Source organism: Bacillus sp. HSf4 (assembly GCF_029537375.1).
Classification (GTDB): Bacteria; Bacillota; Bacilli; order Bacillales; family Bacillaceae; genus Bacillus; species Bacillus sonorensis_A.
In genome coordinates this window covers 1,661,023-1,718,693 of record NZ_CP120679.1, presented here as the reverse complement: position 1 = coordinate 1,718,693, position 57,671 = coordinate 1,661,023, and the positions used below count along the sequence as shown (strand labels likewise).

Annotated in this window: 55 protein-coding genes (2 of these 55 only partly in view); 9 read left to right on the top strand and 46 right to left on the bottom strand. The window is 46.6% G+C overall.

The features are described from left to right. From spoIIGA to P3X63_RS08675, 22 genes are all read right to left on the bottom strand, one after another. A protein-coding gene (gene spoIIGA, locus P3X63_RS08780) for a sigma-E processing peptidase SpoIIGA (RefSeq protein ID WP_277692745.1) crosses the window boundary here: on the bottom strand, positions 1–600 show its 5' portion. Its footprint begins 330 nt before the window's first position; only the first 600 of its 930 coding nucleotides appear in the window; the start codon lies at positions 598–600; its stop codon lies off the left edge, out of view. Between the two features lie 176 nt (positions 601–776). Then, positions 777–5,084: a S8 family peptidase gene (locus P3X63_RS08775; protein WP_277692909.1), complete on the bottom strand. Its 4,308-nt coding sequence runs from the start codon at positions 5,082–5,084 to the stop codon at positions 777–779. Between the two features lie 192 nt (positions 5,085–5,276). Continuing rightward, on the bottom strand, positions 5,277–6,788 hold the full coding sequence (locus tag P3X63_RS08770) for a S8 family serine peptidase (protein WP_026586877.1): 1,512 nt from the start codon (positions 6,786–6,788) through the stop codon (positions 5,277–5,279). A 365-nt stretch (positions 6,789–7,153) separates the two neighbouring features. Further along, a complete protein-coding gene (gene ftsZ / locus P3X63_RS08765) occupies positions 7,154–8,290 on the bottom strand; it encodes a cell division protein FtsZ (protein WP_026586876.1) in 1,137 nt (378 codons plus the stop codon). Positions 8,291–8,324: 34 nt separating this feature from the next. Continuing rightward, positions 8,325–9,623 carry a cell division protein FtsA gene (gene ftsA / locus P3X63_RS08760; RefSeq protein WP_277692744.1) on the bottom strand — a complete coding sequence of 433 codons (1,299 nt, stop codon included), beginning with the start codon at positions 9,621–9,623 and terminating at the stop codon, positions 8,325–8,327. A 183-nt stretch (positions 9,624–9,806) separates the two neighbouring features. Then, positions 9,807–10,160: a small basic family protein gene (locus P3X63_RS08755; RefSeq protein WP_026586874.1), complete on the bottom strand. Its 354-nt coding sequence runs from the start codon at positions 10,158–10,160 to the stop codon at positions 9,807–9,809. Next, positions 10,160–10,885 (bottom strand): DUF881 domain-containing protein, encoded by a 726-nt coding sequence (locus P3X63_RS08750; RefSeq protein ID WP_026586873.1) that lies wholly within the window; start codon positions 10,883–10,885, stop codon positions 10,160–10,162. The genes P3X63_RS08755 and P3X63_RS08750 overlap by 1 nt, the downstream gene beginning before the upstream one ends. Positions 10,886–10,906: 21 nt before the next feature. Beyond that, positions 10,907–11,602 (bottom strand): DUF881 domain-containing protein, encoded by a 696-nt coding sequence (locus tag P3X63_RS08745; RefSeq protein ID WP_026586872.1) that lies wholly within the window; start codon positions 11,600–11,602, stop codon positions 10,907–10,909. Continuing rightward, a complete protein-coding gene (locus P3X63_RS08740) occupies positions 11,599–12,387 on the bottom strand; it encodes a cell division protein FtsQ/DivIB (RefSeq protein ID WP_277692743.1) in 789 nt (262 codons plus the stop codon). Before P3X63_RS08740 ends, P3X63_RS08745 begins: the two co-directional genes overlap by 4 nt. Positions 12,388–12,565: 178 nt before the next feature. After that, positions 12,566–13,477, bottom strand: coding sequence for a UDP-N-acetylmuramate dehydrogenase (murB, locus tag P3X63_RS08735; RefSeq protein WP_026586870.1), 912 nt, complete (start codon positions 13,475–13,477; stop codon positions 12,566–12,568). Positions 13,478–13,505: 28 nt separating this feature from the next. Then, positions 13,506–14,609 carry an undecaprenyldiphospho-muramoylpentapeptide beta-N-acetylglucosaminyltransferase gene (murG, locus tag P3X63_RS08730; RefSeq protein WP_026586869.1) on the bottom strand — a complete coding sequence of 368 codons (1,104 nt, stop codon included), beginning with the start codon at positions 14,607–14,609 and terminating at the stop codon, positions 13,506–13,508. A gap of 82 nt (positions 14,610–14,691) precedes the next feature. Beyond that, a complete protein-coding gene (gene spoVE / locus P3X63_RS08725; protein WP_026586868.1) occupies positions 14,692–15,792 on the bottom strand; it encodes a stage V sporulation protein E in 1,101 nt (366 codons plus the stop codon). A 53-nt stretch (positions 15,793–15,845) separates the two neighbouring features. After that, positions 15,846–17,201, bottom strand: coding sequence for a UDP-N-acetylmuramoyl-L-alanine--D-glutamate ligase (gene murD / locus P3X63_RS08720; protein ID WP_277692742.1), 1,356 nt, complete (start codon positions 17,199–17,201; stop codon positions 15,846–15,848). Further along, positions 17,202–18,176: a phospho-N-acetylmuramoyl-pentapeptide-transferase gene (gene mraY, locus P3X63_RS08715; RefSeq protein ID WP_077736878.1), complete on the bottom strand. Its 975-nt coding sequence runs from the start codon at positions 18,174–18,176 to the stop codon at positions 17,202–17,204. A gap of 142 nt (positions 18,177–18,318) precedes the next feature. Continuing rightward, positions 18,319–19,785, bottom strand: a complete 1,467-nt coding sequence (locus P3X63_RS08710; protein ID WP_026586865.1) for a UDP-N-acetylmuramoyl-L-alanyl-D-glutamate--2,6-diaminopimelate ligase — start codon at positions 19,783–19,785, stop codon at positions 18,319–18,321. A 220-nt stretch (positions 19,786–20,005) separates the two neighbouring features. After that, positions 20,006–21,967, bottom strand: coding sequence for a stage V sporulation protein D (locus P3X63_RS08705; RefSeq protein WP_026586864.1), 1,962 nt, complete (start codon positions 21,965–21,967; stop codon positions 20,006–20,008). 137 nt (positions 21,968–22,104) lie between these two features. Next, positions 22,105–24,249 carry a penicillin-binding protein gene (locus P3X63_RS08700; protein WP_026586863.1) on the bottom strand — a complete coding sequence of 715 codons (2,145 nt, stop codon included), beginning with the start codon at positions 24,247–24,249 and terminating at the stop codon, positions 22,105–22,107. An 8-nt stretch (positions 24,250–24,257) separates the two neighbouring features. Then, a complete protein-coding gene (gene ftsL / locus P3X63_RS08695) occupies positions 24,258–24,611 on the bottom strand; it encodes a cell division protein FtsL (RefSeq protein WP_026586862.1) in 354 nt (117 codons plus the stop codon). A gap of 31 nt (positions 24,612–24,642) precedes the next feature. Continuing rightward, positions 24,643–25,581: a 16S rRNA (cytosine(1402)-N(4))-methyltransferase RsmH gene (rsmH, locus tag P3X63_RS08690; protein WP_277692741.1), complete on the bottom strand. Its 939-nt coding sequence runs from the start codon at positions 25,579–25,581 to the stop codon at positions 24,643–24,645. 63 nt (positions 25,582–25,644) lie between these two features. Beyond that, the gene (gene mraZ / locus P3X63_RS08685) at positions 25,645–26,076 is read right to left on the bottom strand and encodes a division/cell wall cluster transcriptional repressor MraZ (protein ID WP_026586860.1); all 432 of its coding nucleotides are present in this window, start codon (positions 26,074–26,076) and stop codon (positions 25,645–25,647) included. A gap of 125 nt (positions 26,077–26,201) precedes the next feature. After that, positions 26,202–27,818, bottom strand: coding sequence for a bacillithiol biosynthesis cysteine-adding enzyme BshC (bshC, locus tag P3X63_RS08680; protein ID WP_277692740.1), 1,617 nt, complete (start codon positions 27,816–27,818; stop codon positions 26,202–26,204). Between the two features lie 84 nt (positions 27,819–27,902). Beyond that, on the bottom strand, positions 27,903–28,784 hold the full coding sequence (locus tag P3X63_RS08675) for a 2-dehydropantoate 2-reductase (RefSeq protein ID WP_277692739.1): 882 nt from the start codon (positions 28,782–28,784) through the stop codon (positions 27,903–27,905). Positions 28,785–28,968: 184 nt separating this feature from the next. Between P3X63_RS08675 and P3X63_RS08670 the strand changes: the two genes are divergently transcribed. Next, entirely contained in the window at positions 28,969–29,448 is a 480-nt protein-coding gene (locus P3X63_RS08670) for an N-acetyltransferase (RefSeq protein WP_026586857.1), read from the top strand. A 38-nt stretch (positions 29,449–29,486) separates the two neighbouring features. Here P3X63_RS08670 and gerR read toward each other — a convergent pair whose 3' ends face one another. The 3 genes from gerR to P3X63_RS08655 all read right to left on the bottom strand — a co-directional run bounded on the left by gerR (position 29,487) and on the right by P3X63_RS08655 (position 30,958). After that, positions 29,487–30,092 carry a sporulation-specific transcriptional regulator GerR gene (gene gerR / locus P3X63_RS08665; RefSeq protein WP_026586856.1) on the bottom strand — a complete coding sequence of 202 codons (606 nt, stop codon included), beginning with the start codon at positions 30,090–30,092 and terminating at the stop codon, positions 29,487–29,489. A gap of 153 nt (positions 30,093–30,245) precedes the next feature. Then, complete coding sequence (rpmF, locus tag P3X63_RS08660) at positions 30,246–30,419, bottom strand: 50S ribosomal protein L32 (RefSeq protein WP_003181522.1); 174 nt, start codon at positions 30,417–30,419, stop codon at positions 30,246–30,248. A 23-nt stretch (positions 30,420–30,442) separates the two neighbouring features. Next, complete coding sequence (locus P3X63_RS08655; protein WP_026586855.1) at positions 30,443–30,958, bottom strand: YceD family protein; 516 nt, start codon at positions 30,956–30,958, stop codon at positions 30,443–30,445. Positions 30,959–31,174: 216 nt separating this feature from the next. On the opposite strand from P3X63_RS08655, the gene P3X63_RS08650 reads away from it, so the two are divergent. After that, positions 31,175–32,422 (top strand): nucleotidyltransferase, encoded by a 1,248-nt coding sequence (locus tag P3X63_RS08650; protein ID WP_277692738.1) that lies wholly within the window; start codon positions 31,175–31,177, stop codon positions 32,420–32,422. A 12-nt stretch (positions 32,423–32,434) separates the two neighbouring features. Here the strand turns inward: P3X63_RS08650 and P3X63_RS08645 are convergent, their stop codons facing one another. Next, positions 32,435–33,457: a SepM family pheromone-processing serine protease gene (locus P3X63_RS08645; RefSeq protein WP_277692908.1), complete on the bottom strand. Its 1,023-nt coding sequence runs from the start codon at positions 33,455–33,457 to the stop codon at positions 32,435–32,437. A 238-nt stretch (positions 33,458–33,695) separates the two neighbouring features. On the opposite strand from P3X63_RS08645, the gene ylbJ reads away from it, so the two are divergent. Continuing rightward, entirely contained in the window at positions 33,696–34,916 is a 1,221-nt protein-coding gene (ylbJ, locus tag P3X63_RS08640) for a sporulation integral membrane protein YlbJ (protein WP_277692737.1), read from the top strand. An 18-nt stretch (positions 34,917–34,934) separates the two neighbouring features. Here the strand turns inward: ylbJ and coaD are convergent, their stop codons facing one another. The 9 genes from coaD to P3X63_RS08595 form a co-directional block, all read right to left on the bottom strand. Next, positions 34,935–35,420, bottom strand: coding sequence for a pantetheine-phosphate adenylyltransferase (coaD, locus tag P3X63_RS08635; RefSeq protein ID WP_026586851.1), 486 nt, complete (start codon positions 35,418–35,420; stop codon positions 34,935–34,937). Continuing rightward, positions 35,413–35,979: a 16S rRNA (guanine(966)-N(2))-methyltransferase RsmD gene (gene rsmD / locus P3X63_RS08630; RefSeq protein WP_026586850.1), complete on the bottom strand. Its 567-nt coding sequence runs from the start codon at positions 35,977–35,979 to the stop codon at positions 35,413–35,415. The genes coaD and rsmD overlap by 8 nt, the downstream gene beginning before the upstream one ends. Before the next feature lie 41 nt (positions 35,980–36,020). Next, entirely contained in the window at positions 36,021–36,155 is a 135-nt protein-coding gene (locus P3X63_RS08625; protein WP_256860424.1) for a hypothetical protein, read from the bottom strand. 109 nt (positions 36,156–36,264) lie between these two features. Beyond that, positions 36,265–36,537: a YlbG family protein gene (locus P3X63_RS08620; RefSeq protein ID WP_026586849.1), complete on the bottom strand. Its 273-nt coding sequence runs from the start codon at positions 36,535–36,537 to the stop codon at positions 36,265–36,267. A 68-nt stretch (positions 36,538–36,605) separates the two neighbouring features. Next, positions 36,606–37,055 (bottom strand): regulatory iron-sulfur-containing complex subunit RicF, encoded by a 450-nt coding sequence (gene ricF, locus P3X63_RS08615; RefSeq protein WP_026586848.1) that lies wholly within the window; start codon positions 37,053–37,055, stop codon positions 36,606–36,608. A gap of 296 nt (positions 37,056–37,351) precedes the next feature. Then, positions 37,352–37,591 (bottom strand): YlbE-like family protein, encoded by a 240-nt coding sequence (locus P3X63_RS08610; RefSeq protein ID WP_026586847.1) that lies wholly within the window; start codon positions 37,589–37,591, stop codon positions 37,352–37,354. Between the two features lie 14 nt (positions 37,592–37,605). After that, positions 37,606–38,004 (bottom strand): YlbD family protein, encoded by a 399-nt coding sequence (gene ylbD / locus P3X63_RS08605; RefSeq protein ID WP_026586846.1) that lies wholly within the window; start codon positions 38,002–38,004, stop codon positions 37,606–37,608. A gap of 290 nt (positions 38,005–38,294) precedes the next feature. Then, a complete protein-coding gene (locus P3X63_RS08600) occupies positions 38,295–39,338 on the bottom strand; it encodes a CAP domain-containing protein (RefSeq protein WP_277692736.1) in 1,044 nt (347 codons plus the stop codon). Between the two features lie 146 nt (positions 39,339–39,484). Further along, positions 39,485–39,931: a CBS domain-containing protein gene (locus P3X63_RS08595; RefSeq protein ID WP_026586844.1), complete on the bottom strand. Its 447-nt coding sequence runs from the start codon at positions 39,929–39,931 to the stop codon at positions 39,485–39,487. Between the two features lie 172 nt (positions 39,932–40,103). Between P3X63_RS08595 and P3X63_RS08590 the strand changes: the two genes are divergently transcribed. Further along, positions 40,104–40,463: a YugN family protein gene (locus tag P3X63_RS08590; protein WP_026586843.1), complete on the top strand. Its 360-nt coding sequence runs from the start codon at positions 40,104–40,106 to the stop codon at positions 40,461–40,463. A 53-nt stretch (positions 40,464–40,516) separates the two neighbouring features. On the opposite strand, the gene ctaG is transcribed toward P3X63_RS08590, so the two are convergent. From ctaG to cyoE, 6 genes are all read right to left on the bottom strand, one after another. Next, positions 40,517–41,410, bottom strand: a complete 894-nt coding sequence (gene ctaG / locus P3X63_RS08585) for a cytochrome c oxidase assembly factor CtaG (RefSeq protein WP_277692735.1) — start codon at positions 41,408–41,410, stop codon at positions 40,517–40,519. 22 nt (positions 41,411–41,432) lie between these two features. Further along, positions 41,433–41,762, bottom strand: coding sequence for a cytochrome c oxidase subunit IVB (ctaF, locus tag P3X63_RS08580; RefSeq protein WP_026586841.1), 330 nt, complete (start codon positions 41,760–41,762; stop codon positions 41,433–41,435). 1 nt (position 41,763) lies between these two features. Beyond that, positions 41,764–42,387: a cytochrome c oxidase subunit III gene (ctaE, locus tag P3X63_RS08575; RefSeq protein ID WP_026586840.1), complete on the bottom strand. Its 624-nt coding sequence runs from the start codon at positions 42,385–42,387 to the stop codon at positions 41,764–41,766. After that, positions 42,387–44,255 carry a cytochrome c oxidase subunit I gene (ctaD, locus tag P3X63_RS08570; protein ID WP_077736883.1) on the bottom strand — a complete coding sequence of 623 codons (1,869 nt, stop codon included), beginning with the start codon at positions 44,253–44,255 and terminating at the stop codon, positions 42,387–42,389. The genes ctaE and ctaD overlap by 1 nt, the downstream gene beginning before the upstream one ends. A gap of 32 nt (positions 44,256–44,287) precedes the next feature. Further along, complete coding sequence (gene coxB, locus P3X63_RS08565) at positions 44,288–45,355, bottom strand: cytochrome c oxidase subunit II (protein WP_277692734.1); 1,068 nt, start codon at positions 45,353–45,355, stop codon at positions 44,288–44,290. Positions 45,356–45,631: 276 nt separating this feature from the next. Then, positions 45,632–46,558 (bottom strand): heme o synthase, encoded by a 927-nt coding sequence (cyoE, locus tag P3X63_RS08560; protein ID WP_077736885.1) that lies wholly within the window; start codon positions 46,556–46,558, stop codon positions 45,632–45,634. 399 nt (positions 46,559–46,957) lie between these two features. Here cyoE and P3X63_RS08555 point away from each other — a divergent pair, with 399 nt between their 5' ends. Then, complete coding sequence (locus P3X63_RS08555; RefSeq protein WP_026586837.1) at positions 46,958–47,872, top strand: COX15/CtaA family protein; 915 nt, start codon at positions 46,958–46,960, stop codon at positions 47,870–47,872. A gap of 76 nt (positions 47,873–47,948) precedes the next feature. Here the strand turns inward: P3X63_RS08555 and pyc are convergent, their stop codons facing one another. From pyc to glsA, 4 genes are all read right to left on the bottom strand, one after another. Further along, on the bottom strand, positions 47,949–51,395 hold the full coding sequence (gene pyc / locus P3X63_RS08550) for a pyruvate carboxylase (RefSeq protein WP_277692733.1): 3,447 nt from the start codon (positions 51,393–51,395) through the stop codon (positions 47,949–47,951). Positions 51,396–51,473: 78 nt separating this feature from the next. Further along, on the bottom strand, positions 51,474–52,685 hold the full coding sequence (locus P3X63_RS08545) for an FtsW/RodA/SpoVE family cell cycle protein (protein ID WP_026586835.1): 1,212 nt from the start codon (positions 52,683–52,685) through the stop codon (positions 51,474–51,476). Positions 52,686–53,021: 336 nt separating this feature from the next. Then, positions 53,022–53,303 carry an Fpa/YlaN family protein gene (locus P3X63_RS08540; RefSeq protein ID WP_003181465.1) on the bottom strand — a complete coding sequence of 94 codons (282 nt, stop codon included), beginning with the start codon at positions 53,301–53,303 and terminating at the stop codon, positions 53,022–53,024. Positions 53,304–53,421: 118 nt separating this feature from the next. Further along, complete coding sequence (gene glsA / locus P3X63_RS08535; RefSeq protein ID WP_277692732.1) at positions 53,422–54,351, bottom strand: glutaminase A; 930 nt, start codon at positions 54,349–54,351, stop codon at positions 53,422–53,424. 117 nt (positions 54,352–54,468) lie between these two features. Here glsA and P3X63_RS08530 point away from each other — a divergent pair, with 117 nt between their 5' ends. Further along, entirely contained in the window at positions 54,469–54,951 is a 483-nt protein-coding gene (locus P3X63_RS08530; RefSeq protein ID WP_026586833.1) for a hypothetical protein, read from the top strand. Positions 54,952–55,031: 80 nt separating this feature from the next. Here the strand turns inward: P3X63_RS08530 and P3X63_RS08525 are convergent, their stop codons facing one another. Further along, positions 55,032–56,360: a PhoH family protein gene (locus tag P3X63_RS08525; RefSeq protein WP_026586832.1), complete on the bottom strand. Its 1,329-nt coding sequence runs from the start codon at positions 56,358–56,360 to the stop codon at positions 55,032–55,034. 154 nt (positions 56,361–56,514) lie between these two features. Here P3X63_RS08525 and P3X63_RS08520 point away from each other — a divergent pair, with 154 nt between their 5' ends. From P3X63_RS08520 to P3X63_RS08510, 3 genes are all read left to right on the top strand, one after another. Continuing rightward, the gene (locus P3X63_RS08520) at positions 56,515–57,126 is read left to right on the top strand and encodes a YhcN/YlaJ family sporulation lipoprotein (protein ID WP_277692731.1); all 612 of its coding nucleotides are present in this window, start codon (positions 56,515–56,517) and stop codon (positions 57,124–57,126) included. A 125-nt stretch (positions 57,127–57,251) separates the two neighbouring features. Then, complete coding sequence (locus P3X63_RS08515; RefSeq protein ID WP_035428057.1) at positions 57,252–57,458, top strand: YlaI family protein; 207 nt, start codon at positions 57,252–57,254, stop codon at positions 57,456–57,458. Positions 57,459–57,599: 141 nt separating this feature from the next. Next, positions 57,600–57,671 carry the 5' portion of a monooxygenase gene (locus P3X63_RS08510; protein WP_026586829.1) on the top strand. The gene runs 1,425 nt beyond the window's last position, so 72 of the gene's 1,497 nt are visible here — the first part of the coding sequence; the start codon lies at positions 57,600–57,602; its stop codon lies off the right edge, out of view.

Sequence of the window (57,671 nt, the reverse complement as noted above, 5' to 3'; positions counted from 1 at the left end):
GACGATCATGACAGGCATTTTTGAAATGGGATCATACAGCTGGTTTCCCGAATCGATCAATCCATTAAACCGGAGCGTCTGATCTTCCACATCCACTTGAAGCTGAACCCGCTCCTCGTATTGAATCTTTTTCGCCTCGACGTCCTCAAAGCGTTTTTTTGAAAACAGCCAGACGGCGGGAAATCCCGCGCCGACAAACAGCCAGCTGACGGGGTCACCGAAGCCCGACCAATTTGTCATAAAGACTCCGTGTTTCATAATCGAATCCGTTTCCAGCAAAGAATGCGCGCCGATAATCCCTCCCCCCATTAAAAAAGTGGCAAAATAAAAAGAAAACAAATTTTGCAAAAAAAATCGAAACCGTTTAAAACCAAAAGTGACAAGAATAATCACAACGGAAAAAGAGAGCTTGCCTGCCGGATGAAGAACATATGGCGATAAAGGGGTAAACATCAGCAGGACGATGCTTGAGGCAACCAATGCGCCCAGGAAAAACCGCCGTTTTTTTACCCTTCGCTTTAAAATGAATGCGGTCATCATTAAAAGCAGCAAATCAAAGCAAAAATTTAAAAGCCAAATCACATCTAAATAGATTTCCACATCCGTCCCCCATTTTTAACGCCCGACTGTTTGTTTCCCTAAGTATAAATCAAGCCCAAAGGTAAAGTCTGTCAATTAATGTTTGTCAAAGGGCACATTTTTTGAGAGATTCATACTGAATTTGTCGATGGTCTGACGAAAAAAACGCTGCCTCTAAGAGACAGCGCTTTGTACCTTTATTTCAATTTTTCATTGATAAACAATTTGCCTTTCGCCGTTTTTCTTGTTTCATTGCCGTAATCATCGCGGACGATCACCTCGATTTCCGCTCCTTTCGCTTTCGCGGTGGAAGTCGCGGTCCAATACCCTTCATATTTACCTTTTGACACTTCTCTGATCGGCAGTTCTGTCACGTTTTGCGAAGCCGTTTTAAAATTGGTCAAAGGCATTCTGATGACAAAGACGGCATCCAAATCAGCGTCGCTTTCAAACTCGATTTTCACGGTTTCCCCTGTTTTGAGCTCCAGATCCTCAGCCGGTTTGAGGCCGGAGATTTGCGGCGCTTCAAAATTGACATCAACCGTGACTTTTTTCGTCCGTTTATTGCCGGCCTCGTCAGCCGCTGTCACTTTGATTTCGTTTTTTCCGTTATCAAGCATAATCCGGGCCGAATATTCACCATTGTCAACGGCTGCTTTTTTTCCGTTCACTTTCACCGATTTCAAGTGGTCGTCTGAGACCGTGCCTTTGACTGTGACAGTCTCTTTATTAAGCTTTGAACCGTCTTCCGGCGTATCAATGGAAAGCTTCGGCTTTTCCTGATCAAGGACAATTCGGACCGGATCAGAAACATCCGTTGTCCCTGAATCTGTGGATGCTTTAGCGGTGATGACATTTTCCCCTTTATTTAATTGAATTTCTTTTGAAAATGTGCCGTCCTTTCCGGTTTTGACGGTGCCGATTTCTTCCCCGCCGTTAAAAAGATGGACGGTTGTTGTCGGAGAAGCCGTCCCTTCGATGACCGTTTTCTCTTGGTTGGTGATGAGTCCGTCTTTTGGCGATGTAATCACAGGTGTTGACACTTCGTAGTCGACCAAGGCGCGGATCATGAAGTTTCCTTGGTCTGAAGGCGTTTTTGACCAGGAGCCGTCCGTATACTGCCAGCTGCGTCCGGCATATTCTCCGTCCTCATCGGCCGCAAGAGCCGGGGAGTGGTCCATATCACTCGTTTGGACGTATACAAGATAAAAATCTTTTCCGACCATGATGCCTTCATCGCCGAGATCAATCTTCGTCCATTCACCGTTGCGGAGGGCTTCCCCTTTGAACGGACCGGCGATTTTTTTGCCTGGAGCCCCTTTGTCTCCCGAGGCGTCATAGACTTCAACTTCAAAATCGGTGCCGCCCGGATCAGGAAAATCCTCATCCCAGAACTTGAATAATCCGCCGTTCAGCATCGCCTTTTCCTGGCCGTTTTCCAGCGACATTTTCACAGCCAGCCCGTTGCCCGCTTCATAAAACGCCCATGCGTTTTCACCGGTTCCGTCATCATAGCCGATTTCACCCGGATAGCCGATGAAAGGTTCAAGTTCAATATCCTTTGAGACATCGCCTTTTAAATCAACCGTAAATTCACTGCTGTAATACCCGCTGGCTGCGACCTTTACGGTGTACGAATTTTCATAGGCTGTAATCGAATAGCGGCCGTTTTCATCTGTTTTGACAGGCTCTACGGCAGCATCTTCAAACAAATAGAGCTTCGCATTCCGTACAGGCTCTCCGGTTTTTTTATTTTTGACGGTTCCCGAAAGCGTGCCTTTTTTCAATTCTTTCAAAACAAAGTCGGCGGACGTTGTTTTGTCTGCTTCGATGGTGACACTTTGCGCGCTTGATTCATAACCGTAGGCTTCGGCTTTCATCGTGTAGGTTCCCGGTAAATGGGACAAGCTGTATGCCCCCGTTGCCGCGCTTGAATAAGTCGATTTTCCTGTTTCAAGAACGCTCACCTGCGCCCTGAGCGGCAGAACGGCCGGGGATGCCTTGCCGCGCTCTCTGTTTGCTTGTGCAGCATTTGCCGGTTTCGCTTTTTTAGGGTCGATCATTTGTTTTTTTGTATGTTTGGCTTTCATTTTTCCCTTGCGTTTTTCAACACTGAAATGCTTTTTCTTGGCCGCGCTCTCGGACTGCTTCACAAGCTCCACATCGTCGATATAAAGCCCGTCTCCTCCTATGCTGTCGTCGGATTGAAGGTTAAACATGATCTTAATCTTTTGTCCTTCATATGCCGATAAATCAATTTCACCATCCATCCACTCTGAAGTCGTGCCGGTGTATTGGGCGGCCTGCACCCAATCGCTTTTCCCTTCAGGCTGGATATAGACAAAACCATAGTCAAAATCTTCCTCAATGTCATGCCAATATTTGAACTTCAAGAAAAGCTTTTCGTCTTTTGGAACCTGTACTGTCGGCATCAGAAGATTCATGTTGGCCGACTCCTCGTATGGCCCTGTCAAATTCGTGCCGTAAACCTGTTTACCTGATGCGGCAGATTGCGGCCCTGACTGTGGTGTTCCCTGCTGCCATGAATTTTTTGTACCAGAGCTTGTCCAGCCGCTGGCATGAGTTTCGAAATCTTGCTTGTAGCCTGTGGTGACGGCAGGGGAAATCGGCACTTCATACACTTTGGATTCCGTGGTGTTGCCGCCGTAGTCTGTCACAATCCACTGATAAAAAAGGACTTTGCCGTCTAAAGTCGGAATGACCGCTTCATATGTTCCTTTTTTGTAGTCGCCCCCGGTCAGCTTGGCCGTGATCGTCTGCCAATCGCCATCATCCGTTTTATACTTCAGCTTGACGGATACAACGCTGATGTCGTCTTCTGCTTCAGCTGTGAACGGAATGTTAGTGCCTGCAAACACATCTGTTTTTTCTTCATCTTTTAAAACCGGCGGTGTTTGATCTTCTCCTTCTTTGCCGACCCGTCCTTCTGCTTTGCCCAATCCGCCGCTGACGGCTGCAACAGCATCAAACGCATTGACGAGCCCGTGGCCGTAACCGTTATTTGGTGATTCGGAAAAGGTGCTGTCTGTAAGCGGTATGGCCGTATCGGTTAAAATCTTTTCGATCTCGTCGACAGAAAGCGAGGCATCCGCTTGCTTGATCAGAGCCGCAACCGCTGAGACATGCGGTCCCGCCATGGAAGTGCCGTCCCAGCCGTCCTGATACCCGCTTCCCGGCACAGACGAGCGAATGTTGACACCGGGCGCAGAGATTTCAGGCTTTGTCTCATCATAAGGAGACGGGCCTTGAAGCGAAAAATCTGCCAATTGTTGATTGATATCGGTCGCACCGGTTGCAAATGCTTCCGGGTAATTTGCCGGATTGGCGATTGAACCTGGTCCCCCCGGGTTAGTGAAATCAACATTGCCCGCCGAAAATTCCGGAAAGATATCGGCAGCGCGCCAGGCCTTCACCATGTCCCTGTACCACTCATCAAGACCCGCACCACCTGACCAGGAATTGTTGACAACATCTGGTGCCATTTCAGGGTGAGGATTTCCGTCCTTATCTTTCGGTGCCAATATCCATTCTCCCGCAGCGAGAAGATCTTGATCTGTTCCGCCGTCTTCAGAAAACGCTTTAACTGCGATCCACTTCGCACCCGGGGCCACACCGATTTGGTTTTGACCGTCAGGCTCCGAGCCGACCATCGTGCCTGTCACATGTGTCCCATGCTCTAAGTCATCATATGGCGCGGATTCGCCGGATACAGCGTCAAACCAGTTCATTTCATGATCGGGGTTGTCCGGATCTTCAGGATCATATCCGCGGTATTTTTCTTTTAAAGCCGGGTGATCCCACTGTACGCCGGAATCAATCGATGCCACAACGGTCCCGGTTCCGTCGTATCCCAGATCCCACGCTTTCGGGGCCTCGATCTGGTCAATGTTCCATTCCACACCGTTTTGAGCCTTGAGAGAGGTGTGCTTGCCCGATTGTTTAGCCGGTTTAATCAGCTGCCTTTTTTCATTCGGAAGCACTTTTTCAACCTCCGGAAAAGCCGCAACCTGTTCCATGACATCTTTTGTCGCATGGACGGCCATGCCGTTTACGATGTAAAATGAGCGGATGTCTTCGGCATTTCCCTTCTTCGCTTGCTTTCTCAAATAGGTTTTCAGCTGGCTTTGCGTTTCATCGGCTTTGATTCTTAATGACGATACAACAGCCGAACGCTTTTGATACTCGGTCTTGGCGGAGCTGAGCGATTTCGCTTTCGCCTTTTTTTCCGCTTGTTTTGCTACCTTTTGCGTATCAACCTGATCTTTCAATTTAATCAAAAAGGTGACTTTATCTTCTTTTTTGAAGCGTTTGACAAGCGTTTTCGAGATTTTCCCCTTGGCGGAAACCTGCTGTTTCACTTGTTCTTTCACAGACGTGAGCGCGGGCTTTTGTGCCAGTCCGGAAGAAGCGGGCATGAACATCGAACCGATTAATAGTCCGCTTAAAAGTGTACTGAACGCCTTTCTTTTCAGCTTGCTTTTCAAATCAATTCCCCCTTTTTTCTTGAAATGGCTTCTTTTCATCCGTCCCCCTTTCGTCTCTAAATCTTGTCTGACTCTAGTTGTCTTTTAAATATAGTAAAAATTGGTTGAGATTTTTGTCGTTATTTGTCAAGAAAATGTTTAAAATCAGTTAAAAAAAGGCAAAACCTTTATCGGTTTTGCCTTTTTTCTTGTTTATTTTGATTTTTTCGCTTCATTGAACGCTTTTAAAGCATTGACAAGGCCGTATCCATAACCGTTGTTCGGCGATTTTGTGAACGTTTTGTCGGACAGAGGGGTCGCCGTCTTCAGCAGAATGCGTTCGATTTCATCGACTGAGATATTTGGATTCACTTCTCTCATCAAAGCAACGATGCCGGAAATATGCGGGGTCGCCATTGATGTGCCGTCCATTATTGCATATCTGTGTCCCGGATAAGCGGAGCGGATGCTGACACCTGGAGCCGAAAGATCAGGCTTGATTTCATCATATGGTGAAGGACCTTGCAGTGAAAAGTCAGCCAGTGAATTCTCGCTGTCAACCGCACCGATCGCGAATGACTCCGGATAATTGGAAGGATTCTCAACAGAGCCCGGTCCGCCGGGTTCAAATTCACTTACATTTCCCGCCGCAAACGAAGGAAAGATGTCTGCAGCACGCCATGCCTTGACCATATCGCGATACCATTCATTAAGACCTCGTTCACCCGCCCAGGAATTGTTGACGACATCAGGAGCCTTTTCAGGGTGGGCTTTTCCTTTCGCATCTGTCGGCGCCAATATCCATTCCCCCGCGGCCAAAAGGTCCTTTTCACTACCGCCGTCCTCTGAAAAAGCTTTAACGGCGATCCATTTTGCTGTAGGAGCGACACCGATCTCGTTTTTGCCGCCCGCTTCAGAGCCGACCATCGTGCCTGTGACGTGTGTGCCGTGGCCCAGGTCATCGTAAGGCGTTTTCTTGCTCTTGCTTGTGGCATCAAACCAGTTATATTGATTGTTGGGACTGTTTGGCTTGTCAGGGTTATATCCGCGGTACTTCGTTTTCAGCGCCGGGTGATCCCACTCAACACCGGTGTCAATTGATGCCACGACAGCTCCTTTGCCTTTATAATGTTTTTTCCAGACATCCGGCGCATGTACTTGGCGAATGTTGGATGCGGGATGAGCAGCACTTGATTTTGTTGAATCAATTGTCGCTTTTTCCGTTTCACTCAGCTTGATCTTTTCGTTCGGCAGCACTTTTTCCACCTCTGGATAGGACGCTGCTTTTTCCATGACATCTTTAGTGGCCGTTACGGCCATCCCATTGACGATATAAAATGATTCCAATTGTTTCGCATGGCCTTTCTTCTCTTCTTTTTCCAAAAAGGCTTTCAGATTCTTTTGTGTTCGCTCGGCCTTTGTCCGCAATGAGGTCAAAACGGCTGAACGCTTGAGCTCTTTGACCCTTTTGACCGTCATGACGCTCAGCTTTGCCCTTTTCTCAGCGGCTTCCGCTGTTTGCTGAGGATTGGCTTGATCTTTCATTTTAATTAAAAAGGTGACTTTGTCTTCTTTTGCAAAGCTTTTGTAAAGAGCAGCCGCTATTTTGTTTTGCGTGTCAGCCTTTGCTTTTGTTCCGGATTCTGCATGGACAGCCCCCGGAGTGAGCAGCGAGCCGATGAGTGCTGCACATATGACTGTACGGAATAATGGCTTTTTCTTCAAATGACATCCTCCTCACATGAAGCCGTTCTGTGACGCTTCTTGCATTTTTTTGTCTGGAAAAAGAAGATATTTATACTGTAAAAGAAAAAACCTATAGATTTTGTCGTTTTTTGTCATTCTTTCTGTATTGTTTTGTAAATTCGTTCTTTTGATGGATCAGCTGTTTTCATGTGTAGTTCGTGCGGATCTCAGACCAAAAAGAAAGCCGGCTCAACCGGGAGGAAAGAGAGAGTTTTTGTGCAAGCCTTTCGGTTCAGATGCCTGAAAGATTTGAGAATTGATTCTTTTGCAGGAGGCAGCGGATTTTTTAGGGCAATGTAAAAAAAGCTGCCGACTTGTTAGTCAGCAGCTTTTCCATTGATAAATTAGCGCTTATTCCGGTTTCTCAAGAACGTCGGGATGTCAAGCGTGTCCTCGGCAGGCTGTGAAGGACTGCGGTGCGGCATGCTTGGCTCCTCACGCTGTTTCATCTCCCGTTTCGGAGCTTGCTGATGATGCTGTTTTAACCCCTGATTCAAAGGTCTTTGCGGTTTTGAAGCATCGTGCTCCTGTTCGATGAAGCCGGTCGCAATCACGGTTACGACGATTTCGTCTTTTAAATTTTCATTGATGACAGATCCGAAAATCATGTTGACGTCTTGGTCAGATGCTGCAGCTACGATGTCCGCGGCTTCCTGGACTTCATACAGGCTCAGGTTCGTGCCGCCTGTAATGTTCATGAGAACGCCTTGTGCACCGTCAATCGCCGTTTCAAGCAGCGGGCTGGAAACAGCTTTTTTCGCGGCTTCGGCAGCGCGGTTTTCACCTGTTGCCACACCGATTCCCATCAATGCTGAGCCTTTATTGGACATGATCGTTTTCACATCGGCGAAGTCAAGGTTGATCAGCCCCGGTGTCGCAATCAGGTCTGAAATCCCCTGAACACCCTGACGGAGAACGTTATCCGCTTCACGGAACGCTTCAAGCATCGGTGTGTTTTTGTCAACAATTTCAAGAAGACGGTCATTCGGAATGACGATCAGGGTGTCGACGGCTTCCTTCATGGCTGAAATGCCGCCGGCTGCCTGAAGCTGTCTTTTTCTTCCCTCAAATGTAAACGGCCTTGTCACAACGCCGACAGTCAATGCGCCCAAATCCTTCGCGACCTGTGCGATGACGGGAGCCGCTCCCGTACCTGTTCCGCCGCCCATTCCAGCGGTAACGAACACCATGTCAGCGCCTTTTAAGGCTTCTTCAATCTGTTCTTTGCTTTCTTCAGCCGCTTTTTTCCCGACTTCCGGATTGGCACCGGCGCCAAGTCCGCGCGTCAGCTTCGCACCGATCTGCATTTTCGTTTCCGCTTTTGATAGATTAAGAGCCTGAGCATCCGTGTTGACTGCGATAAACTCAACTCCCTGAACGTCATTTTCAATCATCCGATTGACAGCGTTGTTGCCGCCGCCACCTACTCCAATTACTTTAATCGATGCTAAGCCGTCTATATTTGTTTCAAACTCTAACATGCTAAATCCTCCTAATCCGTCGAATGACTAATCTCTATTCCCAAAAGAAGTTAAATATTTTCTTCATTTTGCTCGGCTTTTTCTCAGCTTGAGCCTGCTGCTTTGATTTTGGTTTCGGACGCTGCTGCACTTCTTTTTGATGGGAAGCCGCGACTTCCTGAACCGCTTCCGTCGGCATTTTAAACCCTACTTTTCTGCCCTGGATTTTTGCGTTGCGGTAAGCGAATTGGATGAGACCTACGCCTGTCATATATTGAGGTTCTCTCACACCGATGTAATTCGGGCTAGCCACTCTGACGTTATTTTGAAGAACATCTTGTGCAAGGCTGAGGACGCCCGGCATTCCCGCCTGTCCGCCTGTGAGCACAAACCCGCCCGGCAATTCTTTAATACCCATGTTCCGCAGCTCGTCTGCAACGAATAAAAAGATCTCCTCGAGTCTGGCTTCAATAATGTCGGCCACTTCCCGCTGAGTGAAGGTCTGCTTTTGGTCTGTCCCGATGACGGCGACTTCGAATGTTTCCTCTTCTGAAGCTTCCTCATAGAAAGCGTGTCCAAACTGCTTTTTGACCCTCTCAGCTTCATCCGTGGATGTGCGGAGACCGATTGAAATGTCTTTGGTGATGTTTTCGCCGCCCAAAGGTACGACACGGGTTGCTAAAAGCTGGCCGTTTTCAAAGACGGCGACGGTCGTTGAGCCTCCTCCGATGTCGATTAAAGCCACCCCGAGGTTCTTTTCATCTTTTGACAGGGCTACAGATCCGGCTGCCAGCGGCTGCAGGCATATATCCGTAATTTCGATTCCCGCCCGTTCCACGCAGCGGAGGAGGTTATGTAAAATCGTCTTTGAGCCGGTGATGAGCGACCCTTCTACTTCAAGCCGGACACCGAGCATCTTTTTCGGATCTGTTATCTCGCCTCTTCCGTCAACAATAAACTGCCTGGGAATCACATCGACGATCAGCTGTTCAGGCGGAATCGAAACAACTTGAGCCGCTTCCATGACCCTGCGCACATCTTCCACTTGTATTTCTTTATTTTCACTGGAAACCGCCACAACACCGTTCGTTTCCTGAATGTGGATGTAGTTCCCATTTACGCCGACAATCGCATGAGTCAGCGGAAAACCTATCATTCTTTCTGCTTGTTCAAACGCTTTTTTTATAGAATGAACAGTTTCATCTATATCAACGATTGACCCTTTTTTCAGCCCCTCTGAGGGAACATTTCCGACTCCGATAATGTTAAGCGATTCGTCTGACATTTCGCCGACGATCACTTTAATATTGGACGTACCGATGTCTAGACTGACGTAAAGTTCATTGTTGTTCATTCTATGGCACCTCCTCACATTTCAGTCAATTCTATTCTATTATTTGCCGAACAACAATACAATGAATCTGGTTTTACAAGTGTGTAACAATCAATAAAAACCAATACGCTTCTTTTTTAGTTTTAGGATTACTGTGAATATTCGTTATATCCTATGTATATCCTCTTTTAAATCTGATTTTTTTTATTTTTTTCTCCTGGAAGCCGTCCATTTGGCAAGAAGTATTCTTCTGATGACTGCGATGTTTTGAAAAAGTCTCACGCCAAATGCAAACATGCCGACTAAATACAAGTCTACACCAAGATGAACGCCCAGAAAAGCCAAACCTATCGCGAGGATGATATTGAAAAAGAAGCCAGTCACAAAAACTAGTTCATCGTATGCACTTTCCAAATGAGCCCTTATGCCTCCGACCAGTGTATCAAGCGAAGCGAGAATCGCTAAGGACAAGTAATTGGAGTACTCTTCCGGAATTGTAAAGTTCGAGCCGAACCCGATGGCAATTCCGAGCAAAAGGCCTAGAACCGGAAGCCACATTAGGAATTCTCTCCTTTTGATTTATCGATCGGTTTCAATGGCGCGGTTTGCATTGAACCTTCGTATGCTTTGATTTTGATTTGTTTCTCAGGCTTTTCTATTTGTAAATCCAGATTTTCTCCGGCAAACAGATCTTGAAGAGTTGAGGCATTCATTCGGCTATATAGTTTATCGGCGTTTTTGCCAATGACTTTTACTGTTATCGGATAGTTGTCCAAAGGATATCCGTCTATTTTCGTCGTTCCGTTGATATCCCTGATCACCGTCGTATTGATAACCCTTCTGTCATTGATGGAAATGTCCTCTGCTTCATACATATTTAATTCATTGATCAGTTTTTTTAAGAGATCAGGAGGCGGATTTTGCATCGGCTCTCCCGTTAGTTCATCTGAGAAGAGCTGAGAAATGCGGATCGTAATCCCCTTGCCGGTGACGTCTGTGAAGCCGGCCTGTTTTTTGAGGCTTTGCAGCGTATCATTCAGCGCTTTAATCCGCGAGTTTTCTTCCTGCTGCTGATATGTATCCAGCATTTTTTCATATTTATCAATCTCGCTGATCAGATTGAGCTGCTTTTTTTGTTCTGCTTTCAAATCTTCCCTGAGGTCCCAGATATCCCTAGTATCCCGGATTTCGGGCTCCTTCAGGGAATTGAACTGCACGGAAAGCATGATTCCGAATATGAGCATCAGCACGCTTAGACTGATGAAACGATTGCTTTTCTTCAAGATTCGCCCACCAACTTTTCATCATTCATTCCCCTGCTTTAAAAGAGGCTCCATCTTGATGTTATCTTTTTTCTCGATGCCGACTGACACATGATCCTGAGTCAGCTGGTCGACAAGTCCTCCGGCGATATTCAGCGCCGGCATGAGCACATCGGCTTCACCGATGGCCGAAATGACGAAAGGAGCAGGATGCTGGCTTCCGTCAATGGTAATGACGGGACCGTTGCAGGATATGTAGGAATGATGCGTCACCCGTTGTCCGTTGATCGATACGGCCGCCGCGCCTGAGATCCACAGTTCATTCAGCAAACGGAAAATATGGCTTTCATGGACGATGTAGTTATTGACATTCTCCCCTTCCGGTATGTATGAAGCATCCTTCAGTGTGACTTCAATCCCTTCGCCCTGAACACCGATTTCGCCGACAAACATTCTGTATCTTTCAACATCTTCCAGAATGTTGTAGTATTCTTTTTTTTCCTTTTTCAGCGCTGCCTCTGTTTTCTGAACTTCCTGCTGCTTCTGATATAATTCCTGTTCCAGCTTTTTGTTTTGCTTTTCCTGCGAAATGAGCCGGTCGCGCAGCACATATTCCTCTTTCCAGTTTTCGGCGGTTTCCTCATGCTCTCTGTTCTCTTGAGCAAATTGATAGGAAAAAGACAATAGAAAACCGAGGACGAGCATGGCCAATGAGAGATTGACTGTATGTCTTTTCAACGTTCGTCTTCCTTTTTGCCGTCCTCAGCCTTTTTCAGGGGTTCAAAGTAAGTCGCAACTTCCAAATGAATGATTCCTTTTTCTCCTTTTGGCAGCTCCTTTACGATCGCCGGATAGCTTTCCATTTTCTTAGCGAACGATTTGATCGAAGCTGTCACAATATAGCCGTCATTCATATACATCCTGATCAGCCAAGAATTTGATTTTTGAGGTGTGTATTCGATCTCGGAAATCGACTGTTTCACTGAGCCGGAAAGTTTGTTCAGCTGTTTTGCCATTTGAACAAGCTTTTCATCTTCGGTCCAGTTGTTCAAGATCGGGCCGTTTTCATTCGGCGTCACTTCATCCGGGAGAACCGTCCCGTTTTCGAGCACCGAGTAATACACATTGTTCTTTTGCAAAAATGCAATGCTTTTATACTCTTCGATAGAGATTGCGATTTTATTGGGCAGTTTTTTGGAGACTTCGGCTTTTTTTATCAATTTATCCTGCTCAATCTTTTGTTCTGTCTTTCCCTTGTTCAGGCTCCAGAATTCCGTCTGCCCTTTATAAATGGAAGACAGGGAAATGATCGTATCCTTGGAAACGTTTTGATTTCCTTTGATCTCAACCGTCGACACTTTGCTGATCGGCGTCTGGAGGTAAATGATGATCAGCATCATCGTAAAAAAGAGGAGAATAAACGTAATCAGCCGGCGGTTTGCCTTCTGTTTTCTCTGTTCTTTGATTTTGGGAATCCGTTCTTCTATATTCACTACTTTTTCTTTATCAATATCGGGTTTCACTAAAGGCTCACCTCAGATCCAATCAAGCAGACAAAGATTTTTATTTGCTTTTTTTCGAAAAAAGACGCGCTCTTACGGCGTCTTTTGAAAAACCTTCCATCAGCGAAACAAACGACATACAAGGATGCCGTTTGCTTTTGTTCATTATATCATAAGGCGATCTGATTTTAGAGGCTGATTATCGTTTTTCTCCGATGATTTCAACCTCGGTGTGCATGTCGATATCATATTTTTCTTTAACCGTTTTTTGAATAAATGCAATTAAATCGAGAACGTCTTTGGCCGTAGCGCCGCCGGCGTTGACAATGAAATTGCCGTGCATCTCGGAAACCTTTGCCCCGCCGATCTGATGGCCTTTCAATCCGGCCTGTTCAACAAGCCGGCCCGCATGCTCGGGCAGCGGGTTTCTGAAGATGCTGCCTGCGCACGGATTGGATACAGGCTGTGTTTCTTTTCGGTAGTCCTTGTTCTTCTGCATCTGCGCGACGATTGCATCGCGTTCTTTTTGCTCCAGCTGGAGGACGGCTTCAAGACAAATGCCCGGCCGCTCGTTTTGAAGGATCGACGTGCGGTAGCTGAACGCCATCTCTTCATTTGTCAGCCATTCAATCGTTCCGTCTTCAAAAAGGATCAATGCTTTCACCAATATCCTGCTGATATCAGAGCCGTGGGCGCCGGCATTCATGTAAACCGCTCCGCCGACCGAACCCGGAATGCCTGCGGCAAATTCGAGGCCGGAAAGCCCCTTTTTGCTGATGCCTGTCGCAAGCCTTACGACAGAGTAGCCGCCGCCGACCGTCACTTGCTCGCCGTCGATTTCCATATGATCGAGCCCAGCGCCAAGCTTAATAACGACGCCTCTGATGCCTTCATCAAGGACAAGGAGGTTGGAGCCTCTGCCAATCGCCGTCCATTTGACGCCGTGTTTTTTGACCACCTTCATCGTATCCCGAATCGCCTCAATGCTTTTCGGCACAACCAGGACATCTGCAGGTCCGCCGATTTTAATCGTTGTATGGTTGCTGAGCGGTTCGTTTTCCAGCACTTTGCCGACTTCAAGCTCTTTTAATTCTTGTATCACCTTATCCATCGAAAACCTCCAAAATCCTTCTGTCTTATCATTTTTCCTTCTTTTGATTCAATTCTGTCAGCACATTGTATAGTCGCTGCGCCGCATCCGGCACGCCGAGAGATTTAGTGCGCTCACTCATCTCTTTTAACGTCTTTTCGTCTTGTAAAATATGATCGATCGCTTCAATTAAGCGCTCACCATTAAGCTCTGATTCTTTTAAAACGACTGCGGCGTTCCGGTCGCCGAGCGAGCTCGCATTCACTTCCTGATGGTTGGCTGTGACATAAGGGCTCGGGATCAGGACGCTTGGAATGCCGAGCGCGGTTATTTCCGCTATCGTCGTCGCGCCTGCCCGCGCTACCACGACATCAAGTGATTTTAAATACTCGGGCATTTGGTGCAAAAACGGCTGAACGACCATATTTGAAGCAGCTCCTTCTTTTTCAAGTGCTGCTGTTACTTTCTCATAGTGAACTTCCCCTGTGACATAAAGAACCTGGTAATCCCGTTTTTTCAATTCGTTTTGCATCGCAATCACAGCCTCATTGATCGGCGCAGCGCCGCGGCTGCCTCCAAAAATCAAGACCGTTTTTTTATCTTCGGAAAGCCCGAGAGCGCCAAGTGAGCGGCCCTCTTCTATAGAGACGACTTCAGAGGCTCTCGGGTTTCCTGTAAACACAACTTTTTCTTTTGGAAAATGAGCTTTAGCCTCTTCAAAACAAATCGCTACCCTATCAACATATTTGGATAAAAACTTATTGGTGAGTCCCGGGAGGCTGTTTTGTTCGTGGATGATCGTCGGGATCCCCAGTTTTGAGGCCGCATAGACGACCGGGCCGCACACATAGCCGCCGGTGCCGATCACCGCGTCCGGTTTGAACCGCTTTAATTCTTTTTTGCACTCTTTAACACCTTTTAAAAAGCGGATGACGGTTTTCACATTTTCAAATGACAGTTTTCGTTTAAAGCCTGTGATTTCAATCGCTTTGAAGGGAATATTTTCCCGTTCGACGATGTTTTTCTCCAGCCCTTTTTCCGTTCCGATATATAAAAATTCCACATCAGGATGATGCTGTCTGACTTCTTTAATAAACGCAAGCGCGGGGTATATGTGGCCCCCCGTGCCGCCTCCGCTTACAACGATCCGCATCTGTTTTCCCCCTTATTTTCATATGTACATGCCGATAACCCTGCTTTTGGCAACAGGGTTATCGGCAAATGGCTTAATGGGACTAATATCTTGAATATCTGCTGACATTGAGCAGCACGCCGACCGCCATCAGCATCAAGGTCAGCGATGACCCTCCATAGCTTAAAAACGGCAGCGTAATGCCCGTTACAGGAATCAGTCCGGTCACGACGCCAATATTGATCATCACCTGGATCGCAATCATTGAAATGACGCCGACGGCGACAAAGCTGCCGTACAAGTCGGGCGCCCCAAGCGCAATTCTGATCCCTCTCCATAAAAGCACGCTGAAGAGCAATAGAATGAGCGATCCTCCGATGAATCCGAGCTCTTCCGATAATATGGCGAAGATAAAGTCCGTCTGCGGCTCAGGCAAATAAAAGAACTTTTGTCTGCTTTGGCCGAGTCCGAGGCCAAAGAGCCCGCCGGGGCCGACTGCATACAGCGACTGGATGATCTGAAAGCCGCTTCCTAAAGGATCTTCCCAAGGATTTAAATATGATGTAATCCGTTTAATCCTGTACGGCGCCGACAGAACGAGGCCGATAAATCCGCTGAGGCCGATCAGACCGAGAAAAACAAAGTGCGAAATTCTCGCCCCCGCCACAAATATCATGATGATGCACGTTCCCACCATCACCGTGCCAGTCCCGAGGTCAGGCTGCATCATGATGATCAAAAAGGCGGAAAAGACAATGCCGAGCGCCGGCATAAAACCTTTTCTGAACGATGTGATATTCTTTTGCTTCTCAGAAAGAAATTTTGCCAAAAAGGCAATCATCGCGAGCTTCATAAACTCGGACGGCTGTATGCTGAAAGCGCCGACACCGATCCAGCTCCGCGAGCCGTTCCGCTCCATTCCGATTCCCGGAATCAGAACGATCGCCAAAAGAAAGAAGCAGACGATGATCAGAATCTTCGCGTAAGTCCTCCATGTCCAGTAGTCGACGGTCATGATAAAAAACATGGCGATGACCCCGATGCCGGCAAACAAAAGCTGCCGTTTGGCAAAGAAAAAGGAGTCATCGTATTTGTGTGTCGCCCATACCGCACTGGCGCTGTATACCATGATCAGTCCGATCGCTAGCAGTAATAACGTAATGATAACCAATAAAAAATCCGGTGACGTTTTTTTTGTTTGCAAAGCCGAACACCCCAAGCTTTATTTCTTAGGGCTTTTACGGTAAAGACAAGCCCTTATTTAAGCATATGCACGGCGTTTACAAACATGTCACCACGTTCTTCAAATGTTTTGTACTGATCCCAGCTTGCACATGCCGGGGAAAGGAGAATGACATCACCTTCGTCTGACAGGCTGAACGCCGCGTATGCTGCCTGTTCAACATTATCGACACGTTTCACCTGTTGTATTCCCATATCTTCCGCCAGCTTTTCAAACTTGGGCGCGGTTTCGCCGAAGGTTATGATCGCTTTGACATAAGACATGTGCGGCTTTAATTCATCAAACTCATTTCCGCGGTCAAGCCCCCCGCAAAGGAGAATCACCGGCTTCTTGAAAGCGGAGAGCGCTTTTTTCGTCGCCAGGATGTTCGTCGCTTTGCTGTCATTGTAAAACATTCTGTTTTTGACCGTTGCCACGTACTGCATTCTATGTTTAACCCCTGTGAAGGTCGTCAGCACTTGGCGGACAGCCTCGTTCGACACCCCTGCCGTCTTTACGATACAAAGGGCTGCCAAAATGTTTTCCAGATTGTGCTCTCCTGGCAAAACAACGTCTTTTAGCGGCATGATTTGTTCATTGTTAAACATGATCATTCCGTCTTTGACACAGGCGCCGCGCTCTACGATTTGCCGGACTGAGAAAAAGATTTTCTTCGCTTGTGAACATTCCGCCAGCCGGACGACTGTATCATCGTCCAAATTAACAACGGCAACATCTGTTTCCGATTGGTTTCGGTAGATCTGCTGTTTGGCAAGCTCGTAATTTTTTCGAGAATGGTGATAATCCAGATGGGCATCAAATACGTTTAACAATAAACCGATTTTCGGCCTGAATTGATACGTCCCCATCAGCTGAAAGGAAGAGAGCTCTGTCACAATCCACTCATCGCCGCGGGTTTGATTTGCCACTTCGCTTGCCGCTGTGCCGATATTTCCCGCAACGAGCGCTTTTTTCGAATCGGCTTTCAGCATTTCATAAACGAGTGTAGTTGTTGTCGTTTTACCATTAGATCCGGTAATCCCGATAAAAGGCGCATCTGTGAGATGATAGGCGAGCTCGACCTCCGTCCAGACGGGAACCCCCCTTTTCAGGGCTTCTTCAACCATCACATTTTCATAGCGGATTCCCGGATTTTTAATGAGAATGTCGATCGAATGGAGGTCGAAAAGCTCTGTCGGATGGGTGCCGCAGACCACCTTAACGCCTTTTTCGGCGAGAATTTGTGCAGGTTCGTTTTCTTCAAAAGGCTTTTGATCGTTGACGACAACGTTGACGCCTTTTTCGTGCAGGATCGAAGCAGCCGCATAACCGCTTTTCGCCAGCCCCAATACAAGCACGTTTTGATTTTGCAATAGATCTTGAGTAACCACTTATAACCACACCTCGATGTAAATTCCTAAGACGGCAAGCAAGAGACCCGCTGTCCAAAATGTCACGACGACTCTCCACTCCGACCAGCCGACAAGCTCATAGTGATGATGAAGAGGGCTCATTTTAAAGATTCTTCTGCCAGTCGTTTTGAAAGAAATCACTTGCAGAATGACAGAAAGGGTTTCAATGACGAATACACCGCCGATGATAACCAAAAGGATTTCCAATTTCGTTAAGATCGCGATCGTCACAATCGCTCCCCCTAAGGCGAGCGAACCCGTATCGCCCATAAAAACCTTTGCGGGATGGGCATTGAAGACAAGAAATCCAAGCACAGCGCCGACAACGGCAACCGAGAAGATCGCGACATCGTATTGCCCTTGATTCCACGCCAAAATCGCAAAGGCGCCGAAAGCGATCGCCGCCGTCCCCGATAAAAGCCCGTCAAGCCCGTCTGTCAAGTTGACAGCGTTTGAGCCGCCAACAAGCATAAAGATGACGAGAATCAGGTAGCCCCAGCCGAAATCAAACGAAGCATCAGTTCCCGGAATGCGGATGGTGGTCGGCATTCCCTGAGCATAGTAGACGGCATAAAACACCGCGGCGATGATGATTTGGCCGATCAGCTTCTGTCTGGATGTCAAGCCGAGATTCCGCTTCATCACCACTTTTATATAATCATCCAAAAAGCCGAGAAGTCCGTAGCCAATCGTGACAAACAGCAGCAGGAACATGTTCATGCTGACTTCGGAAAATTTCATCGTCATCACGATCGTTGTGGCAATGATCGATAAAATGATCATCACACCGCCCATTGTCGGTGTTCCCGATTTTTTTTGGTGGGATTTCGGACCTTCTTCGCGAATGCTTTGGCCAAATTTAAGCCTTCTTAAAAACGGGATGAAGATCGGAGACAAAAGAACGCTGATTAAAAAGCCCATGATAATCGTAAATAAAATCACTTGCTCCAGCATTGTGCTCCTCCCCTTTCCGCGCCATCGCCAGTTTTTAAGAAGCTGCATACGCATCTATCATATTCACTGTTTTTTTTCATATGTTGATTTATTTTGAACGCTTCCATCACTTTAACAACTCTTTCCTGTAATTCTTTTTCTTTTATTTCAGTTCAAGAATGGCCCGTTTCGCCACTTCTGCATCATCAAAATCGAATGTTTGGCCGCCGATCTGCTGATAGGTCTCATGGCCCTTGCCGGCAATCAGGACAACGTCGCCTTTTTTAGCGTTGGCAATCGCAAAAAAGATCGCCTGCTCCCGGTTGACGATGCTGTGATAGTAAGCACCTTTCACGCCTTCTTCCATATCGTTCAAAATGGCGAGCGGGTTTTCACTTCTCGGGTTGTCCGCTGTAAACACCGGCTCATCGGCCAGTTCAGCGGCGATTTTCGCCATTTTCGGGCGCTTTGTCTTATCCCGGTCCCCTCCGCAGCCGACGACGACAAAGAGCTTGCCTTCCGTCATCCCTCTGCATGTGTTGAGGACGTTTTCGAGGCTGTCCGGTGTATGGGCGTAGTCGACGATCACCGGAAAATCCTGGCCGGCGTCCACCAGCTCAAATCTTCCCCTGACACCTCTCAGCCCTTCAATTCCTTTCGTAATCACATCGAATGAAATGTCCGCCGCAATCGCGATAGCCGCCGCAGCCAACACATTATAGACGTTGAACCGGCCGACAAGAGGAATTGTCACCCGTCCCGTTCCTTTTGGTGTCACAAGATCAAAGGTTGTCCCTTTCGGCGCCATCCTGATGTTTTCGGCCTTGATATCGGCATCGTTTTCAATGCCGTAAGTCAAAAGGTGTGCTGCTGTCACCTGGGCAAAATATGCTGAAGCCGGGTCATCTGCGTTTAAAACGGCCCACTTTGGTTTTTCATGGTTAAAGGAGCCGCCCAGCTGGGAGAAAAGCAGGCTTTTCGCATGTTTATATTCTTCCATTGTTTGATGATAATCGAGGTGATCCTGCGTCAGGTTTGTAAATGCGGCGATATCGTAATCACAGCCGTGCACCCGGCCCATATGGAGAGCGTGAGAAGAAACTTCCATGATGGCTGTATCCACATCTTGGTCAACCATTTTTTTAAACGTTTTTTGAAGTGTGACGCTTTCCGGCGTCGTATTTTTCGCATCGAATGTTTCATCGTTGATTTTCGTGTACATCGTCCCGATCAGCCCTGTGCGGCTGCCCGCCTTTCTGAAAATCTCTTCGGCCATATGGGAGGTCGATGTTTTGCCGTTTGTGCCGGTGATGCCGATCAGTCTCAGTTGCTTTGTCGGCTGCCCGTAAAAAGCATCTGATAAAACGGCAAGCGCTCTTTTCGAATGGCGGACGATGATGACGGGAACTGCCGCCTCCACTTGCCTTTCCGCCACTATCGCTTGCGCGCCGTTTTCAACCGCCTGCTTGACATAGTCGTGTCCATCAACTGTATACCCTTTTATACAAACAAAAAGACTCCCTGTTTTGACTTCCCTGGAGTCCATCTCAATTGAAGTTATTTCAGGGTCTTCTTGGCTGTTAAAGGAAGGTTCGTTTTTTAAATATGTAAGTAGCTTTGTTAATTTCATCGTATCAAACCTCTCCTAGTTCTCTTCATTCCAAATTCGTTTTTATATCTTTTATATCGATTGCTGCCTGATTTCCCGCACGGACTTCATGCGGACATACAGTTCATATTTTAGCGTAAAAAAGAGAAGACATCCAGCTAATCCTGTAAAATCTCTATATTTTTTAGCGTGAAACAGGCAGCCGGCCATCTCCGGCCGCCGTTTCGTTTCTATCGCCATGTCAATCCTGGCTTTCTTTTTTATCCTGCTTCCCTTGCTTTTCATCCTGCTCGTCAAGATAGATGCGGATGGTTGAACCTTCTTTTACTTTCTCTCCCGGTTTGGGAGATTGCTGAACTACGACATCGCCTTCTCCGGAAGATTTCAGCTTAAAATCTAAGAGCAAAGGTTCCAGTTCTGTCACAGACAGCCCTATAAGGTTCGGAACCTCGACCATTTTTTTGTCCAGCCATTGATATTTGCGCTCGATCTGGTCTTTTCTCTTTTCGACGCCGAGCTGCGGCAGGCTGTCTCTCATGATATTTCCGACGATCGGGGCCGCAACCGTACCACCGAATTGAATCGTTCCTTTCGGATTATCAACGGCGACGTAGACGACGATGCTCGGATCATCGGAAGGCGCTGTACCGATAAACGAGACGATATGGTTGTTTTTTAAATATTTTCCGTCCTTTACTTTTTGCGCCGTTCCCGTTTTTCCCCCTACCCGGTAGCCCTCGACAAATGCGTTGCGCCCTGTTCCCTGGGCGACGACGCTTTCAAGCGCATAACGGATCTTTTTGGATGTTTCCTCAGAAATCACTTTTCTTTTCGCGACCGGTGTCTGTTTTTTGACCGTTTGTTTTGTGACGGGGTCAATCCACTCTTTGGCGATATACGGCGTATACAAGGTTCCGCCGTTGACCGCGGCGGAAACGGCAGCCACCTGCTGGATCGGCGTCACCGATACCCCCTGTCCAAAAGCGGTTGTCGCCTGCTCTACAGGACCGACACGATCGAGCGGAAATAAAATCCCTGTCCCTTCTCCCTGCAGGTCGATTCCGGTTTTCTTTCCAAAACCGAAATCATCAATGTAGCTGAACAGCTTTTCTTTACCAAGCCGCTGGCCAAGTTCGACAAAGCCGGGGTTGCAGGAATTTTGCACAACCTCAAGAAACGACTGTGAGCCGTGGCCCCCCCGTTTCCAACATTTCAGCCTTGCGCCGTCCACTTCTACAGACCCTTTATCATAAAAATGGTCTTTCTGCAGGTTGACCTTCTCCTCCTCCAAAGCGGCCGCAAGCGTGATGATTTTAAACGTGGATCCCGGCTCATAGGTGCTCCACACAGGCAGATTCCGGTTATAGACTTTTGGATCGATTGATTGATAGTTTGCCGGATCAAAATCCGGTCTGGACACCATGGCAAGGATTTCGCCGTTCTTCGGATTCATCGCCACACCGACCATCCCGTCGGGGTTATACTTCGCTTCGGCGATGTCAAATTCCCGCTCCATGATCGTCTGCACCCTGGTATCGATCGTCAGCTTCATATCAAGGCCGTCTTTTGGCGGTGTATAGTCATCCGCCTCACCGGGCATTCTTTTTCCTTTGGCATCCGAGTAAAACTTCACATACCCTTTTTCGCCTCTGAGTTCTTCATCATAGTAGGCTTCAAGCCCGAGCAAGCCCTGGTTGTCGATCCCGGCGAAGCCGAGCACATGTGACAGATAGCTCCCGAACGGATAGTGCCTGACACTGTCTTCTGCGATATAAACGCCTTTCAAATTCAAATCTCTGACTTCCTTTGCTTTTTCGTGGGAAATTTTCCGGCCTTCGGGATTGATTCTTTCAATCGAGGTTTTCTTTGTGACGTGTTTATACGCTTTTTCTTCCGACATATTCAAGACGCTGGCGAGCAGCTTGCTCGTTTTAATCGGGTTTTCAACCTGCTTGGGGACGACCAAAACGGACGGCGCGCTTTTATTTGTCGCAAGCTTGACCCCGTTTCGGTCAAGGATTTCACCTCTTTCCGGCTCAAAAGGGAGATTCCGGCTCCAGGAGTCCTTTGCTAAATTCGTCAGTTTTTCCCCCATGACAAACTGGACGTAACCGAGCCTTGTATCGATAATCAAAAAGATGATCACACCAAAAAGCAATACAAATATTAACCGTTTTCTGACCGTTACATGAGAAACGCGCAAGAGACCGTTCACTCCTTATTTAGGCTTGTTTTATTTTTATGCCCCGGAGCATTTTAATAGAACGGCAGCGGTTTGTGTATTTTCTCACTGCTAGGACAGAAGGCTACCGGCAGCTGCCGATAGCCTTCCTTTTGACACTATGAATTTTTCAAGCCGACTTTAACGACCGTATTCGTTTTCAGTTCCTTGCCTTCCTTTACGCTCTGGCTTGTCACATAGCCCTGCCCGCTAGTTTCGATATGAATGCCGGCCATGGAACCGAAGCGGAGGGCATCTCGTTTCGACCAGCCCGTCATATCCGGCATTTTGATTTTGCCGTCTGTTTTCAGAAAGACCCGTTCATTCGGAAGAATCTCTTCACCGGCTTTCGGATACTGTTCTCTAACAGCGACCCCCTCACCGATCGTGATGGGAGCAAGGCCTTTTTCTTCGGCTTCTTTGACCGCAGATTCCTTGCGCTTTTGCGTCAAGGCAGGCATCTTGACCTGTTTTTCTTCTGTTTTTTCGTCTTCCGTTTTGCTTTCTTTCGGTGAGATATTTAAATAGAGAAGGCTATTTTTCATGACCGGTTTAAAGATTTTCGACACCGGCTCAGAGCCTGTCTCGGTCGCTTTTAGCTTGGGCTGCTGAACGGCGACATAGACGAGAAGCTCAGGGTCGTCTTTCGGCGCCATGCCCATGAAGGAGAACACGTAGTTTTCCCGGCCGGTCAAATATCTGCCGTCCTCTCCGGCAATTTGCGCCGTTCCCGTTTTTCCGGCGACGTCAAACCCTTCGATCTTATACGGCTGCCCCGTTCCTTTTTCAGATGTGACAACTTGTCGCAACAGCTTACGCACTTCTTTTGCCGTATCCGCCGATATCGGCTGGCCGACTTGTTCAGGTTTATTTTGCAGAACCGTTTTCTTTTGATCCGGATCAACGACATGATCGATCACATACGGCTTCATCATCTTCCCGTTGTTAGCGATGGCTGTTGCGGCCTGGAGCTGCTGGATCGGTGTTACCGCAGACGCCTGTCCGTAAGCCGTCGACACTTTATCACGCTCATATTTAAAGTTGATTTTACTTGAAGCTTCGTTTGGCAGATCAATGCCTGTTTTTTCGTAAAAATGGAATTTCCTTAAATATTGGTTAAAACGGTCTGTGCCGAGCTTCTCATTGGCAAGGATGGCAAAGGCGACGTTGGAAGAACGCACGACACCTTCGTCAAATGGAATTGTTCCCCAGCCGTTTCCGTTGTTATGGTCTTTAATCGGTTTGTCTTTTTTGGAGACGGAATAGCTTCCCGATTTATATCGATCCTTTCCATTGTAAACCCCTTCTTCGATCGCCGCCGCCAAGGTAAAGATCTTCATCGTCGATCCCGGCTCGAACGGGTAGGAGACGAGGTCGTTATAATAATTGCTCACATTGCGCTTATTCGGATCAAAGCTCGGTCTTTGCCCCATCGCCAGCACTTTTCCTGTTTTTGGATCAACGACCGCCGCCATGATTTTTTTCGGTTTATACTCTTTTTGCACCGTTGTCATGCTGTCTTCCAGGAAAGCCTGAATTTTTTGGTCGATCGTCAGATACACATCGTCTCCGTTATCCGGCGCTTTGATCTTTTCATCGCTGTTCGGCAGGCGCCAGCCCGTTCTGTCGGTATCGTATGACATGTATCCATCCGTTTCCTTCAGGTATTGATCGAGCGTTTTTTCAAGACCCATCACACCTGACATGACACCCGTTTTTGCATTGACTTGGGAAAAGCCGATCAGGTTGGAAGCGAAAATTCCGTTCGGATAGTATCTCTTCGTATCGCGCTCAAAGGCGATCCCCGGAAGATCGAGCTTTTCGATTTTTTCCTTCTGGGTGTATGTCAAATCCCGTCCTGCTGATCCGAATTCGACTTGAAACGCTCCTTCTGCATCTTTGTTGAGAAGATCGAGTATTTTTCCCTCATCCATGCCGATAATCGGCGCAAGTTTTTCCGCCGTCATTTGCTTATCTTGGACATAATCGGGCTTCATCTTTTTGTTCAAAATCGCAACCAGCTTGTAAGTCGCGGTGTCTTCCGCAAGCACTTTTCCGTTTTGATCCAAAATCGACCCTCTGTGGGCTTCAATCGTCCGTTTTTTTTCATATTGCTCGTTCGCCTTTACGGCAAGCACTTCCCCGTTTACTTTTCCCGTCGCTTGAATAAATGCGAATCTTCCTAAAATGACAAAGAAAAAGAGGGCAAAACAAATACTGAGTATTGCCGCTCCTCTGTTCATAAATTTATTCTTTTTCGGCATCATTTGCATCATTCCTGTATGCTTTTTACTTTTTTGTCGCCTAAGTTAAGGCCTCTTTCACGGGCAATTTTCATGATACGGTCAGGTTCTTTCAGCTCGTCAGCCGTTTTTTCGAGGTCATCGACTTTGTTTTTTTCCGCTTCAACCTTTTTTTCGAGCTTTTGAATTTCAATATTGGTCTGATATGCCGCAAAAGCTTTGGAAATCATAAAGATTGATGCGCTGAGCACCGCCAGGGCAAAAAGGACGATCAGCACTTTCTCCCCCAATGTAATGGATGCTCTTCTTCGGATGATAACGGTTTGTTCTGCACTTTGTGTCTGTCTTTGCTGTTTGTCCACCTTATAAGCCAGATTGCTCATAGACTGATGACCTCCTTTTCATTCGTACAGCTCATTCTCGTGCTTTTTCCGCGACGCGCAGCTTCGCTGAGCGGGCACGGTTATTATGTTCAAGCTCTTCTTTTGAAGCTGTGATCGGCTTCTTGTTGACCAGTTTCAGTTTCGGTTCAAACTCCTTGGGGATCACGGGCAAGCCGTGCGGCAGTTCAGGAAGCGAAGCCATTTCTTTAAATGTCGTCTTGCAAATCCGGTCTTCCAGCGAGTGAAATGTAATGACCGATACCCTTCCGCCTGGCTTCAGCACCTCGATCGCCTGCAAAAGCGCTTCTTCAAATACTTTCAATTCATCATTCACCGCGATCCGAATCGCCTGGAAAATCCGTTTTGCCGGATGCCCGCCGCTTCTTCTCGCCGGTGCGGGAATCGCTTCTTTGATGATATCGACAAGCTGGCCTGTTGTTTCAATAGGCGATTTTTCTCTTGCCTCTTCAATCTTTCTGGCTATTTGCTTGCTGAATTTTTCTTCTCCGTATTTAAAGAAAATTTTCACGAGATCCTCATAACGCCACTCATTGACGACTTCCTTCGCCGTGAGCCGGGCCGATTGGTCCATCCTCATATCAAGAGGAGCGTCATGGTGGTAGCTGAATCCCCTTTCCGGCGTATCCAGCTGAGGAGATGAGACGCCTAAATCAAATAAAACACCGTCCACCTTCGCAATGCCGATTTCGTTTAGACGGTCTTTTAAATACCGAAAATTACTTTTGATGAAAACGACTTGTCCTTCGTATCCCGCCAGCTTTTCCTCGGCATAGCGGAGCGCGGTTTCATCCTGGTCAAAAGCGATCAATCTGCCGTCCTTTGACAGCTGGGAAAGCAAATATTCGCTGTGACCCGCACCGCCTAATGTGCAGTCTACATATGTACCGTCTTCTTTTACATTTAAACCGTCGACTGTTTCTTTTAATAGTACTGTTTTATGCTGAAACATGTTCTTATTTAGTCCCACCTTTTTCAAATGAACGAATTTAGAGAGCGACGCCGCAAAGATTCATTATATATCAAAGCCGATCATGTTTTCAGCAATTTCGGCAAATGAATCTTCCTGCTCTTCTACATATTGTTCCCAAATCTCTTTGCTCCACAATTCAATTCGATTTGAAACTCCGATGACCACACATTCCTTCTCAAGCTTCGCATAGCTTAACAGCGGCGATGCGATGTTGATCCGGCCCTGCTTGTCCAATTCGCATTCTGTGGCTCCGGAGAAAAAAAAGCGGGTGAAAGCGCGTGCGTCTTTCTTTGTGAGAGGAAGAGCTTTCAGTTTTTCCTCGATGAGCTTCCATTCGGACATCGGGTAGCCAAACAGGCACTGATCAAGCCCTCGCGTCAGAACGAACTGTTCGCCGAGGCCTTCCCTGAACTTTGCCGGGACGATCATGCGGCCTTTTGAATCAATCGTATGCTGGTATTCACCCATAAACATGATCTCGGCCCCCACTTTCCATCCTCAACTCACCACTATCCACCACTTCTCTCCACATATTCATTTTACACTGTTTTAGAACAAAAAAAAACCCTGAACTACTCAGGGTTTTTTAAAAAATTATTTCAAAGTTTGACAACTTGATGCATATTTTGAAATGAATATGGCAGTTTTTTGTATTTTTCCAAGAAATCCGGACCGTATTTATTCAAATAATACATGATATTCCAAATTCTCTCCTGCGGAGCGCCTGATGGCCTCAGACTCGTTTGAATTTTGTCAAAATCGCGCAGAATGTTGTTTTCCCTTTCTTCTATCTTTCTCAGCACCGCTTTCTCCAAGAATCCCAGCTGATCTTGAATAAAGGCGGCATTCTTCTTTAACAGCGGCTCAAGGCTCCTGTCGATTTCCAGCGCTTCTTGCACCACTGAAGAATGGATGCCTGCAATTTTGTCTTTCGCGCTTTTGACAGACGCGGTAAATTCGCTTGGCACTCTGCTTTGAAAAAACTGGTCTTTCCTTGCAAGAGCTCCCTGTTCAAGGGATTCCCGGAGTTCTATACCCCGTTCAGACAGCTTTTTTTCAATATGGCGCTCAAGAAAGGTGATTTGCAGCCTCGGTACAACAGGAGGCATTTTAAAACCCATTACCTGAAAAGCGCCCTTCAATTCTCCCCAATAATTGATTTCCCCGGGACCTGCTATAAAGGCCAATGTCGGCAGAAGGAATTCCTGCATCAGCGGCCTTGTCACGACATTATTGCTAAAGGCTTCCGGCGTTTTGTCGATCAAATCGACAAGCTCGGACGGCGTCCATTCAAGGTCAAGTTCTTTTATGAAAAATACATCGTCCTTTTTTTCGATCAAAAACCGCTCTTCCTCATGTTCGTAAAAAAGATTGGCGTGCTGTGCCGCTCCTTCAATGATCGGCGAATAGCCCATTTCCGTCATGAGCGCCTGCTGCCGTTTGACTGACTCAGCGAGCTGATCATTGTTTTTGACCAACTGCTGAAAAAACCCGGCTTCAAGGGCTCTGATTCCCGGATCTCCGGAATTCAGCATAACCAAGCCTTCTTTTTCAAACATATCGGCGACAATGTATTCAAAAAACTCAGTAAAGGAGGATGATTGCCGTAAACATCGCCTTAAATGAGTGAGAAGCCCATTCGTGTATTCCGTCTCTTCAAAAGATGCGAAAATCCCGTTCAGCCATGTTTCGGTTTTGTCTGTGTCAAGCGGGGTGTTGGCAGCCTGGCTTTTTTTCCAGTGGGGCTGGGCCAGCTTATATTTTTTAACATGTCCGCTGTCCGATATAAATAAATGATTGATCTCTTCCAAATCATGGTCTTCTCCCGCGACCCAAAACACCGGGATGACCGGAACGTTCAGTTCTTGTTCTTTTTGCTTTGCTAAAACAAGGATCGAAATGATTTTATGTATGGTATAAAGCGGTCCTGTCAAAAGACCGGCCTGCTGTCCGCCGACAATGACGACGCTTTCGGGATCACGAAGGCGCTCAATCGCTTTGTTCATGTTTTCCGATTGAAATTTGCGATGGTAATCGAGCAGATAATCGACCAGAGCGGCGCGGTTATAAGTCCGGGATGAAAGGTCATTCAGACGGACTTTCCAATCCTCTTTCGTTAAGCCGTAATCAAAAAACGGCCCGATCACGTTGTTTCCATTTATATAGTCTCGTACAAAAGGATTTTGACTTTGTATGGAAAGTTCAGTAAGCTGCATCTTTCGAACTTCCTTTCTCCAATAAATAGTTAGCTTTCCGAAACGAGTATAGCATGTTCAGCGCTTCGGTCAAAAGATTTAGCTTCATCCCTCTTCCGCAGCCTTTATGCTGTCATATAAAAAGGTGAGGTGAGGGGCGTCGCGTCCGGTTTCTTTCGCCCGTTTCAGCAAATAGCCCATAATGGCATCCGCTTCCGTCCGCCTTCTGTTAAGGACATCCGCGAGCATCGAAGAGGTGTTCATTCCTGTCTTCCGGCAGACTGAAAGAACATTTTCCCAAGCCGTCTCCGGGTCGTCAATCGCCAAAATCCGGCTTGCCTCCTCAAACACAAGTTTCATAAATGACAAGTACATCGGCGCCTCTATCAACCTGCCGTTTTTCACCCGCAAAAGAGCTGTCAGCGGATTGATGCAGGCGTTGACAATCAATTTTCCGGCAAGCATTTGATGCCAGTCATCACACCAAGTGAAAGGAAAAGCTTCATGAACGGACGCCAGCTCTTTTTTCAGCCGGTCGGCCGAAAAGGAACGGAATGCGCTCCATTTCACAGCTCCTTTCCCCGTGTGCCGAAATGAACGGTCATCCACCCTGACGGCTCCGTGTTCAACAGCACCGACATAAATCCGGTGGGTCGTACGCCAATTTTCTAGCACTGGAATGTGGGCCATTCCATTTTGCAGAAACACGATATCAAGCGGGGCCGCTTTTTCCAACTCAGGCAAAACAGCAGCCAGCTGATGCTCTTTTACAGCCACGAAAAGAAGGTCATAGCCCGAACCGAGCTCCGCCTTGCCCATGACTTCGGCGGTCTGTTCGTTTCCGTCTTCCACTAGGCGGATTCCCTTTTCCTGAATAGCTTCAGCCTGTTCCCTCCGTCTTGTGATCACCGTCACCTGATGGCGGAAGGAAAAGTAGTATGCAAAAAGAAGGCCGATTGAACCTCCACCAACAACTCCGATTCTCAATTCTCACACCCCGGCTTTTTTCATATACTGTATATCATAGCAGAATTTTAAACAATTGACCCGTAAGTTGTTTCAAATTTTCAGATAACCATTTCCTGTCGTGATATTAGAAAATTTGTATCATTTGGATTTTTGTAAAAAAGCGTTTACAATATAAGTAGATCACTAACAAGGGGGTAACATGATGGTCAAAGTGGAACGTTTGCTGATCAACTATAAAACGCTTGAGGAATTTAAAAAGTTCAGGGAATACGGCCTTCAAGAGCTGTCCATGCTGGAAGACCTTGAAAGCAACATGATTGAAAACGACAGCAATTCACCGTTTTACGGCATCTATTACGGGGATCGGCTCGTGGCGAGAATGAGCCTGTATCAAGTAGATGGAAATTCCAACCAATACTTTGAGGAAGGTGAAGACTACCTGGAGCTTTGGAAGCTTGAAGTTCTGCCCGGATACCAGCGAAACGGATACGGGACGATGCTGGTGGAATTCGCCAAATCATACGGACTGCCGATTCGCACAAGTCCGCGTGTAAAATCATCTGATTTCTGGAGCAAAATGGGCTTTAAACCGGTAAAATACGATATGGCCCGCGACAAAGGGGAAAACCCGCTCGTTTGGCATCCAAACAGCGAAGCAAATCAAAGCTCAGAATCAGCTTAAAACAAAAAAACCGGCCGAAAAGCATAGTGGCCGGTTCTCTATTCCTCCATCCGTTCAAGATTTCCGTTCGGTTCCATTTGAAACTTCACCTTTTTATTTCTCTCATCTTCCTGAAGGACGACCATTTTTCTGGCCCGCTCCATGATTTCAATCAACGCTTTATAATCATCCTCAGTCAATTCCAGCTGTTTCTTCAGCGATTCGTTTTCGCTCCTGAGCTTTTCAACCTCCTGCTTTAATTCATTGACTTCTTCAACGAGCCGTTTTTTCTCTTCGGCGAATTCTTTCTGAGCCGGGGCTTCCTTCAGTTTTTCTAAAAAGCTGATGACATCCTCAATTGTCATGTTTTCCGTTTTGTCTCCAGATATGGTTTTGACGGAGTTCGGCAGATTGGCGGAATGGATGCCGATTTTCTTGCGGAGCTCTTTGCGCTGTTTTTTTGCCAGTTCAATTCCTGATTGATATTGCTTCCTGACAAAGGAATTCCAGCGGAAGCCGCAGGCGGCCGCTGTCCGGCTCAGCGCTTTGCCGACTTCTTCAAACGCCGAAAGCTGTGTGCCCCCTTCCCGAATATGCCTCAATACAACCTCAGCCAGCAATATATCTTCATCTTTTGTCCATGCATCCTGTCTTGTGATTGTCAAAGATATCCCCCTCCATGACTTTATGAATTTACCTCATACATATGCGGCTGATAGAGTAGATAGACTATTTTCTTTTCAGGAAATAAAAGGATGGGGGCGATTTGCATATAAAAAAACACAAGACCTGAAGTCTTGTGTTTTCATCTTGACGAATTAGTTGCTTTTTACGTCTTTTCCTTTGTATGATCCACATGCTTTGCAGACGCGGTGTGAAAGTTTCATCTCACCGCAGTTTGGGCATTCTACCATACCAGGCACTTGCAATTTAAAATGTGTACGACGAAGTCTTTTTTTCGTTTTAGAAGTTCTTCTAAAAGGTACAGCCATTATTCCCACCTCCTTAAAGAGCGTTAAGATTCATCTTCTTGTTTTAAGAGCTTCTCAAGTCCGGCAAGTCTCGGATCGATCCGATTTTTCCGGTCATCTTCTGTAATGACCTGCCAATCCTTGCCTTCTTGGGGAGCACCTTCTTCATTTTGTACAGTTTCACAAAAGATTTGCATAGGGATCTCAAGAAGGATTTCCTCTTTCACGACCGGCGTCAAGTCGATGAGATCGTCTTCCACAATATGAACGTCTTCATCTTCCATCTCATCGGTCTTATGAAATATAAACAGTTCTTTTGTTGAAATACTGAATGGATAACGAACATCAACAAGCGTTCTGGAACAAGGCAAGATCATCTCGCCCGAAATCGTGAAATCAAATGCAGCCTGCTTTGAGCGGATTTCCGCTTTTCCTTTCACCCGAACCGGCGAAATCCGGCGTATATCCGAGTTTTGAGAGAGTTCGCTTAAATCAACTGTTTCATCAAATTCAAAGTCTTTCTTCGGCATTTGATTCAGCTGATGTATCGTCCATTTCATTGTATCACCTCTAAGAGAGCAACAAACATGATTATAGCTTTCATCATGTTTTTTGTCAATATTTTTTCTTTACAGATCACACGCCCGCGTCTTTCGTTCGTTGACATCGCCCGCAACAATTCATACACTTAAAAAAACGCTGCCAAAACAGGCGTCCTAAACACATATGTGTAAATGTATCACATCTATTTCTAGAGATGCAAGAGAGGTGAAAAGATGAAAGCGGTCGGTCTTGTTGTTGAATACAATCCATTTCATAACGGACACTTATTTCATATAAAAGAGGCAAAGGCACAAACGGGAAGCGATGTGGCGGTCGCCGTCATGAGCGGCTCTTTTTTGCAGCGCGGCGAACCCGCCATCGTTTCCAAATGGGCCAGGACAAAAATGGCGCTCATGTCCCATGCTGACATTGTCGTTGAATTGCCGTACGCATTCGCCGTCCAAAAGGCGGAAACGTTTGCGGCAGGAGCTGTCTCCATCTTGAATGAATTAGGGTGCCGCTCATTGTTTTTCGGAAGTGAACACGGCGATATTGACGCGTTCATCCAAACCGTGCGATTCACCGCCGAGCATGGAGATGCGCTTGACGGGGAGGTAAAAAAGCATATTGCGGTTGGACTAAGCTACCCGGCAGCAATGGCAAAGGCTTTTCAAACTGTGGCGGAAAACAGGCCGACACTTGACCTTTCCAAACCGAACAACATTCTCGGGTTCCACTATGTCAAAACGATCTTAGAGAAGCATTTTCAAATGAAGCCTGAGACTGTCAAACGGCGCTCCTCCGGCTATCACGATTCCATTCTTCCTGAAAAAAGCCAAATCGCCAGCGCGACAAGCATCCGCAAATCAATGCTTGAAAACGGGAGCCTTGCCGAAAGCAGCTTCTATCTGCCTGAAGCATCAAAAGATGAGCTGAATGAATATCTGCGGACTTTCGGGCTCTGGCATTCGCCTGAAGATTATTTCCCTTTTTTGAAATACAGTCTGTATACGATGGATACAGAAGAATTGGCCGGGGTGTATGAGGTTGAAGAAGGTCTTGAACACCGGGTGAAAAAAGCCATTCGCAAAGCGGGCTCTTTTATGGAATATATGGAGCTTTTAAAGACGAAACGCTATACATGGACAAGGCTGCAGCGCATGAACACACATATTTTAATGAAAGCGAAAAAATCTGCTGTTCACAGCATCCTTGCCGAAAACCGGCCCGCTTATATCAGGCTGCTCGGCATGACCAAAAAAGGCCAGGCATACCTTGCGTCTCAGAAAAAAAGCTTGTGTGTCCCGCTGATCACCAAGATCGGATCTTTCACACATCCGTCCCTTCAATTGGACATCAGAGCAGGGCGGGTGTACAGCGCACCGCTGAAGGAGCCTGAACAAACGAAGCTGACAGAGCAGGAATATTCGCTTTCACCGATTAGATTTGACGAAGACAGCCGTATATTTTTGCGCAAATGAAAAACACCTTGATCAGGTGTTTTTCACTTTTCTTTCCAAATATTCGATCGCATCATCCATCGTGTCGACCGGGACGATTTTCATGTCGGTGTTGATGTCTTTCGCCGTTTTGACCGCTTCTTCATAATTCGATCCTTTTTTCCCGCCTTCATTGGGTGCGAAAAAGATGTCAGCTCCCGCTTTGTCCGCGGCGACGACTTTCTGGCTGATCCCCCCGATCGGACCGACTTTGCCTTCGTCATCAATCGTTCCTGTTCCCGCGATATGATGCCCTTTTGTCTCATCCTTTTTTGTCAGCTGATTATAGATTTCCATTGACATCATCAGCCCGGCCGAAGGTCCGCCGATATTTTCAATATCAAGTTTGACCTCGGGCTTGACTTTGACATCGCGGTCTGTGATAAGAGATACGCCAAGTCCGGCCCGCTTCGGATCCTCTTTAAAGGTTTTAAGCTTCAAGTCATACGTCTTTTCTTTTTGATCCCTTTCAATAGCGACCTTCACCTGATCCCCGGCTTTTTTCGATTCGATATAGCGGACAAGGCTTTCCGCAGAGCGAAATGTTTGACCGTCCACCGCTTTGATTTTGTCTCCGACCTCAATTTTTCCTTCTGCAGGCATGCCTGAGACGACATACATGGCATAGACGCCGTTAAATGTATAGCTGACATCTTTACCCGCCCGCTTGTATGCTGCGATCATCGCATTCTCTTGGGAGTCTCTCATCATTTGCAGCTGCCTTTTCATATACTCCTCATCAGATTCCCCTTGTTGTTTGAAGTTTTCTTCGGGAAGCACTTCATGGTAAGGGCGGATCTTGGCCCACATGTATGTAATCGGATTGGCAGGACCGACTTTAACTGTCATTAAAGAAAAGCTTCCTTTTTCCGAATAGCCGCCGTCGACTTTAATTAAAGGCTTCAATTCTGTCGCCTCGCCCGGCTCAGTGATGTAATATGGCAGCTTGATAAACGAAAGGGCCGCCCCAATGATTATGATCAATAACGCGATACGGATCAATCTTCTTTTTTGCATCAATATGTAACCCTCCATCTTTTTTTAACGGCCGGCCTTTTTAACATTCACGGCTGACTCAAATACTTTCTGCGCTGCGGCTTTTAGGAGTCCGCCTGTTTTGATTCTCATAATGGTGGTCTAAAATCAGGACCAAGCTTCGTATAATGATAAAGAAGTTTTGGGCAAGCTCCAGTTTATTTTATCATGATCCAGTTTCCAATGTGTATTCACAGCCGTAACGCAAGGGGGGTTAGAAATGGACATGTCAAAGGTAAAGACGTTCATCATTGCCGTTTTGCTGCTTTTGTTTACTGCTGCCGTCATTACCCACCCGCAGGAATCATTCGACGCTTCAAAAAGCGGACTTGCCATGTGGTGGGAGGTCGTATTCCCTTCCCTTTTGCCTTTTTTTATTTTATCAGAGCTCTTAATCGGGTTTGGAATCGTCAGCTTTGTCGGGCTGCTTCTGGAGCCTTTCATGCGGCCCGTGTTCCGCGTGCCCGGTGTCGGGGGATTCGTGCTTGCCATGGGTATGGCTTCAGGCAATCCGGCCGGTGCAAAGCTGACGTCACGGCTTAGACAAGAGCGACAGATTTCCAGGGTTGAAGCAGAGCGGCTTGCTTCATTCACCAATTCATCTAACCCGCTGTTTATTTTTGGAGCAGTCGCGGTTGGCTTTTTTCATAATCCGGCACTCGGAGTCGTTCTTGCAGCAGCGCACTATTTAGGCAACTTCGCGGTCGGACTGACGATGCGCTCCTATGGAAGAAAAGAAGAAAACCGCACCGCAAGAAAAAAGAAGCTCCCCCTGCCTTCAATTAAAGAAGCATTCAAAGCGCTTCACCAAGCCCGGCTTAAAGAAAAACGGCCGCTCGGCAAGCTGCTGAGTGATGCTGTCATTTCCTCCGTGCAAACCTTGCTGATGGTAGGCGGTTTTATCATTCTTTTTTCTGTCTTTAATAACATTCTCTCCGTCATTCATATAACGGACATTCTTTCCAAAGGCACAAGAATGATTTTGACTGCGCTTCAGTTCCCGGCTGCTTTTGACAAACCTCTATTATCGGGAGTGTTTGAGATAACGCTTGGCAGCAAACTGGTCAGCGCGACGGATGCATCATTGCTTGAAAAAGCCGTGATCGTCAGCTTCATTCTCGGATTCAGCGGTTTTTGCGTACAAGCTCAAGTGGCCGGGATTCTCGCAGAAACGGATATTCGCTTCAAACCGTTTTTTATCGCCCGCTTCCTCCAGGGCATTTATGCAGCTGTATTTGTGCTGATCTTGTGGAAGCCGCTTTATACTTCCTTCCATACGCCGGCAGAGCCCGTCTTTTTCCTGATTCCGGACGGGAAAACGGAATCTTTTTTGGCCCAGATGTTAAGCACCATGGCAGAGGCCGGACCGCTTCTGACGATCGGCACCCTTCTGCTGTATGTCATTCTTTACGCAAAAACGTGTGCACCTGCTAAAAAATGAGCAGCCGGATAAGGCCGCTCATTTTTTGGCAAACTTTTGTTCAAGCGCAGATTCGACCGCTTCCGGAACGAGCTCTGCAACAGATCCTTTGTATTTTGCCACCTCTTTGACAATGCTTGAACTTAAGAACGAGTATTGATTGTTCGTCATCATAAAAAATGTCTCAATGTCCTCGTCAAGCACTTTATTCATCGAGGTTCCCTGCATCTCATATTCAAAATCAGAGACAGCCCGCAAGCCGCGCAGGATGACATTGGCCTGCTTGCTTTTGGCATAGTCAATCAAAAGCCCCTGAAAAGATTCAACACGAACATTCTGGATATCCCGCGTGACTTCACGCAGCAGCTCACAGCGCTCTTCCACCGTAAACAGCGGCTTTTTCGCAGAGTTATTCAGAACGCATACATACACTTGATCAAACACTTTCGCCCCGCGCCTGATAATATCCAAATGTCCAAACGTCACCGGGTCGAAACTTCCGGGACATACGGCAATGTTAGCCATCCCCATTCCCTCTCTTTCTGTATATCGTTACACCTGTTAAACCGTATATTTCCTGCCTCGTCATCAGTAGTTTTCCTACGGCTTCCGGAAGTGCGACTTCCTTCGCATGCTCAGTGACAATAAACCCTGTATCGGTCAGCAAATCCGCTTCATCAATCACCGATAAAAGCGCTTCCAGTTTCTGTTCCCGATACGGCGGATCCAAAAACACCGCATCAAAGGTGATGCCCCTTTTCACCAATGCATGCAAGGCTCTTTCAGCATCGTTTCTGTAAACCTCTGCACGCTTTTCTAAACTGAGTGTTCTCAAGTTTCCTTTTACGGTTTGCACAGCTTTAAAATCCCGGTCTACAAAAATGAAGCGGTCAAAACCCCTGGACAGCGTTTCAATGCCCAACCCTCCGCTTCCAGCGTATAGATCAAGGCCGCTTCCTCCGTCAAAATACGGGCCGACCATATTAAATATGGACTCTTTAACCTTGTCAGTCGTCGGCCTTGTTGACGTTCCAGGCACCGCTTTCAAAACACGTCCCTTATACGTTCCAGAAATCACTCTCATACTTCCACCACTTTTTCTTGAAAAAAATCATCACTATCTTATCACAAAGTGTTTTTTGGCACAAACACCCAAAGTGCAAATTCATATGTATAGCGGCCGGACCTCATGGTGATAATAATAGCAACAGCATCGATTGATGTTGTTGCCAACCGCGGAGAAGACTTACGTTTCCCCATAAGTTCTTCCTCCGGTTTCTCCTCTCCCTTTGCCTTCTCCTTAAATCTTTAAGGAATAGAAGGACCCCGCAGGGTTTTTTCTGCGGGGATTTTTTTAAAATGAACCGTGTTAGATTCCTGCTTTATAGTCATATTCCTTTGCTTTGTCCAGCTTGGATTCAAATTCCATTTTCAAAAACGGCTTATAGGATAGGTCCACCTGTTTGACAAAAGAATAAGAGCGAATCTTGGCCATGATGCTCTCGGCCTCTTCCATATTGCAATACACCACCACATATTTCAGCCGTTTTGAAACGTAATGAACATTTCCGAATTTCCTGAGCATTTTCGCCTGCTTCAGCGAATGAAGCCAAACGATCAATCCTTGACGCCTGATATCCAAAATGATCACCTGCCTGTCGCTTCTATTACCTTATGTTCTATGAAAAAGACGAGACTAACAAGGTCTCGTCAGGAAACTTTACAGCCGCAGCTGCCGCCTGATCCGCAGCCGCCGCCGCAAGATGAAAGATTATCAAAATAAGGGTTCCCAGTCGGCACTTTAATATGTTTTGACACCGCCTGGCCAATCTCCACGCTGACCTCATCTAAAATGCTTTGGAGCTCGGTTTCGGCTCTTTTAAATTCGGCCACCGTATCATGCAGGTCCAGCTTCCGTTTAATATCCCTCATTTTTTTTGAAATCTCTTTATAATCAGGATGATACTTTCCAAAACGCTGTACATCCTCATATTGTTCTTTTATTTTGTTAAACAAAGCGATGATGCGCCCAGCCTCTTCATCTTCCCGGAGACGCTTGTAGCACTTTCTGTAATGTTCAGCCGCCTCTGATTGAAGAATCATGCCGGCCAACACATCTGCTTCATTTTGAATCCTGAGCGATTCCATCGTGGCATACATTGACATGCACCTCCAGCTATTAGTGTATCACAAAACAGCCGTTTTCAAAATGTATATGTCAATGCCATACTTTTTTAAATCAACCGAAGGCTTTAGAGGGGTTCATCTTGCTCGAGTCCAGTGATCTGCTCCGACTCTGAGCTCCCCTTTGGCTTCGGTTTATAGGTTGTGCAGCCCGCCAGCAGTATGCACAAACAAAAAATCAGCCAGCATTTCTTCATCTGAATCAACTCCCTCAGCCCTATCTTTTACGAATCGTGACGTTTTTATAATCACAAAAAAAGACTCAGGCTCGGTTAATCCTGAGTGCGCATCGCTTGAAACATCTGCATCATCATGTTAGCCATCTGAATCCCGTTTGAAAACTGGTTGACACGGTGGGGAATCGTTTTTTCATAAAAATTCATCATATCCAGCTGAAAGGAAGACAGATCATTCGGTCTCCGCGAAAGCCTGCGGTACCAGATCGGCTGCTCGCGGATAAACCGGCGGCGCTCCTCATCGGCGAATACAAACTCCTGTACTTCTTTGCGCATACGAATCTCCTTTGCTAATCTTTTCGGAAAGAAAACGGATGCTCGCCGCCACCATGGTTTTCCTGTTTTCCACTTCCGGCCGAAAACTGGTTGAGCAAGCTTTGCAGCGAAGAAATAGACTGGCTCATTTTATTGATCTGCTCATTCATTTGGTTAGCGTCCATCTTCTTTACAGCCTTGACCATTTTCGAAATAAAATCGTTTTTGCCGCCGTCTCCCGATGGTGTTTCTGTTGATGTTTCATGTTCTCTGTACGGCTCCCATATGTCGTCATCTTCCCCTAGCAAAACCCAGTTTTCATACACTTCCTGCCAGCTCTTTTGCTCTTTTCGAACTTCGGAAATCAGCTTAGGATGCCGTTTGATAAACCGTTTAAACTCTTCAATAGAAGATTGCGCGTTTTGATTTGCCAAGTCTACACCCCCTCCGAAAACAAGTGCCTACTATAATGTATCCGTTCCGCGCAGATTTTGTTCGCCTAAATTTTTTCTGTCATTCAAACATAAATCTCTTCCCTGGAGAGCGGCGATGTTGAACGGTGGATGCCTTCTCCCATTTTCCTGCATTCAGAAACAGCAATCGGAACCGTCTTGATTTCATTTTTAACTCCATCACCCTCGGTAAACATGCCTAACTGTTAATCAGGGCCGTTGCGCTCCATTGCAAATAAGACAAGCCCGGGATACTCCCGGGCTTGTCAAGGTTATTGCCATTGTTTAATAAAGTTTTGCGTATAATATTTCTCATCCACCCCGACACCGAGATGGGTATATTCCGCGTTCAGCAGAGCTTTTCTGTGTCCTTCGCTGTTCATCCAGCCTTCTACGGCAGCAGGCCCGTCGACATAGTTGAGCGCGATGTTTTCCCCCGCCTGTTCAAAGTTCACCTTTCCTTTTTCCAGGCGGTCTTTTAATGTTCCATCCGTTTCTGACACATGGGAAAAATATTGATGTTCCTTCATATCGCTGCTGTGGCCGTATGCAACCTTTGAAACGGCTTCATCCCAGTCCAGCCGGGAGAGGCCGCGCCTTTGTCGGATCACATTGGTCAAGTCGAAAATCTGTCTTTCGTTCGCCCTCTCAATTTTCTTCCAATCCGCTTCAGTGAGGGTTTTCGGCTCAATCAGCGCTCCTCTGTATACGACCTCATACGGCCTTTGTTTAATCAATGTCGCTGCGTCAAATGCCCTGACGCTCGACAAAGTGCCGTCAAATTTGTCCATATAAAGCTGAACATAACGGTTGCCCGCTTTCACGGTCGGCCTCGTGTTCATATCCTCTTCGGAAAACTCAAACCGGTATGAATTGCCGTCGTATTTGACATTGACATAAGGTGCAATCTGGGTCGTTTTAAAGACGTCTCTTGACGGCTGACCAATTTTAAATGGCGATACATTGATTCCGTCGCCTGTCGCAAAAAGCGTCACAGCCTTATGATTCTGAATGCCGATTTGCACATACTGCTTTTTCCCTTGATTATAGACCCACCAATCATAATCATATGCTGAAGGGTCCACTCTGTCGGGCTTTCCCAATTTCTTTTCAATCGTTTCGGATGATTTTCCGATAAATGACAGCAAACCAGACGAAGGAATGTTTAACGATTTCTCCTTTTTCGCATCATTGCTGGAAACCTGTGGCTTGTCTTCTTTGACGATCTTCTCGGGATTTGATCCGTATTGAATGAAAAGGGCGTATGAAGCTGCGACGATTAGAAGAATCACAAAAACTCTCAATACATTTTTCAAATTTTCACCTCCGGCTAATCGGTCTGTCTATCCATAAAAAGGATCCGGTCGGTTCCGTCCAAATGGTCTTTAGTGTCATTTAAACAGAACTGACGCGAATTTTCAATGATATTACAGACTATTACCATGTGGAATCAAATATGTTTTTAATGAAGAAAATCTCCGGACCTCTCTTCATTTTCCGAAATAAACGTCAGCGCGTCCCCTGCCTGACGATTCGATTTTTCATAAGTTGAGACATCTCCGAGGGTGATGATGCCCGCCAGCGTTTTTCCGTTTGTGACCGGAATCCTTCTGATCTGATAATCTCCCATGAGGTCGACTGCTTTTTCAATTGTATCATCTTCACTTAATGTGATAAGCTCTGTTGTCATCACATTTGTCACCTTTTGTGAATTCGGTTTTTTTGCGGCTATTCCGCGCAATACCAAATCCCTGTCTGTTACGATCCCGACGAGTTCAAGATGTTCGTCAAGCACGACCGGAATCGCTCCGACATTTCCGTCTTTCATTTTCACGGCTGCCTCATATACATTGTCGAGAACGGTACAATATAAAATGTCCTTTGTCATGATGTCTTTCACACGCGTCAACAAAAAGACCTCCCTCTTGTCTTTAGACTTTGTTCATATTGTCGTCAAGCCATGCGCGATTCATACTTTTCACAAAAATATTTATATATCGCTCCTGCCAGGATTGAAAGTTTAACCCTTTCATACTATGATTGTCAGTAAAGGTAATTTTTTAAAAAGGGGGCTTTAAGGGATGAAATTTGAAGAATCCGGTATTGAAGGGCTGACTGCTGATCTTAATCGACTGGACGATATCATGGAAAATGAGGGGTTTGTCAGGGCCGGCCAATGGGATTATGAACGGGTGACCTATGACCGCAAATTTGACATGGTGGAAGGAAGATATTATCTGCGGGTTTTCGGATATGCGATTGAAGGCGATGTCGGCGCAAAACGCGCAGTGATTAAGCTGATGACGCCGCTTTTAGGAAAATATTATTATCCGCATGGGGTTGAATACGGAGAAAATGAGCATTTTCCAAAGCAGCTGCTTCAAACAAGCCGCTCTGTTTTAAAAGCCGTCAAGGAAAAAGTTTCCGCGCTCGAAGTGTAACAAGCCTTACATAAAAAGGGTACAGCCGGTTAGGGGCTGTACCCTTTTTCATCTCAATGGACCGTTGATGGAGAGTAATCTTCCAATTCTTCTTCATCCTTTGCCCTTTCCTTTTTAGCCCAGCTGAAGAAGACGATCGCCAAAAATGTTCCATACACAATTTCCTGGATAATTTTCATCACGATTGCTCCGAGCTGCTGATCTTCCAAAACCGGCATGCTGCTGAACATTTCCGGACCTGTGAGAGACATGCCGCTCAGCATATCAAGAGGTACACACAATTTCATCGCTTCCACCCAAGCGGATGGATCAGAGTATGTCGCATACAGAGGCGTACCGCTGAACATAATCAAAGCACAGGCAGGTGTGAGCAATATTCCGTCAGCCATAATGTAACCCATTTTCAAAAGTCCGTTCATTTGCGGAAGCCCCTCGATCCGATGAATCAGCGGCCACCACATGAAAAACCCGGCAATAAAAAGCAAAACCGTTACCGCCGCATGGTAAACAGTATCTGTCTTAATAAAATCAAACACAAGCGGAACATGATACATCGAAAATAAGCCGTTAAACACGATAATGGCAATCAAAGGCTTTGTCAAAAACCGAAAGAGCGGTTTAACAACCGGCCGAAAAATGAATTTCTTCCATAACCATGCCGGCACCCCAAGGATGATGAGCGGCGGCACCACCAAGTATAAAATCGCCATCTGTGCCATATGTGCGCTGAACATGATATGTCCAAGCAAATCAAGCGGACTGCCTTTTGACATATAGACAAGAACCATGGCGGACAGAAACAAACTGATTTCTTTTCTTGAAGCCCGTTCGTTTTCAGATCCTAAACGAGTGACCAGAAAAAAATAAAGAGCCGTGACGACAAGGACAGCCCCTAGGAAATAGGGGCTCCAAAGCGCACGAAAACCGAAGATCTCAAGGCTGCCCATCGTGAGCATCCTCCTTTCTGAATTACAACCAGATCAGCGTCATAAAGGCCAAAACGGTAACAAACGCGACCAAAACTCCTGAATAGAGGAATAAAGAAGGCGCTTCATGCCCCCGCTGACTCATATGCATAAAATAATAGAGCTGAAACGCAACCTGAATGATCGCCAGCAGCAAAATGAACGGAACCGTAAACCATATGCCGGCATCTGAAGCCACCGTCAAAAAAGCGACAATGGTCAGACCGATCATCAAACCAAAAGAAATGAGCTGGTATTTCATGTCCTCCGCGTTTTTCTTTCTGCGGTAAGCAAGATCTGTTTTGGGGTTTCCTCTGTTTTCATTATTCACCATTCTATCCCACCATCCCCATCAAGTATACAACGGTAAAGATAAACACCCAGACAACGTCGATAAAGTGCCAGTAAAGACTCGCAACAAAAAATTTCGGGGCGTTGTACAGGCTCAAGCCGCGTCCCATGTTGCGGATCATCAATGTGATGATCCAGAGAAGCCCGAAGGTAACGTGTGCTCCGTGTGTACCGACGAGCGTGTAAAAAGCCGATCCGAGAGCGGAGCTTGTAATGGTAAAGTCATATTCGTGCACGTAATGGTTGAATTCGTAAATCTCCAGTGCAAGGAAGCCGGCGCCGAGCAAAACGGTAATTCCCAGCCAGATCTGCATCTTTTTAAAAGCGAAGTTCTTCATGTGATGCATCGCATAAACGCTCGTCAAACTGCTTGTGAGCAGGAGCATCGTCGCCGCAAACACAAGGCTGATGTCGAACATGTCGCTCGTTTTCGGCCCGCCTGCATTTGACCCTTTTAGCGCGAGATAAGTCGCGAAGAGAGACGCGAACAGTACGGTCTCTCCTCCGAGAAATAGCCAAAATCCGATAAACTTATTTTTTCCTTCTAAAGTTGCTTTTTCAGGAGAAGCCGGGAAGGTTTCAGCCGTTAATTTCTCTTCTGTATGCATTATGCCTTCACCCCTTTGTCATCGTCATCCATCAGATCTTCTTTATGAATATGGTATCCGTGATCATCAATCACAGATCTCAGGAGCATCGACAGGAATGTGATTCCCAGCCCGATCAGGATGACAGGCAGCCCCCAGGCAAACTCCGTCCGATACATAAAGCCAAACGCCGAAACAAACAGCCCAAAGGACATAATGAGAGGAAGAATCGAGCCGTTCGGCATATGAACATCCTGAAGAGGCTCGGCAGCCGTCATCGTTTGCTTGCCGGCTCTTTTCTCAATCCATAAAGCATCAAGACCCCTGACAAGCGGCAGCTGCTTAAAGTTGTATTCCGGAGGCGGAGATGAAACGGCCCATTCGAGCGTTCTTCCGTCTCCCCAAGGGTCGCTTCCGACTTTCTTCCCTTTGGCTGCCGTCACTATGATATTGAACACCAGTATAATGACAGCGGCCGCCATAAACAATGCCCCAATTGAGCTGACCAGGTTCGCCGCGTCAAGGCCCTGATTCGGCAAGTACGTGAATACGCGTCTCGGCATCCCCCACAATCCAAGCCAATGCTGGATGAAGAATGTCAGGTGGAAGCCGATGAAAAAGAGCACAAAAGTGATTTTCCCTAAAGATTCGCTGAGCATTTTGCCGAACATTTTCGGCCACCAGTAATGGGCGCCTGCCAACAGGGCCAAAACGACACCGCCAATGATGACGTAATGGAAATGGGCAACGACAAAGTACGTATCATGGAATTGATAGTCGGCAGGTGCAGCGGCCAGCATAACCCCTGTCACCCCGCCCATGACAAAAGACGGAATAAACGATACCGCATAAAGCATCGGTGTCGTGAACTTAATGCTTCCGCCCCAGGCCGTCAAAAGCCAGTTGAAGACTTTGATCCCCGTCGGAACGGCGATGGCCATCGTTGCCACTGCAAATATCGCGTTTGCCACAGGTCCGAGGCCTGTCGTAAACATGTGGTGAGCCCATACCATGAAGCCTAAAAAGCCGATCAGCACGGTCGCAAAAACCATAGATGAATAGCCAAACAGCCTTTTTCTGGAGAAAACCGGTATGATCTCTGAAAAGATTCCGAACGACGGCAAAATGAGAATATAAACTTCAGGATGACCGAAAATCCAAAACAGATGTTCCCAAATGATCGTATTACCGCCTAATTCAGGATTAAAAAAGCTTGTGCCGAACAATCTGTCAAACATCAATAGCGCAATTCCGACCGTTAAAGGAGGAAAAGCGAACAGAATGAGTGCGGAAGCCACAAACGTCGTCCATGTGAAAAGCGGCAGTCTCATATAGGTCATTCCCGGCGCCCTCATGTTAATGATCGTCGCCAAAAAGTTGATCCCCGCAATCAGTGTACCGATCCCCGATATTTGCAGACCGAGCACAAAGAAGTCGATCCCGTGCCCTTCCGAATTAAGAGAAAGCGAAGCATAAGACGTCCAGCCGGCATCGGGCGCCCCTCCCAGAAACCAGCTTAAGTTCAGGAAAATGCCGCCGAAAAAGAACAGCCAGAACCCAAGTGAATTCAAGAATGGAAATGCGACATCACGCGCTCCGATCTGCAGCGGAACAACGGCGTTCATCAAGGCAAACAGAAGCGGCATGGCCGCCAGGAAAATCATCGTTGTGCCGTGCATTGTCATAATCTCATTATAGACGCCGGCGCTTACGATATCGTTCTGCGGGAACATCAGCTGAATCCGGATCAGCATCGCTTCAATGCCTCCGAGGATAAAGAAAAACCCGCCGGCAACTAAATAAAGTATGGCAATCTTTTTATGATCGACAGTTGTTAAGTAATCCCATAATACAGCCCCAAAACCTTGCTTTTGTTTAAGCGTACTCACAATGTAACCTCCCTCATTCTCCCTTTGAAGCGTTAGTCTTCGGTTTTTAACCCCTTCAAGTATTCAGTCAGTGCATCGAGTTCCCTGTCGTTTAAATCAGGGTATGTTCCGGTCATTTTGTTGCCCGGCTTGATGCTTTCAGGGTCCTTGAGCCATGCTCTCAGGTTTTCATCGTTAAACTCCTTGACACCGGCTATTTTGGACCTTTCTCCAAAGGTCGCGAGATTCGGTGCGGTTCTAGCCGCTTCAGCCCTTTGGTCTTTCGTATCTGTCGCATGACAGCTCAGGCAGTTTTTCTGTTTGAAAACCTTTTCACCTTCGATAGCAAGGTCTGTTGTCGGCTTTGCATCATAGTTTTCCATTTTGCTCATCCACTTTTTGAAATCATCCTTCGAAACCGCTTTAACCTTAAAGTCCATCAAAGCGTGTGAAGGTCCGCAAAGCTCGGCGCACTTGCCGTAAAAATATTCCCCCGCCTTTTTGGCCCGCTCTGAATCGAACGTTAAATAAAATTCGTTTTCATTTTCAGTATTCGTATCAACTTTTCCGCCAACGGCAGGAACCCAGAATGAATGCTTGACATCGGAAGCCTTCAGTTTGAAATAAACCCGTTCATCTGTCGGCACAACCAGCTCCTGGCTTGTCACAACACCGTAGTCCGGATACTCAAATTCCCACCAGTACAGGTTTGCCCGGACATTGACGACCAGCGCTTTTTCCGGGTCTCTGTTTTTCTTATCCATCGGCTTCGTATCAGCTAAATCAAATGTTTGCGCGACAACAGGTACGACAAGGATGAGAAGAAGAAGAATCGGAATAACAGTCCATAAAATTTCTAAATTTCGGTTTCCTTCAACCTGTTTCGGAATGTGGTCTTCACCTAGACGAGACCTTCTGTATTTGACGATGACAAACACGAAGATGAAGCTTACCACGACAACGACAACCACCATGATCAGCGTGCTGAGAACCATCAGGTCATATTGCTTATCCGCCACTTCCCCAGCGGGCGTCAGCGTAGATAAAAACGGTTCTCCACACCCTGTTAAAACGAGCGCCAAAACAGCAAACAGCGAAATCAGACGCCACTTTTTAAACATTCAACCCAACCCCTTTTCAATCAATCCTTTTGGAACTTCCTGCTTAAGCTTTTATAGGACACTCATTCATCCATCTGACTCTACACTTAAAATAAAGCACTTACATTTCCTCTTTTCTTAAATAATGAGTTTTTTTACTCAAAATACCATCTATGTATGAACGTAAAGCCGCCCATATAACATAATCGAAAAATCGATAAGGCGGCTTTTACATGATTGTTGTCTGCTTGAAGTGTTAAGTGACAGCCTTCAATGTGATGAATATAGAGTTTTACTTTATCCAATTTTAAAAAGTGTAAAAACGACCATGGCCACGAAGAAGATGGTCAAGTAATTTAATGAATATACAAACATGAGTGTTGCCCACTTCATGACATCCTTGCTTCTAAATCCGATAAGGCCGCAAACGAGCCAGCCTATATTTAATACTGTTCCCAGAATGACGATCGGCAAACCTAGTCCGCCCAGGAAAAACGGCAGCGGCATCAAGCAGGCGATCCAAATGATGATTTGCCTTTTTGTGATATCAAAACCGTGTACGACAGGCAGCATCGGAATGTTTGCCGCTCTGTATTCCTCCGTTTTCTTAATCGCAAGCGCGAGAAAGTGGGGAATCTGCCAAATAAACATGATTAAAAACAGCACCCATGCCTCAACACCGATCGTGCCTTGGACAGCGGTCCACCCGATCAGAGGAGGAACGGCTCCCGAAATGCTTCCGACAATCGTATTGATCGTATAGCGGCGCTTCGACCACATCGTATAGAGAAAAACATACGTAAAAACACCGACAAATCCTACTAACGCAGCCGTCAATGTGGTCATAAGCAACATGATAAAACCGAGTGCAATCAGCAAAATGCCAAACCATAACGCCTGGGAAGGCTGGATTTTGCCAGTCACAGTCGGCCTTGTTTTCGTCCGCTGCATGAGCTGGTCAATATCGCGGTCATAGTAGTTGTTGATGACGCATGATCCCGCGATAATCAGCGAGGATCCGGCTAAAGTAAACAGCACGGTATCCAGGTTTCCTAAAAAGCTCAGGTTTGATAAATAAAAAGCGAGCCACATACCCGTAAAAGTTGTTATCAGGTTTGAGTAAACAATCCCGACTTTGATAAGGGCGAGGAAATCCTTCCACGCTGTCGTTTCTTCTATTTGTCCATTCATTGCTGTATCAGCTGTAATTCTGGATTCAGCCATAATGTTACCCCCCTTACTCAAACCTTCATCACGTGAAGAGAAGCGGTATATTCATAAAAAACCTACAACTCTATCATACAAGATTACCGGTTGGAAAAAAACAGCCTATTAAATATTAATCGACAAACCGGTTTATATTTGTGAACTTTTTATGACTTTCATTACAGATGAAGGAAATAATGTGAACAAGAGCAGAAAAACATCCTCATTCTAATATAGTTCTATCAAACGACACCAGAATAATCAAGACTTCAAATCCAAGAAAAATGTGAACGCCGTCTATTGCATTTTTGTGAACATTCATGATAATGAATTGCAGAAAGAACACCAATTCGCTTAAACTTGAAGATGGATCATTATTTTAATTAGTCAGTTTGTATTAAAAGGAGAATTAAATGTATGAATAAAGCATTAAAAGGGTTGGGAATTATTACGACCATCGCCATGCTCTTCGTGCTGATCGGCGGCGCCCTCGTCACGAAGACGGGATCCGGAATGGGATGCGGCAGGTCATGGCCGCTGTGCAACGGAAGCATATTTCCCGCCCTCAATCTGGAATCGATCATCGAATGGAGCCACAGGTTTGTCAGCGGAACATCCGGGATACTCGTGCTCGCTCTCGCCATTTGGTCCTGGAGAAAAATCGGCCATGTCAAGGAAACAAAATTTCTCGCGGTTATGTCGGTTGTCTTTCTTATTCTTCAGGCGCTGTTGGGAGCTGCCGCCGTCGTATTCGGATCCTCGGCATTAATCATGGCTCTGCACTTCGGGATTTCGCTCATTTCCTTCGCATCGGTTCTGCTTCTGACATTTCTCATTTTCGAAGCAGACAAAAGCGAAAAAGCCGAGTCTTTTTATATAGGAAAAACCATGCAGTTTCATATGATAGGAACCATTATATACACATATCTCGTTGTTTATACAGGAGCCTATGTCCGCCACACGACATCGAGCCTTGCCTGCCTTGACTTTCCGATGTGCAGCACGGCGAACGGCTGGTTTCCGTCGACCTTTCATGAATGGGTGCAGATGGGCCACAGAGCAGCAGCACTCCTTCTTTTCGCATGGATTGTCGTCGCCATGATCCACGCTGTCAGACATTATCACAATCAGAAGCGGATATTCTGGGGCTGGATCGCATCTCTGATCCTGATCACACTTCAGGCGGTGTCAGGCATTTTGGTCGTCATGACCCGGTTGGATCTGAGTTTTGCGCTTGCACACGCATTCTTTATTTCAGGTGTGTTCGGCATTTTATGCTATTTCCTGCTGCTCGTTGTCCGCTACCGCCGGCAGGCAAAAACTCAAAAATAAACGCTATGGCCCCTGCTTTCATGCAGGGGTTTTTTGATGAAAAAAGCCGCCGACAAAATGTCAGCGGCCTGAAATATCATATTTTTTTCATTTCAATGAGAAGATCACCGGTTTGAATCGCTTCTCCGTTTGCGACATGGATGCTTTCAACCGTCCCTGTAAACGGAGCCTGGACCGTCGTCTCCATTTTCATCGCTTCATTGATCATCAAATGATCGCCTTTATTGACTTTATCGCCTTTTCCGACAAGAAGCTTAATGACCGTACCCGGCATGGAAGCCGCGATATGGTTCGGGTTTGAACGGTCGGCTTTCACCTTTTGGTGAACGGACGATTTAATGCTTTCATCTTTGATGACCACTTCACGAGGCTGTCCGTTCAGTTCAAAATAGACGACCCTTGTCGCATCGGGACGAGGTTCTCCGATTGAGACAAGCTTCACGATCAGCGTTTTTCCTCGTTCAATTTCGACTTCGATTTCTTCTCCGAGCGTCATGCCGTAGAAAAAGGTCGGTGTATCGAGCACAGAGATGTCCCCGTACAGCTCCGACGTTTTAACGTACTCCGTAAAGACTTTCGGATAAAGCGCATATGCGACGACATCCTGATCAGTCAGCTCCACACCGTGGTTTTCCAAGAACTCGGCTTTCAAATCAGCGAAAGAAACCGGTTCAAGCAGCTCTCCGGGGCGGACGGTAATCGGCTCCTGCCCTTTTAAAATCAGCTTTTGCAGCTTCTCCGGGAAGCCGCCGTGCGGCTGGCCGAGATAGCCTTTGAAAAGCTCGACGACTGAATCCGGAAAATCCAGGGATTCTCCCCGTTCAAAAATATCTTTTTCAGTCAGTTTATTTTGTACCATATATAGCGCCATATCGCCAACCACTTTGGAAGACGGCGTAACTTTTACGATATCTCCAAACAGATGATTGACCCGGCTGTACATATCTTTTACTTCATTCCAGCGGTCGCCAAGGCCGACTCCTTTAGCCTGCTGCTGAAGGTTGCTGTACTGTCCGCCAGGCATTTCATGTTTATAAATTTCGGTATGAGGTGCGTTCATTCCGCTCTCAAACTCATTGTAATACTTTCTTACAGACTCCCAATATTGGGACAAAGACTCGACTGCATCGACATTTAAACGCGGACGGCGCTCATCGCCTTCAAGCGCGTGATAAAGCGAGCTTGCACTTGGCTGTGACGTTAATCCGGCCATCGAGCTGACCGCTACATCGACGATATCGACGCCAGCTTCAATCGCCTTTGCATACATATAGATTCCGTTTCCGCTCGTGTCATGCGTGTGCAGATGGATCGGGATGTCGATTGTCTCTTTCAATGCGGACACCAGTTCATAAGCCGCCTGAGGCCTCAATAGTCCGGCCATGTCTTTAATGCCGAGAATATGGGCTCCGGCCGCTTCAAGCTCTTTGGCCAGCGAAGTGTAATAGTCAAGGTTATACTTTGTTCTGTTCGGATCAAGGATGTCACCCGTGTAACAGATTGCCGCTTCAGCGAGCTTACCTGAATCGCGCACCGCGTCTATCGCAAGCGTCATGCCTTTCACCCAGTTCAGACTGTCAAAAATACGGAATACATCGATTCCGGCTGCCGCCGATTCGCTGACGAACTTTTTAATCAGATTGTCCGGGTAGTTTTTATAGCCGACAGCGTTTGATGACCTCAGGAGCATTTGAAACATCGTGTTCGGAATCTCTTTCCGCAGCTCCTCAAGCCTTTTCCAAGGGTCTTCTTTTAAGAAACGGTATGCCACGTCAAACGTAGCCCCGCCCCACATTTCGAGGCTGAACAGTTCAGGCCAGACCGCTGCTGTCGGATTGGCGATTTTCTTCAGATCATTCGTCCTCACCCTTGTGGCGAGCAATGACTGGTGGGCATCGCGGAATGTCGTATCGGTAAGAAGCACTTCTTTTTGCTCCTGAACCCATTTGACAAGACCTTCAGCTCCCCGCTCGTCAAGGATCTGTTTTGTTCCGGAGGCAATCGGCTGATCGACATCCGTTTTGATGATCTGCGGCTTGTCAAATTCAGGCTTCTTCCCTTTATCGATTCCAGGAAAGCCGTTTACCGTGACATTGCCGATGTACGTCAGCATTTTGGTGCCGCGGTCTTTTTGTTTCGGAAACACAAAAAGCTCTGGCGTTGTATCGATAAAGGATGTATCGTATTGTCCGGTCAAGAATTTTTCATGTTTGGCGACATTTTCGAGAAACGGAATGTTGGTCTTAATGCCTCTAATCCGGAATTCCTGAAGATTTCGCACCATTTTAGCCGCGGCCTGTTCGAACGTCAGCGCCCATGTTGACAGCTTCACGAGCAGTGAATCGTAGTAAGGCGTAATCACGGCCCCCTGAAAACTGTTCCCCGTATCAAGGCGAACCCCGAATCCCCCTCCGGAGCGGTAAGCCATAATTTTTCCGGTATCAGGCATGAAGTTGTTTGACGGATCTTCTGTCGTGACCCTCGACTGGATCGCATATCCGTGGAGCGTGATGGCATCCTGGTTCGGAATGCTGATCTCACTGCTTTTCAGACTGAATCCCGCGGCTATCAGAATCTGTGTCTGCACGATATCAACACCTGTCACCATTTCCGTGATGGTATGTTCAACCTGAACGCGCGGATTGACTTCAATAAAGAAAAATTCATCGTTTGCAACTAAAAATTCGACCGTTCCGGCATTGATATAATTGACGTTTTTCGCAAGCTTGACGGCGGCTTCGCAAATTTCTTCCCTGAGTGAATCGGAAAGTGAAACGCTCGGCGCTATTTCAATGACCTTTTGATGACGCCTTTGCACAGAGCAGTCCCGATCATATAAGTGCACCACATGGCCTTCTTTGTCTCCGATCACCTGAACTTCGATATGCTTCGGCTTTTCGATCAGCTTTTCAACATAGACTTCATCATTTCCAAAAGCGGCTTTCGCCTCTGATTTCGCACGGTTATAGGATTCCTGAAGCTCAGACTCTTCTCTGACAATCCGCATGCCGCGGCCTCCGCCGCCAAGGGACGCTTTAATAATGAACGGATAGCCGTATTCTTCGGCAAAGCGTTTGACATCCTCTATTCCCGCTACAGGTCCGTCGCTTCCCGGTATGACAGGGATTCCGGCTTTTTCAGCCTGCTCGCGGGCTTTGACTTTGTCTCCGAACATATCCAAGTGCTTTGAAGTCGGTCCGATAAAAATGATCCCTTCTTCTTCACAGCGCCTGGCAAACTGTATGTTTTCAGATAGAAAGCCGTATCCGGGATGGATGGCGTCAACATGGTTGCGCTTGGCAATCTCAATAATCCCTTCAATATCGAGATACGCATCGATCGGTTTTTTCCCTTCGCCGATCAAATATGCTTCATCCGCTTTATATCTGTGATACGACCCGCTGTCTTCTTTAGAATAGACCGCAACCGTGCGGATATTCAGTTCTGTACATGCGCGAAAAACGCGGATGGCGATTTCCCCTCTGTTCGCGACAAGTACTTTTTGTATAGACTGCTGTGACATGTCGTTCCCCCTTATCCGCTTGTTTTAAGTATGTATCTATTCTAAATGAATCCAGCATCACTGTACACGCTTAGTTTTTTAAAAATTTATACTTTTTTTATATTGATTTTCTTTCGTTTTTGTAGTATTAACAGGCTGTTTTCGTTTGTACCGGTCAAAATAGTCGTTGAACATGCTGATATTGACCAATATCCCCGCGCTTGCCATGAGGACAACAAGAGATGAACCTCCATAGCTGATGAATGGAAGCGTTACACCTGTCAAAGGAATCAGGCCGGAGATGCCGCCCAAGTTGATAAATGACTGAATGGCGATCATGCTCGATATTCCGATCGCCAGCAGGCTGCCGAACGGATCATCGCATTTCCTGGCAATATAAAAGCCTTTCAGGACGATGAAGCCGAGCAGCAGCACGACAAACAAGACACCAAAAATCCCGAGCTCCTCGGCGATGATCGCCATAATAAAGTCGGTGTGTGATTCAGGCAAATATCCATACTTTTGCACACTCTCGCCGAGACCGAGGCCAAACAGCCCTCCGGAACCGATCGCAAGGTAGGAATTTACGACCTGAAACCCTGAGCCTTTTGAATCTAAGAACGGGTTTTGGTAGCTTTCAAACCGGTTCATCCGCCCTTCCGTTAAAATGTCATCCAGATTTAAAAGAATCAGCGGACTGACCAGCACAAGAACAATACCTGTCAATAGGACGAGCTTAAGCAATGTTTTTCCGCTGAATCCCGAACACAGAATGATGCACAAAGCGATCAGTGCGATGATGGAAGCCGTCCCGAAATCGGGCTGAACGGCAACCAAAGCGCAAATGACGAGCGTGATGATCGCAGGGGGGGCGATTCCCGCTCCCAAGTTGTCAATATAGCTTTGTTTTTTGGCATAGACGGAAGAAAGATACAAGATGACGGTCAGCTTGACAAACTCCCCCGGCTGGATCCCGTAATCGGAAATCCTGAACCAGCTCTGGGCATTCCCGGCCACATGACCGACAACAAACAGCCCGAACAAGGCGATGACGGAAACAAGCAGTAACATCTTTTGGAATTTTTGATTGGCGAACGCCTTATACGGAAATATGGCCGCGAACAAAAAGATGACCGTTGCGAACGCCAGGAACATGAGCTGCCTGTCAAAAAAGAAATCGCTGTCCTTTCCATATCTTGTTACCGCTGTGATCATGCTTGAGCTGTATACCATGACGAGGCCGAAACCGCAGAGAAGGAATACAGCAAAGATTAGTGAATAATCATAGGATTTGAGCATTCTTTTTAACATATTATCCTCTTCCTTACTTGCCTTTCAAAATAGTTGTGATGGCTCCTTCGTTATTTTACTACACTTTCTTAAAAAGAACGAAGGATACCCTTTTATTAAAACTTCGAGCTTCCCGGAAAAGAAAAGTCCGTCTTTTTCGAATTAAAGCTTTAGTTTTTTTATCGGCTAAGTATGTGTCTTCGTTTATTCGTCATGAACAATGCTCATTCCTCCAAAAAACGTAAAATGAATGCATTGATAGTGCCGAATATAATAAAAAAAGCCTGCCGGCAGTCTGCTTTCACAGACACATCATCGACAAGCTGACTCAGGCTACAGTAGATCCTGAGTATTCATTTATTTTTTTGTAAATGCATCATGCAATGCAGACAATTCTCGCTCCAGCCTGTAAAGCAGTTCTTTTCCCTCTTCTTCGTCTACTAATCCAAGGCGGACAGCAAAGTCAATTTCACGAGAGAGTCCGAACATTTGTGTATCTAAAACCTCTTCATAAAGAGGACATTGAGGCATCGTTAAGTTGTCCATTTGCACTTGAATCAGCTTTAAAATTTTATCCGCATCACGTTTTAACAGGGCAAGTGCTTTTTCACGATGGTCGACTACAATCTCAGACGCCAAAAGTATCCCTCCGTTCCCCAGGCGAGTACCTAATTCTTCTATTTATAATAAAGCCTAAGCGGAAAAAAAGCAAGCTATTTCTGTCGTTTCACTGTATTGTTTCTGAGGCGAAAGCCTCTCAAAAAATGCTTAAGCTGTAATTCGCGGACAGAAGTTCGAGCAGCCGGATTCCGGCAATGCTGTTTCCTTTTTCATCCAAAGCCGGACCGAATATGCCGATGCCAAAGCGGTATGGGGACAGTCCCATGATTCCTCCTGACACACCGCTTTTCGCCGGTATTCCGATTTTTATCGCAAATTCTCCGCTGGCATTGTACATACCGCAAGTCACCATGAATGTTTTGCAGATTCTCGCGATATCTTTCGGAATGATCTGCTTCCCCGTTTCGGGATGCTTGCCGTTCAAGGCAAAGACACAGCCGATTTTCGCCAGGTCAAGGCTGTTCATTTCAATGGCGCATTGCTTTGTATAAACATCCATGACATCTTCGACTTCCGCCTGAAAAATGCCGTGCTCTTTCATATAGTAGCACATCGCCCGATTGACCATCGACGTTCGAAACTCCGATTCTGCGACCTTCTCGCAAATGGTAATGCCCCTGTTGTTGGCAAGCGTTTTGACAAAGCCGAGGAGATGCCCGATTTTTTCGGATGCTGTCGCTCCTTTAATCATGCTTGTCACCACTAATGCACCGGCGTTTATCATCGGATTCAGCGGCTTTCCCGGGTTGACGGTTTCAAGTTTGATGATGGAATTAAACGGGTCACCTGTCGGCTCCTGCCCCACGTAGTGAAACACTTTTTCCGGGCCGTGGTCCATCAGCACAAGAGCGAGGGACAGCACTTTTGATATACTTTGGAGCGTGAATTTTTTTTCTACATCTCCCGCCGATACACACGTCCCGTCAGTAAAATAGACAGCTGCTGACAAATCATCTTCAGATATTTCAGCCAAAGCCGGGATGTAAGATGCCACTTTCCCTTTTTCAGTTACTTTTTTTGCTTCCGCGACAAAATATTCGAGCTCCTCATTATGCCGGCAATTCACGTTCTTTCCCTCCATCCCAGGCGTCTTTTCTTTAGCTTTCCCTGCAATAGGCGCTGTTATGAGAAGTGACAATTCCAAAGAAAGCGCTTATAATTTCTGTGAGGGAGTGGTAGAGAAATGAATATCGTGACGATTACAGGGAAAGTCAAATACCCGATTACACTCGATCCAAGCGTTTGGATTTTTGATGACCGAAAATTTGAGCTGGATCAATTTTTTTCACATCTCGGAGCGGTTCCTGAGGAAACCAGCGACCTGGAGATTGACCGGGAACGCCTGATCAGGGAGGGAGCGGTCTCACCTCCGACATTAAAATCAGAGAAAAAATATGAAAAGGAAAAGCTGCTTGACGGGACATTCGCGATCAAGCTTGAACCGTTTTTAAAAAACGCGGAAGCGTCCGACTCCGCCAGTGAGTGCGTCTTTGTCACAGAAAACGATGAGGTTTCCATCCCGATTAGCGAAGCTTACGAAGCGCTTCTCTGTTTCAGTAAAAAAGGAAAACCTCTGACGGAAGACGGGCCTGTACACGTTTATTTTGCGGACGGATCAAACCGTGCGAATCCGATTAAACATGTCAAAAAAATCCGCATCAACTAATCGAAAAAAACCCCCGCCAATTACCGGTGAACGCAGGGGACAAGCCACAAAAACCTGGACGCTATTCCAGGTTTTTTTCGTTACAGCAAATCAGCCGCAAGCCTTGCCAGTCCGGAACGCTCCCCTTTTAACAGCTTCACATTCCCGGAAATTTTTTGCTCTTTAAAGCGCTCTACAACATAAGCCAAGCCGTTATTCATCGCATCCAGGTACGGATGATCAATTTGTTCGGTATCGCCCATTAAGACGATTTTGCTCCCCTCCCCGACTCTGGTTAAAAGCGTCTTTACCTCATGCTTGGTCAGGTTTTGGGCCTCATCGATGATGATGAACTGATCAGGAATGCTTCTCCCCCGAATATATGTGAGCGCCTCAACTTGAATGGAGCCCATCCCCGCTAAAATATCGTCAAGCTCTCCCGGCTTTTTGGCGTTGAACAAATATTCCAGGTTGTCAAAAATCGGCTGCACCCAAGGCCGAAGCTTTTCTTCTTTTTCCCCCGGGAGATAGCCGATATCCTTTCCGACAGGTACAATCGGCCTTGTGACGACCAGCTTTTTAAAATGGCCCAAGTCCTCCGTCTGCAAAAGACCTGCTGCCAGGGCCAACAGCGTTTTTCCCGTTCCGGCTTTCCCGATGAGCGTCACAAGCGATATGTCTTGTCTTAAAAGAAGCTCAAGCGCCATCGTCTGCTGCACATTCCTCGATCGGATGCCCCAGACCTGTTCCTGATCAAAAATCAGCTTTTTAACGGCTTTTCCGTTTTGATCAACGATGCCGAGCGCAGAGGAAGAACCGCCGAGCGCATCCTTCATGACGACGAACTGATTGGGGCAAAGCGGCTCACGGCTGATCTCTTCAAGGGGCAAGCAGTTGTTTTCATAAAATGCATTCATCTGGTCGGCATTGATAAACAATTCGGTAAATCCGCTGTATATATCATCATGATCAACCACCCTGTCATGCAGAAAGTCTTCGGACAATAAACCGATCGCATCGGCTTTGACGCGGATCAGCATGTCTTTTGAGACAAGGATGACCGGGCGCCCGCCTTCTTTCGTTTCTTCTTCAAGGCTCAGGTTTTTCGCCACGGCCAAAATACGGTTGTCGTTTGTTTTTTCAATGAAAATTTCCTGAAGCTGCTGAAATGAGCGGTGGTTGAGCTCGATTCTGAGGCTTCCTCCGTTTGGAAGAGGCACGTTTTCATACAGCCTTCCTTTTAAACGTAAATCATCTATCAGTTTAGATACGCGCCTTGCATTCCTCCCAATTTCATCCATATAGCGTTTCTTTGAATCGACTTCCTCCAATGCGACAGCGGGGATGACAACCTCATTATCCTCGAAAGAAAAGATTGAATTCGGATCCTGCAATAACACATTCGTATCTAGCACATAAATTTTACTCAATCTTTCGCCTCCTGATCAGGATTTTTAGCCTTTTATTCTTATGCGGGTTAAAAGCTGATGGAGCGCCCGCTAAAATATATGTTTTTGTGAATAAAGATAGAAGGTTAATTCAACAATAAAAATAATGAAAGCATTTCTAAGGAGGCAACCTCAAGTGCGAATTTTCTTTTTGATCTTCATTCAAACCGTTATGCTGCTTTCAGCCTGCGGCATTCAAAATAATGCTCAAAACGAGGCAAATGAACTGCCGGGCAACAAACCGATTCATGTGAAAAACACCGCCCAGGAGCCTGTGAACAGGGAAGACGGACAAGCGATTTCAAAGCGTCTCGTCAAAATCACCGAGCGTGTTCCAGGTGTCAATGACGCGACAGCCATCGTCCTCGGGAGGCTCGCCGTCGTCGGCATTGATGTCGAAGATAATTTGGAGCGCAGCAAGGTCGAATCGATCAAATACTCTGTCGCCGAAGCTTTGCAAAATGATCCTTACGGCGCAAACGCGGCCGTTGTCGCAGACCCCGACACCGTGAACCGCCTCAGGACAATAGGAAAAGAAATTCAGGCGGGCAGACCTGTGAAAGGCATCCTTGATGAGCTGGCGGCAATTGTCGGACGCGTTATGCCGGAAGCACCGAATGATGCAACAGATGATCAAAAAACAAATCCGACAAAGTCAAACAATGACCAGCTGAACGGCAACCGGCAAAAACAGCTTGAAAAAGAGCAGAATGATCAATCAAACAAACATATGAAAAACAGACAGTAAAAGCCATAAAAAGCTTGTGCCTTTACCTTTCTTGACGGCATGAGCTTTTTCCTTTGTTTCGCCTTAAGAAAATGTAATTGTACCTTTCATTCGTGATATAATGATCTTTAAGCGAGGTGAACGATGTGAGGGTAAAATGTTCATTGTGCGACAAAATCGACAAAATCGATGATGACACACTCATTGCCAAACGGCTTCGAAACCGGCCCATACATACGTATTTGTGCAACGACTGTTACGAACGCATCAAAGTCAAAACCGAGAATCGGATCAAAACGGGCCGTTTCAAACTATATCCACACAGAAAAGATAAAGAGCAGGTCAAAACATAAAAAAGACATGGACAAACGTTCCATGTCTTTTTTATGTTTTTTGTTACAAACGAAACAAAATATTGAAATTTTATTGATAAAAGTTATCATTTATAGTATTTTTAAATTGTTTCATATGCAACAAAAAAGGAGTGATTTGTAATGGATTTTGATGTTATGATCGTTGGAGGCGGCCCGGTCGGTCTGATGACGGCTTGCGAATTGGCGCTGGCC

What these genes read in the sequence shown, in the direction of transcription:
- P3X63_RS08530 (WP_026586833.1), top strand. Translation starts at nt 54,469, where the DNA reads ATGAATATCGTGACGATTACAGGGAAAGTCAAATACCCGATTACACTC.
- mraZ (WP_026586860.1), bottom strand. Translation starts at nt 26,076, where the DNA reads ATGTTTATGGGTGAATACCAGCATACGATTGATTCAAAAGGCCGCATG.
- rsmH (WP_277692741.1), bottom strand. Translation starts at nt 25,581, where the DNA reads ATGTTTCAGCATAAAACAGTACTATTAAAAGAAACAGTCGACGGTTTA.
- P3X63_RS08545 (WP_026586835.1), bottom strand. Translation starts at nt 52,685, where the DNA reads ATGTTAAAAAGAATGCTCAAATCCTATGATTATTCACTAATCTTTGCT.
- ftsZ (WP_026586876.1), bottom strand. Translation starts at nt 8,290, where the DNA reads ATGTTAGAGTTTGAAACAAATATAGACGGCTTAGCATCGATTAAAGTA.
- ftsL (WP_026586862.1), bottom strand. Translation starts at nt 24,611, where the DNA reads ATGAGCAATCTGGCTTATAAGGTGGACAAACAGCAAAGACAGACACAA.
- P3X63_RS08710 (WP_026586865.1), bottom strand. Translation starts at nt 19,785, where the DNA reads ATGAAATTAACAAAGCTACTTACATATTTAAAAAACGAACCTTCCTTT.
- rpmF (WP_003181522.1), bottom strand. Translation starts at nt 30,419, where the DNA reads ATGGCTGTACCTTTTAGAAGAACTTCTAAAACGAAAAAAAGACTTCGT.
- P3X63_RS08755 (WP_026586874.1), bottom strand. Translation starts at nt 10,160, where the DNA reads ATGTGGCTTCCGGTTCTAGGCCTTTTGCTCGGAATTGCCATCGGGTTC.
- P3X63_RS08555 (WP_026586837.1), top strand. Translation starts at nt 46,958, where the DNA reads ATGAATAAAGCATTAAAAGGGTTGGGAATTATTACGACCATCGCCATG.
- P3X63_RS08645 (WP_277692908.1), bottom strand. Translation starts at nt 33,457, where the DNA reads ATGCAAAAAAGAAGATTGATCCGTATCGCGTTATTGATCATAATCATT.
- P3X63_RS08610 (WP_026586847.1), bottom strand. Translation starts at nt 37,591, where the DNA reads ATGCGCAAAGAAGTACAGGAGTTTGTATTCGCCGATGAGGAGCGCCGC.
- ctaE (WP_026586840.1), bottom strand. Translation starts at nt 42,387, where the DNA reads ATGCATACAGAAGAGAAATTAACGGCTGAAACCTTCCCGGCTTCTCCT.
- P3X63_RS08650 (WP_277692738.1), top strand. Translation starts at nt 31,175, where the DNA reads ATGAAAGCGGTCGGTCTTGTTGTTGAATACAATCCATTTCATAACGGA.
- rsmD (WP_026586850.1), bottom strand. Translation starts at nt 35,979, where the DNA reads ATGAGAGTGATTTCTGGAACGTATAAGGGACGTGTTTTGAAAGCGGTG.
- murG (WP_026586869.1), bottom strand. Translation starts at nt 14,609, where the DNA reads ATGCGGATCGTTGTAAGCGGAGGCGGCACGGGGGGCCACATATACCCC.
- P3X63_RS08700 (WP_026586863.1), bottom strand. Translation starts at nt 24,249, where the DNA reads ATGCCGAAAAAGAATAAATTTATGAACAGAGGAGCGGCAATACTCAGT.
- ctaG (WP_277692735.1), bottom strand. Translation starts at nt 41,410, where the DNA reads ATGGGCAGCCTTGAGATCTTCGGTTTTCGTGCGCTTTGGAGCCCCTAT.
- cyoE (WP_077736885.1), bottom strand. Translation starts at nt 46,558, where the DNA reads ATGGCTGAATCCAGAATTACAGCTGATACAGCAATGAATGGACAAATA.
- ftsA (WP_277692744.1), bottom strand. Translation starts at nt 9,623, where the DNA reads ATGAACAACAATGAACTTTACGTCAGTCTAGACATCGGTACGTCCAAT.
- ctaF (WP_026586841.1), bottom strand. Translation starts at nt 41,762, where the DNA reads ATGGTGAATAATGAAAACAGAGGAAACCCCAAAACAGATCTTGCTTAC.
- mraY (WP_077736878.1), bottom strand. Translation starts at nt 18,176, where the DNA reads ATGCTGGAGCAAGTGATTTTATTTACGATTATCATGGGCTTTTTAATC.
- ricF (WP_026586848.1), bottom strand. Translation starts at nt 37,055, where the DNA reads ATGTATGCCACGATGGAATCGCTCAGGATTCAAAATGAAGCAGATGTG.
- pyc (WP_277692733.1), bottom strand. Translation starts at nt 51,395, where the DNA reads ATGTCACAGCAGTCTATACAAAAAGTACTTGTCGCGAACAGAGGGGAA.
- bshC (WP_277692740.1), bottom strand. Translation starts at nt 27,818, where the DNA reads ATGCAGCTTACTGAACTTTCCATACAAAGTCAAAATCCTTTTGTACGA.
- coaD (WP_026586851.1), bottom strand. Translation starts at nt 35,420, where the DNA reads ATGGCTAACATTGCCGTATGTCCCGGAAGTTTCGACCCGGTGACGTTT.
- P3X63_RS08625 (WP_256860424.1), bottom strand. Translation starts at nt 36,155, where the DNA reads ATGGGGAAACGTAAGTCTTCTCCGCGGTTGGCAACAACATCAATCGAT.
- coxB (WP_277692734.1), bottom strand. Translation starts at nt 45,355, where the DNA reads ATGTTTAAAAAGTGGCGTCTGATTTCGCTGTTTGCTGTTTTGGCGCTC.
- ylbJ (WP_277692737.1), top strand. Translation starts at nt 33,696, where the DNA reads ATGGACATGTCAAAGGTAAAGACGTTCATCATTGCCGTTTTGCTGCTT.
- P3X63_RS08670 (WP_026586857.1), top strand. Translation starts at nt 28,969, where the DNA reads ATGGTCAAAGTGGAACGTTTGCTGATCAACTATAAAACGCTTGAGGAA.
- murB (WP_026586870.1), bottom strand. Translation starts at nt 13,477, where the DNA reads ATGGATAAGGTGATACAAGAATTAAAAGAGCTTGAAGTCGGCAAAGTG.
- P3X63_RS08655 (WP_026586855.1), bottom strand. Translation starts at nt 30,958, where the DNA reads ATGAAATGGACGATACATCAGCTGAATCAAATGCCGAAGAAAGACTTT.
- P3X63_RS08590 (WP_026586843.1), top strand. Translation starts at nt 40,104, where the DNA reads ATGAAATTTGAAGAATCCGGTATTGAAGGGCTGACTGCTGATCTTAAT.